Raw genomic sequence first — 57340 nt, 5'->3', positions numbered from 1 at the left:
CAAGACAATCCTCCATAGTATCTGCGTGGTCGTGATCAGCTCGCTTGTATTCTATACCAAGAGCATCAAGTTTATCATATATAGCCATTTCAACGTCAGAGCGTTCATCTGTCGGACGTCCGCTGTAAAGTGTATTATCAATATTCATTACAATTCTCCTTTTACCAGTTGTCACGCATTAGGAAGTCTGCGATATGCACTATCTCTATTCCGTTGTCATTCCCCAAAGCAAGGGGATCGCGGCATACCACATATTTGTGATAGTGATCCTTTATATACATAAGATTTGCAGCCTCACGGTCGGATCCGTCGGGAAGCTGGACGCAGACCTGAACATATATCCTTTCATCTCTGCGAACGGCAACAAAGACAATCTCTTTGGTATTGTTCTTGCCAATGTAGACATCATAACCCCTGCGCTTCATTTCGAGGTACACTATATTCTCGAATACAGCTGAAAGCATTTTTGCATCGAAGCCCATCTGACTGTACTTGATAGAAATATCAGAAAGATAGTATTTTTCCTGAGTTTTGAGCACTGCCTTACCCAGAAGGTCGTAACGCTGACAAGGATGCCAATCAGAACCTTTTTCATTGTTTTCATAATAACCACCTAAAACAGAAGTGTTTTTGCAACAAAGCATTCATAATTCCATTGAATGCGTTTTCATGCCATATCATTATACCATAATCCTTCCAATTCATCAAGCCCAAAAGAAAAACGGTTTCTTTCCGCGCATCTTGCTATTTACAGATTTGTATGGTATAATTTAGATGTTAAATCTTTCATTTCAGATCAAGGGGGTAAGGTATGAAAAATCTAAACTGCAAGAACTGCGGAGGACCCATGCTCATAGATCCATCGGGGACCACAGCAAATTGTCCGTTCTGCGGCTCGAAATATGTACTCGACCACAGGGATACGGACTATTACCGCGACTTCTATGAGCGCATGAGAGGCTTCCTGCACCTGTCTGCTGACGGTCAGGAGAGACGCAGACGCGCCGATGAGCTCTGGGACAGCGCCGCGTCAGAGGTGTTTGAGTGTTCGGACGGGCGTCAGATCGATATCAGGAGTATGCACACATACAAGAACAGGATAATGACTGCATACACCGCAAGACAGAATATCATCTTCCGCTTTGATATCGGCAATGAGGACAAGGCAGACAGATACCGCAAGAACGTGTCGTCCATTGACTATCCCTCAGCCGATACACGGAGCCTTTCGGACTTTTTTCCGCGCATAAGCGGCGGCTTTGAGCTGGCCGATGCAACTACTCTCCTTGTGGTGAAGAAGCGTGAGGACGAGTATCCCCTGAGACTGTTCGGAACTCTCAGCGGCAGGCATACAGCGTGGCTCATCGGGCGCATGGAGAACCTGTGCTGTGTGCTGGAGTACAACAGCATAGTCCACCCCGAATTCGGACTTGATACCCTCTACATCGACCCCTACGACCATCAGGCAAGCCTTTACGGCGGCTGGTGGAGCGCTGTTCCCAACAATACTGCGGTGAACGGTCGTATATGCACCACCCGTGACAATCTGACAGCTCTGCGTGAGACAGCGGCAAAGGTGCTGGGCTTTGAGTCTGCATCAGCTGCAAGGGAGACAGAGGACGTTCCCAAGCCCTTTGCGGACTTCCTGAGGAGCACTCCTCTCAGCAATGCCTACGAGGACTTCGCATACTGGGACGATGTGCTCATAAAGTCCTACGGCGAGCGCAGGTTCATAAATATGGAGACCGACGATAAACAGATATACGGAAAAGGACAGTAACTATGGGACGCGGAAGCTATACTGCAAGTGACTGGATACAGCTGAGAAGCTCATTCGGCACTGAGAAGAAAACGGAACAGATATTTGCGTCAAAAAGCTCAGGGTATGCTCTGTCGTCACTGAAGGGAGTAGTGAGGGAGGCGCGTGACAATGAGGACTCGCCCCGTTCTACGCCTGTGATGATAGGCTTTGATGTTACCGCATCAATGGGCTATCTTGCGGAGGAGCTGGCACTCAATTCCTTGAACAAAGCCATAGTCTATCTCTATGACAATAAGCCCATACAGTGTCCGCAGGTAATGTGCTGTGCGATCGGAGACTGCAAAAGCGATAAGTATCCCCTTCAGGTGACGCAGTTCGAGAGCGATATCCGCATCATCAGACAGCTCACAAGTCTCTGTCTCGAAGGCGGCGGCGGCGGAAACGGCGGCGAGTCATATAATTTAGCGTGGTACTTTGCTGCAAGACGGACCCGTACCGACTGCTTTGAGAAGCGCAGGGAAAAGGGGTATCTCATTACAATAGGTGACGACAACTGCCACAGGGTACTGACGCGCAGCGAGATAAAGCGCGTGTTCGGTGACGATGCGGAATACGACCTGTCTGCCGAGGAGCTCATAGCCGAGGCGGAAAAGATGTACCATGTGTTCCATATCTGTATCGACAGAGGGGTTCCCGGGGACGAGAGGATATTTGCAGGCTGGAGAGAGATACTGCCGGGACGCACGGCAGCAATCAACAAGAAAGACATTTCCTGTCTCTCTGAGCTCATATACGCTCTTATTTCCGTTGCGGAGGGCAGAACAGCCAATGAAGCCCTCAGCGCGGTGGAGCAGCAGGCAGCCGAAAGGATAGCAGGCTCCCTTGCATACATAAGCATACCCAAGAACAATAACATATCATTCTGAGGAGGTAGATCATAATGGGACGCGGAAGCTATAATGCAGCCGACTGGAACAAGCTCAAGGACAGCAGAGGTATCAATGCAGGTTCAACTGCGGATGATATCTTCAGCGGAAACAAGGTAAACGAGAAGTACCTGCCTAAGTTCATAAACGTGCGCGAATCACGGGACAGTGAGGACTCGCCGCAGTCAACACCTATCATCATAGGCTTTGACTCCACGGGCTCAATGGGATATCTGGCAGCGGAGATCGCCAAGAACTCCCTCAATAAGACTGCCACCATGATACTGGAAAAGAGACCCGTGACCGATCCTCATATCATGTGTGCGGCGTTTACCTCGCCCCACGAACAGCCTCCGCTTCAGATAACGCAGTTTGAGGCTGATATCCGTGTTGTGGAGCAGCTTCTGGAGTTCACTCTTAACGGCGGAAATATGTACAGCTATGACTCTCTTGTGTGGTATTTTGCTCTGGAGCATACCGCGATAGACAGCTATGAAAAGCGTAAGCAGAAGGGCTTTATCTTCTGTATCGGCGACGAGGTAGGCGATGACGGCAGGAATGAGATACTCAACAGCTTATCGATAAAGAAGGTCTTTAACGATGACCGCGAACGCGGCTTCACCACGGGAGAGCTTTATAATGCGGCAAGTGAGAAGTATGAGATATTCCATATCATAACAGGCAGACACACTGAACACTCTCTTGAAACATGGGAGCGCCTTATCAGCGGCAGAAATGCTGTTGTGGAGCCTGAGGACATCGAGTTCCTCGCAGAGGTAATGATATCCATTATGCAGCACATGAACGGAATGACCAAGGAGGAGACTCTCTCGCAGTGGACAGGCAAGGCAAGGGACGCTGTGGAAAAGGCACTCTCAACTATCAATGTGCAGCCTGTTCCGCGGGCAGCGGCAGTTCCCGAGGCAGCTGCGGAGGAAAAGACAGCTCCCGAGGCAATGGCAGCTCCTGCACCGCAGTCCGCTCCCGAACCCGAGGCAGCTCCAACGCACAGGGAAGTGCCCGTGGCAAAGCCCGTAAATGCTTCTAAGCCCATTGTAAATGCAAAGCCCTTAAATGCGGCAAAGCCCATCGCACAGGCAAAGCGCGTTGCGGAGCTGACACCTGAGGGGGAAGCACCTCAGAGCAGCGGCAAAGAGAAGAAAGGCTTTCTCTCGAAGCTTTTCCACAAGGATAAATGATCGCAAAAATAATTATCGGAAAGAACTTCGGTGACGAGGGAAAGGGACTTGCCACGGACTATTTTGCCCTTGAGGCTGCAAAGCGCGGAGCCGATGTCATCTGCGTAAGGCATAACGGCGGAGCGCAGGCAGGCCATACGGTGGACCTCAGGGAAAGGCGGTTCGTGTTCTCGCAGCTCTCATCGGGCTCATTCCGCGGAGCCGATACCTACTGGGCGGACAGCTTTATGCCCGATCTCTACAAGCTTTCCGCGGAAGCCGAGAGCTTCGGGGAATCGGGCGGCAGGCTCCCGAATATCTATGCTTCGGAGAAGTGCCGCTGCACCTGCATCATTGACGTTCTTCTGAATATGCTGCTTGAAACGAGCCGCGGCAGTGCCCGTCACGGCTCCTGCGGTATGGGAATAAACGAGGCGGCAGTCCGCTCGGCGACCTTTCCGCTGTATCTCGGAGATGTACTGGGCATGAGCGCTTCCAACCTGTACAGCAGGCTCAGGGAGCTTCGCCGTGACTATCTTCCGCTGCGGCTCAGGGAGCTCTCCGCTGACCTGAGCAAGGCAGGGGAGTACGGCGAGATGCTTAAAAGCGACGATGTTCTTTATAACGCTGCGGAGGCGATGTGCCGAAACGGCAGATACGTTCAGCTTATGCCGCAGGAGCGTCTTAGGAGCTATGACGAGGTCATATTCGAGGGAGCGCAGGGGCTTCTCCTTGACGAGCTCAACACGGAATATGCTCCTCATCTGACCACCTCGCGGACGGGACTTTACGAGCCTGCGAGGATACTGTCCGCACTCTGCGGCAAAGAGCCTTTTTCCGCGGAAGCAGTCTATGTCACACGTTCATACGTTACCCGTCACGGCGCGGGACCGCTGCCATATGAGGGGAAGCTGGGGATAGCTGTCACCGACAGGACCAATGTCTGCAATCAGTGGCAGGGCGAGTTCAGAACGGCTCCCCACGGCAGCACGGAGGAATTTCTGAGGGCAGTGCTCAGAGACATTGCGGAGACTAAGCTTAAAGCAGATATATCGCTGTTCGTGACCCATCTCAACGAGTCGGAGGGCTGTATCATAACTGACAGCGGCAGCATACCCGTGGCGGAGCACTTTGCGGAAACGGGCGGAGTATTCGGCAGGTACTATCTGTCCGACAGCCCCTTTGCGGAAGATGTTTCCGTGCCCGGACAGCTAAAAGGATAGGTAAAATGAAGGTATTTGATTTCGACAATACGCTGTACAACGGAGAAAGCGCCGTAGACCTTGCGCTTTTCATGATAAGAAAAAACAAGAGGATAATCCTGTGGCTGCCGAGAATATTCTGGAACCTGCTGAAGTACAAGCTATGCCTTGTGAACAAGGACAGCATGGAGCAGACCATAAACGAGTTCCTGAGGGTGATACTCCGTGATAAAAGGGAGCTTTTCAGACAGACGCGGCAGTTCTGGAAGACCCATTTCCATAAGCTCAACAGGAATATCATCAGCAGGATAGGTCCCGATGACATCATCATATCCGCAGGACCTGATTTTCTGCTGAGAGCTATAAACAAAAAGCTTGGCACACCGCATCTGCTTTGCTCGGAGATAGACTACGAAAGACAGAGTGTGGTATGGCTGAATTTCGGCGGCAACAAGGTGAAGCGATTCAGGGAGCTTTACGGAGATACGGCAATAGACAGCTTCTATACGGACTCCTACAACGATAAAGCTATGATGGATATTTCCGAAAAGGTCTTTCTGGTCAGAAACGGGAAGATAAAGCGGATAAAGTAACAGGTCATTCCTTGACAATCAGCGGAAGTGATGTTATAATGAAAAAGCTTTATATACCGACATTTTATTGACATAAAGGAGAGATCATATGAAGGAACAGGAAACTGTCAAAAAGAAAAAAATGGCCCAAAGTGCTGCTGGTGATACTCATTATCATAGCATTGCTTGCAGGCTTCATCACATTCAACGCCTCAAAGAACATGAAGGTAATGAACAGGACTCTCGATTCGGGAATGGATACCATTTCAAGATACGCAACTGTTACCCCCGTTGACGCAGGGGACTTCTCGCAGATAAAGATATACGGACTTATGAAGTTCAACGTGTCTCAGTACGAGATCAAGGATCTGGGAAACCTTTCCGTAATGACCGTTAATATGGGCTTTATGCAGATGGTCTCATACGTTATAACTCCCTATGAGAAGAATATGCCGCTGCTCTCAATGGACTTCATGTACATAATGGGCAAGCGCAAGGCTTATGCAGAGTTCTATGACCTTGTGCCCGACAAGACCACTCCCGAATATGCAGGCGTGATCGATGCCATGAAGGAGTTTGAGAGCAAGTACAGCAGCCTTGAGGACATATCTACTGAACCTGCATGGTATGACGATCTTATGACCGTAGTCCTCCACAAGGCAGGCAAACGCGCTGATGACGAAAAGATAGAGGAGATGTTCTGTGATGCTATCTCCATATATATGGATCAGGCAAACTCCCTCGAAAAGCTGACACCCGAGGCTCAGGCTGAGAAGCTGGCACTGACTCAGGAATATTCCGACAACCTTATCTCAAAGGGCGGAGTTTCCACAGATGTGTTCAAAAAGGCACTGGGCGAGGAGAAGACCAAGGAGTTCTTCGACAAGGTTTTCTTCGGCACAGAGAGCAGAAAATGAACCGTATAATAAATACGCAAGCCCCTGAGCGATGAGGTATCACTCAGGGGCTTTATCATGCCTTTAAACAGAAAATACGGCAGCTTATCTGCACTTGTGACCCGAAGCCGCTTCAAAATTGTACTTTACGATGCCCAGATCTATCTTGGTCATCATGCCGCTTTTAGTAGTGATAACGGGTTCGTCACCGTCGAGAGTCACGAAAAACTTCTGCTCATTGAGAGCCGTGGGAGCCATCATGGCTGCAATGAGTCCCGTCCTGAACCACTGGGGCATATCATCGCGGGGAACGTCGCAGAGCTTCTCAACGGGCTTTGAGCGGTGCTTTGTGCCCTCGTTGGCACCGTAGCCGATGGCGATAACGCATACCAGCTTTTCATCGGAAGCTACCTCAGCCTGCTGTTTGCGCTTGCCGTAGGTGCCTGCCACCCAGCAGGTATTGAGTCCCATCTGCTGTGCGGCGAGGACTATCTTCTGTCCGTAATAGCCGCAGAGCTCATCGAGATTCTCAAGGGACTTCTTGCCGACTAATGCGATGTAGTTTGTAACGTTGGTGAATTTTCCGTAATGTGCCAGAAAGGTATTGAAGCACATGGGCTCATCGTAGATTATCTGTATCCTGAGTCCGCTCTCATCACAGCATGAGTTTATGAGCTCCGCAAGCCTGTCTCTGTGCTCCTGAGAGATGGGCTTGTTGAGGTACTGCCTTACACTGTGGCGTGAGCTTATTGCTTCCTTGATGTTCATAGGATCCCTCTTTTCTGCAAAAAATGCATTTTTTCTAATTTTAGCACATTTTTGCTGATAATGCAATATGAAAACGTGATTTTTTGTTAGATCCACCGCGATTTTTCGGGAGCTTTCTTGACAGCCGCTGCCGTTGCTGATATAATTGGATAAAAAGGAGTGAAAGCATGGACAAGAGGAGCTTTACTAAAAAAGCAGGCATTGCCGTTGACGTTCTCATGTACCTGATACTGCTGGTGCAGATGCTGTACGTCTTTACGGGGAACACCCTGCACGAATGGCTGGGAATAGGCTTTTTCCTTTGCCTCATAATTCATATTATAATAAAGCGCAAGGTCATCGCAGGAATGTGGAAGGGCGGTAAAAAGTCCGCGGCAAGGCGCTTTTCGGATATAGTTACAGTGCTGCTTTTCCTGTGCATAATAGTGCTCATGCTGAGCAGTATGGGAGTATCAAGACTACTGTTTCAGTGGTTCAGGTTTATGGGCAGCAGCGACCTTCACCGCTATCTGGCAACAGCCGTGCTCACACTTGCGGTAGTACACGGCGGTATGCACGGATATATACGCACGAAGAAAAAGAAGACCGCAGCCTTTCTCATAGCCGCAGGTGCAGCAGCTTCCATAGCCATCGGACTGGCACTGGTGCCATATATGAACAGGCATTTCAGGACAGTGAACGTTGACCGCAGACAGGCTGTCGAGGGCGAAAAGGTGGAATGGAGCGGCAGCAAGCCCCTTGTGGTATACTTCACAAGAGTCGGCAACACCGACTTTGAGGAGGACGTTGACGCAGTTTCGGGAGCCTCTCTCATGCTCTGCGACGGCGAGCTTACAGGCAGCAATTATCTCGTTGCGGAGATGGTATGTGACGCTCTGGACTGCCAAATGGAGGCGATTACCGTGACAGGTAAGAAGTATCCCTCATCTTATGGAGACACAGTGTCGGTGGCAGGCAGGGAGCTTCGTGACAAAGCCCGTCCCGATATAGCTCCTGTGGACGTTTCGGGATATGATGACATTATTCTCGTCTATCCGCTCTGGTGGGGAACGGTCCCCATGCCCGTTGCCACATTTCTTGAGGGCACAGACCTGAGCGGCAAGCACATTTACCTCATTGCTACACAGGGCAGCAGCGGCTTCTCAAAGAGCACAGCCGATATACGGGATATGGCGAAGGGTGCGGATGTAACCGAGGTCATGAGCATCTACTGCGATGACATCCCCACTGCAAGGCAGAGCATTGCCGATGAGCTGAAAAGAATTACCCGATAACACAGGCATTTGCCGCCGCTTACGGAGTTCCGTGAGCGGCGGATTTTTCATTATGGAGCAAAATAATCTTACAGAATGGAGTGAAAAAGACAGAATGGAGTTGCAGAGGGCAGTTCCTCCGTGATATACTGTACTACGGCTGCTGCGGCAGCCATAAATTATGAAGCGATGTTAGAATAATCTAACGGACGGAGGTTTTTATGAAAGGCAAGGATCTCATAAACATAGGAATTTTTTCCGCCATTTATTTTGTGGTGGTCATGGTATTTGCAATGCTGGGATTTATTCCCGTATTCATGCCGCTGCTGGCGGTGCTTGTGCCCATAGTCGGCGGCATACCGTTCATGCTCTTTCTCACAAAGGTAAAGAAGTTCGGCATGATACTCATTATGAGCATTATCATGGGGATCATGATGATACTGACGGGAATGGGCTTCTTCACGGTCATAGTCAGCGCTGTTACGGGACTCTGTGCGGAGCTTATCTACAAAAGCGGACATTACAAGAGCGCCTCAAAGGCAGTTCTCACCCACGGAGTTTTCAGTATGTGGCTTTGGGGCAACTATCTGCCGCTGTTCTTCATGGCTGATAAGTACTGGTCGACCCGTCAGGATTTCGGTCAGGACTACATTGACGCCCTCACAAAGCTAATGCCCATGTGGATGTGTCCCGTACTGCTTGTGACTGCATTCATCTGCGGTATCATCGGCGGACTTCTCGGCAAGGCACTGATGAAGAAGCACTTCGCCAAGGCAGGTATAGTATGATAAAGCTTGACCCGAGGACGAAGCTGCTGCTCCTTCTGGCGGAGGCAGTCATAGTTCTCGGCGGACTGGGCGGCAGCAATGCGGAGCCCTTCAAGACTGTGTTCATGGCACTGCCGTTTCTGCTGCTGTTCAGTGTGAAGAAGGTCAGGACAGCCTTCATCGGCGGTTTGCTGCTCGGACTGGGGCTGGGGGCTGTATATCTTCCCACAGGGGGCAGGGGCACGATAATACTGCTTATGTGCAGCGGCATACTCACAAGGTTCGTGCCGAGCATAATGATGGGAAACTATGTCATGAGCAGCACAAAGGTCAGCGAATTTACGGCGGCAATGGAGCGTATGCACGTTACTCCGAAGATAACCATCCCCATGGCGGTAATGTTCAGATTTTTCCCCACGGTAAAGGAGGAGTGCTCCGCTATCGGCGAGGCTATGAGGATGAGGGATATCCGCTTCGGCGGCAGCAAGGTCATGCAGATGGCGGAATACCGCCTTGTTCCCATGATGACCTGTTCCGTGAAGATAGGTGAGGAGCTGTCGGCAGCGGCGCTCACAAGGGGACTGGGTTCACCTGTGAAGCGGACAAATGTGTGCAGGATAGGCTTCCATGCTGCGGATATAGTCATGTTTCTGCTGTGTGCGGCAGCGCTGGGGTGGATAATATGGAGGTCGGTGACATGACGGAACTGAAAGATGTAAGCTTCAGCTATGCAGCGGCTCCGGAAAAGGGCTGCATAAAGCATATGGACCTCACTGTCCCCGACGGGCAGTTCCTGCTGCTGACAGGGGGCTCGGGCTGCGGAAAATCCACGGTGATAAGGCTGCTGAACGGGCTGGTTCCCCACTTCTTCGAGGGGGAGCTCTCGGGTGATGTGCTCATTGACGGCAGGTCCGTCCCGAAAATGGAGCTCTACGAGACTGCTGCCATGCAGGGAACGGTTTTCCAGAATCCGAGGGCGCAGTTTTTTACTGTGGATACAGCGGGAGAGCTGGCGTTCGGCTGTGAAAATCAGGGGATTCCCGAGGCAGAGATACTGTCGCGCATAGACAGGACAGTGGAGCGCTTCCGCATAGCCGACCTCATGGACAGGAACATTTTTGCCATGTCAGGGGGCGAAAAGCAGAAGATAGCCTGCGCATCGGTGGACACAGCTCAGCCGCCGCTGATACTCCTTGACGAGCCATCCGCAAATCTGGACTACGCCTCTACCATGAAGCTGAGAGAGATAATAAAGCTGTGGAAGGCTGAGGGCAGGACCATAATCGCGGCGGAGCACCGTCTTTACTACCTGTGGGACATTGCCGACAGGGCGCTGCTCATACGTGACGGCTCCATAGCCGAGGACTGGAGCAGGGCTGATATGGATGCCATGACAAATGAAAAGCTGGCAAAGCACGGGCTGCGGTCGATACACGACACCGACCCTGCCGCAATAGAGCGCTCATGCAGCCGCGGAGAGGTATTCAGCGTAAAGCCGCATAAGAGGTTCACCTTTCCCACGGAGATACCACTCCATGAGATAACTGCTGTTGTCGGCAGGAACGGCGCAGGAAAGACTACCTTTCTCAGGCATATGTGCAGGAGCGCAAGGCGTTCACGGCGCATATTCATGGTCATGCAGGACGTTGACCACCAGCTGTTCACGGACAGCGTGCTTGAGGAGGTGCTCATAAGTCTGCCCGATGAGGACGAAGGAAAAGCAAGGGAGATACTCCGCAGCCTTGACCTTGAGGACTATGCAGACCGCCATCCCATGAGCCTTTCCGGCGGTCAGAAGCAGCGTGTGGCTATTGCCTGTGCAGCTGCTTCGGGGAGGGATATACTCCTCTTTGACGAGCCCACCAGCGGTCTTGACTATGAGCATATGCAGCAGACCGCGCAGCTTTTCGGTGAGCTCAGGGAGCAGGGGAGAACTATCCTCGTAGTAACACATGACAGCGAGCTCATCGAAGCCTGCTGTACAAATATAATGCGACTGGAGTGAGAAAATGGATAAACCGCTTTACTATATGCTTGACAATCTGAATACGCTTTACAAATGCTCCAATGTCTATCAGGTGGCAGCAGATGAGAACTGCCGCGTGCTGAAGGTGACGGGAAGTGACGGAGAGGGCTTCATGACGCTGTATCAGGTGTTTCAGGGAGTGTATCTCATGTACGATGACTTTCATATGAAGTTCTGCGCCTCTGACTATCAGGCGGCGGATACACTTCTCTGTATCGACCACTGCCGCGAGGGCAGGATCGAGCACGAGTCGGGACACGGCATACGCTACTGCATGGAGCCGGGGGATGTGAGGATAGACAGGCGAGTCCATCACAAGGGCATGGTACATATGCCGCTCTGCCACTATCACGGCATAACTGTCGGATTTCAGACTGACCTTGCCGAGATAGCCATGAAAAAGGAGCTGCCTGCATTTGATATTGACATAAGGGGATTAGCGGAAAAGTTCTGTCCCGATGACAGGGAGTGCCTTATCAGGGACGATGAGGGACTGAACCGCGTTTTCATGCAGCTCTACAACGTAAACGAAAGACTTGGGATAGATTATTTCAGACTGAAGGTCATAGAGCTCCTCATGTGCCTGAAAGCACTTTCACCCGAGGATTTCAGCATTGACAGGCAGTATTTTTCGGCAGCTCAGGCGGAGAAGGTCAAGGTAGTACATGACCTGATAACCGCTCACCCCGAAAGGAACTATACCATAGACGAGCTGGCAAAGATATGCGGACTGCCATCTGCAACCATGAGACGATGCTTCAAGGGAATGTACGGAAGTCCCGTTTATCAGTTCATAAAGGGCTATCGTATGCAGTATGCCGCAGACCTGCTCTTGTCGGACAGAGAGCGGCATATCGCGGATATAGCCCAGAGCGTGGGATATGACAACGCCTCGAAATTCTCGGCGGCGTTTCGCGGAGTAATGGGAGTAACTCCGCAGAAATACAGAAAAGGAGGAGAATGATATGGGAAAGGACAATAACCATTCATTCCGCTGGCTGCTTAGTCAGTCGGGGAGCAGAAAGAACCGCTTTATCGCCAGTGTCATACTTGCGGCACTGAGCACACTGTGCGGCATAGCTCCCTATTATTTCATAGCAAGGATAGTGAGGATGCTGCTGGACGGCAGCTCGGACAAGGGAGCATACATACTCAACTGTGTTATCATACTCCTGCTGTGGCTGGGACACGCGCTGTTCCATGCCGTTTCCACGGCAAATTCTCATGTAGGCACGTTCCATGTGCTTGCGGTCATACGCAAGAAGGCTCTTGACAAGCTGGCGAAAATGCCGCTGGGAGATGTTATATCAAAGCCCTCGGGCTCGCTGAAAAACATCATAGTGGAGCGCATCGACAGCATTGAGCCCACCCTCGCCCATGTGCTTCCCGAATTCACAACGGGCATAGGCGCACCCGTCGTAGTCATGATATATGTGTTCATGATCAGCTGGAAGCTGGGACTTGCGGCACTTATAACCGTACCGCTTGGTATGCTGTGCTATATGCTCATGATGTTCGGCTATGAGCAGAACTACAAGCGCTGCGTCAACGCTACAAAGGCGCTGAACGACGTTTCCATGGAGTATATAAACGGTATCGAGGTGATAAAGGTATTCGGCAAGTCCGAGAGCAGCTACGCGAAATTTGCAGCTGCTGCAAAGGAGTGCGCCGCCAGCTTCATTGACTGGATGAGAAAGTGCAGCGTGTACATGACCTTTGCCATGAGCATAATGCCCGCAACTATGGTGGCTGTTCTGCCAATTGGCGGAATAATGGCTATCCACGGTACTATCAACGCTGCGGACTTCATCACCGTCATAGTCATGACCGTTGGACTTATCGAGCCACTCATAGGCGTAATGTCCTACTCCGACGATATCGCTCAGATGAGCACCATTGTAGGAGAGGTGAGACAGATAATCGACGCTCCCGAGATGGAGCGCCCCGATACACTGACAAAGGTTCCTCAGAGCAGCGATATCGTTCTTGACGATGTTCACTTCGGCTACGGCGAGAAGGAGATACTCCACGGAGTCTCCATGAACATAAAGACAGGCGACTTCATAGCGCTGGCAGGTCCCTCGGGAAGCGGCAAGTCCACTATCGCAAGGCTTATAGCAGGACTGTGGGACGTTGGCTCGGGAAGCCTCTCTCTCGGCGGCATCGATATCAGGGAGATACCGCTGGAGGACTACTCCGACAGGATAGCCTATGTATCGCAGGACAACTACCTCTTTGACCTGTCCGTAAGGGATAATATCCGCATGGGCAGAACAGACGGCACAGCTTCCGACGAGGAGGTTGAGAATGCCGCAAGACAGAGCGGCTGTCACGAGTTCATTATGGGGCTGGAAAACGGCTATGACACCATCGTGGGCAACTCAGGCGGTCACCTGTCGGGAGGCGAGCGTCAGCGTATCGCCATTGCGAGGGCAATGCTGAAAAATGCAGACGTTATCATCCTTGACGAGGCAACTGCCTACACAGACCCCGAGAATGAGGCAGTCATTCAGGAGTCTGTGGCGAAGCTGGTAAAGGGCAAGACCCTTATTGTTATCGCTCACCGCCTCTCCACCATCAAGGACGCAGACCGTATCTATGTCATAAAGGACGGAGCTGTGGCTGAGAGCGGCACACATGATGAGCTCCTTGAAAATCACTCGGTATACGAAAAGATGTGGAAGGCTCATATGGCTTCCAGAGACGGAGGTGAGGACAATGTTTAAGATACTGAAAAACTTCTTCGACTTCTGCACGGCGGAGGACAGGAGAAAATTCTATCTGTCCATATTTCTCAGCTTTGTGCAGGCGCTTTTCGAGGCGATGAAGATACCTGCCATAGGAGTCATGGTAAAGGCTCTCATTGAGAACAATGTAACGGGAAAGACCTGCCTTATCTGTCTTGGCATAATGCTTGTGAGCGTTATCGGCTCGGGCATAGTCAAGACCAAGTCCACCATGCTCCAGACAGAGGGCGGATACAGCACCTGCGCCGGAAAGCGTATGGAGATAGCCGAGCATCTGCGCTATCTTCCCATGGGCTACTACAACGCAAACAGCCTCGGCAGGATAATGTCCGTAGCCACAAACACCATGCAGAGCCTTGAAAACGTGGCAACAAGAGTGGTAATGATAGTTTGCTCGGGCATAGTCACCACAGCTGTCATCACCGTGATGATACTCATATTCGACTGGCGCATAGGACTTGTGCTCTGCTTCGGACTGGCACTGTTCTTTGCTGTGAACAGTGCCATGATGAATGCCTCCGCGGCAATGTCAAAGCAGAAGGTGGAGAAGGACTCCGCCCTTGTGGCAAGAGTTATCGAGTACATACAGGGCATTGCCGAGGTCAGGGCTTACCGCCTTACGGGAAGCCAGAGCCGTCAGCTCAACAAGGCTATCGACGAGAATGAGAATGCCAATATCGCCATGGAGGTAAAGCTCATACCCTTTATGACTGTCCAGAGCTTCATACTGAAGGCTGTGGGAACTCTCATAACCCTTGCATCACTTCTCCTTTATCTCGGCGGCACAATGGAGCTTCTCACCTGTCTGATAATGATAATCAGCTCATACATCATCTACGCACAGCTTGACACCGCAGGAAAGTACTCCGCACTGCTGAGAACAGTTGACGTTTGCGTCAGAAATGCACAGGAGATACTTGACACTCCACAGATGGACATAAACGGCGAGAATGCCGTTCCGTCAAGCTGCGACATCAGCGCCGAGAATATAGGCTTTGCCTATGAGGAGCGCAGGATAATCGACGGTATCTCCCTCGATATCCCCGAAAAGACCACCACTGCCATCGTGGGGCCCTCGGGCGGCGGCAAGACCACTCTTGTGAATCTGCTGTCGCGTTTCTGGGATGTTGACGAGGGCAGAGTTACTCTCGGTGGACGGGACGTAAGAGAATACAGCATGGATGCGCTTATGCGGAATTACAGCTTTGTATTCCAGAGGGTATACCTTTTCCATGATACCATCGCCAACAATATACGCTTCGGACAGCCCGATGCTCCTATGGAAGCCGTTATCGAGGCGGCAAAAAAGGCTTGCTGTCACGACTTCATATCGGCACTTCCCGAGGGCTACGACACTGTCATCGGCGAGGGCGGAGCAAGTCTCTCGGGCGGCGAAAAACAGCGTATATCCATTGCAAGAGCCATTATGAAGGACTCTCCCATCATCGTTCTGGATGAAGCGACTGCAAATGTAGACCCCGAGAACGAGGCAGAGCTCATGCAGGCAGTCGAGGCTCTCACAAAGGAAAAGACCATCATAATGATAGCACACCGACTGAAAACCGTCCGCAATGCCGACCGCATACTTGTTGTCGACCGCGGCAGGATAGTACAGCAGGGCACTCACGATGAGCTCATGGCTCAGGAGGGCATTTACCGCGGCTTCATTCAGGGACGCGAAAAGGCTGTGAGCTGGAAGCTCTGACAGAAAACATGATATAGCATAAATAAAAGGTCTCCGCACTGCAAAGCGCAGTACGGAGACCTTAGCCTTTAGGGGTGGAAATTATCTGAGATACTGAGTGTAGAAGGACTCTATCTTATCAAAGGGGATAGCGTCCTTGCCGCCGCCGTCATAGAGGTCTGTGTGGACAGCTCCCTCAACAACGAGGAGCTCCTTGTTGTCGCCTGTGAGCTTCTTGAAGGCGTCCTCACTGAAATAGCGTGAATGAGCCTTTTCGCCGCATACCACAAGAACTGCCGAGCGTATCTCGTCGGAGTAGGCAAGTATGGGCATATTTATGAATGACAGCGATGAGGTCTTGTTCCAGCCGCCGTTGGAGTTCAGCGAGCGCGGGTGATAGCCTCTGTCGGTCTTGTAGTAGGAGTGGTAGTCCTTTACGAAGAAGGGCGCGTCATCGGGGAGGGGGTCAACTACTCCGCCGCCAAGCTCATATTCACCTGCGGCGTAGTCCTTGATACGCTGCTGATTGAGAGCCTGCTTCATGGCGAAACGCGCGTCAGCACTGTCTGCTTCGTCAAAGTAGCCCTTTGCGTTCACACGGGTCATATCGTACATGGTAGAGGAAACAGTTGCCTTTATGCGTGTATCTATGGCAGCAGCATTTATAGCCATGCCGCCCCAGCCGCAGATACCCAGTATGCCTATGCGTTCGGGGTCAACGTTTTCCTGAAGTGAGAGGAAGTCCACAGCCGCGCAGAAGTCCTCGGTATTTATATCGGGGGAGGCGACATATCTGGGCTGACCGCCGCTCTCGCCTGTGAATGAGGGGTCAAAGGCAATGGTGAGAAAGCCGCGCTCTGCAAGGGTCTGTGCGTAGAGTCCCGAGCATTGCTCCTTTACAGCGCCAAAGGGACCGCATACAGCTATGGCAGCCAGCTTTCCCGAAGCATTCTTGGGCATATACATATCAGCCGCAAGGGTAATGCCATAGCGGTTGTGGAAGGTTATCTTCTTGTGTTCTGTCTTGTCGGACTTGGGGAAGGTCTTGTCCCATTCCTGAGTGAGAGTGAGCATTTCATCTTTCATTTCTGTATACCTCCGTTTTTATCCAGTGTGTAGGTGAAATAATCGAGACAGTCTATCTGCCTGTTACAGCTGTGAACGGTGTCCAGCAGCTGCCTGCGGTATTCGCTGATGAGCCTGTATGCAGCGGTGATATCATTATTGTCAATGAGCGTCATGCACTTTTCGATGGTGCTTTTGTCCATGCCTGCGTCGGCAAGGTTCTGCCTTGCTGCTGAGATAGCGGCGGTGCTGTCTGTCATGTCGTTCACCTCCTGTAACTAAAGTCTAACACAGTCTCGGCAAAATTGCAAATACTTTATATCTAAACCACATTATGCTTGACAGGCATATCACAGAAATGGTATAATTTCATTATAAAAACGGAGGTGCAGTCTATGGAGATACGAGTATTACGCTATTTTCTTGCCATCGCAAGAGAGGGCAGCATAACAAATGCTGCCAATTATCTTCATGTTACCCAGCCCACACTGTCAAGGCAGATAAAGGAGCTGGAGGAGGAAGTGGGGCAGAAGCTCTTTATCCGCGGCAGCCATAACATGAAGCTGACGCAGGAAGGCTTTATCCTGCGTAAACGCGCAGAGGAGATAGTTTCCATGGTGGACAAGACCGAGGCGGAGTTCCGCTCCATGGAGAGCACCGTGGCTGGGGACATATACATCGGCGGCGGTGAGACCAGAGCCATAAGCTATATCGCCGATGTGGTCAGAGAGCTTCGGGAGAAGTATCCCGATATAAAGTATCACCTCCACAGCGGCAACGAGGCTGACGTTACCGAGCGCCTTGACAGGGGGCTCATCGACTTCGGCATACTCGTACAGCCTGCGGACCTTACCAAGTACGACTGCCTGCACCTGCCTGCGGAGGACATATGGGGAGTTGTCATGCGAAAGGACTCACCCCTTGCGGAGAAGCCGTCCATAACAAGGCAGGACCTGCGTGAGCTTCCGCTGATTCTTTCCCGACAGGCAATAGCAGGCAGGAAAGAGGACAATGAGTTCATCAACTGGTTCGGCAGTGATTTTGACAAGCTCAACATTGTCACCACCTTCAATCTCATGTATAACGCGGCTATTATGGTGGAGGCAGGTATTGGCTACGCCGTTGGTATCGACGGTATCACCAATACCGATGTGAACAGTTCGCTGTGCTTCCGCCCTCTTGAACCGAGGATGACCGCAGGTCTGGATGTTATCTGGAAGAAGTATCAGGTGTTCACTCCTGCTGCGGAGCTGTTTTTGCAGCGCTTGCAGGAGCGATATGCCTCTGAGTAATATCATGTAATTCAGAATAGGTATTTGCAATATCAGCTTTTGTGTGTTATGATAAAGATACGGAAAGGAGCTGATCTGCATTATGAAACGGACGTTAAAGATAACAGCTGTATCTGTTATCGCCGCAGCTGCGGTGCTTACGGGAATAACAGCCGCAGGAGCTGCAAAGAAGAATAAATACACAGGGGATGATCTCAGTTCGATGCAGGATCATCTCCTCGGAAAGACACCTGCTGCGGAGGGGGCGGACTACGACGCCGATAACGACGGCGAATGGACATCTCTCGACCTGTGCATAATGAGAAAGGAGGCTGCGGAAGCCATGAACGAGAAGTCTTGTATAACCATAGAAGTGAACGGGCATACTCTCACGGCGGAGCTTGCTGACAACGAAGCCACAAGGGCTCTGGCGGAGCTGGCAGAGGAGGGCTTCACGGCAAAGCTCAATGAGTACGGCGGCTTTGAGAAGGTAGGAAAACTGCCACAGTCTCTGCCAAAATCGGACGAGCGCATTACCACCGAGGCAGGGGACATCATGCTCTATCAGGGAAATCAGATGACCATATTCTACGGCTCCAACACATGGAGCTATACAAAGCTGGGACACATTACGGGAGTCTCTCAGCAGGAACTGAAGGACATCTTCGGCAGCGGTGATGTCACCGTGGAGATATCCCTGAACAAGTGAATGAAATACATAACGGCGCACATCGGCAGGGGAGAGCCACTGCCTTTGTGCGCCTTTTTTCAAGCCCTGTGAAGGACTATCTCATACATTGTTTTCATACGTCCCTCAGGGTCATCTGCGAGGGAGATGGTACCGTTATGTGCCTCAACAATCTTGCGGCTGATAGCGAGACCCAGTCCCGAACCCTTTGTGCCTGTTCGGGATTTGTTGCCCACCACGAAGGGCTCGAAGATGGTCTTTCTCAGCTCCTCGGGGATACCTCTGCCGTTGTCACCGATATTGATGATGATATCGCTGCCCGACTCCTTCATAGCGGCATATATGGCAGTTCCCGGGGGATTATGCCTGTACGAGTTTGTGATGAGGTTCTCGAAAACGCGGCTGAGCTGCTTATGGTCGAAGCTGAACATTATCTCCTCGTCGGGAAGTTCGGCTTCCAGTTCAAAGCCTGCAAGCTCCAGATCCTGATACTTCATGGCGAGGTAGCTCCGCAGGTATTCGCAGAGGTCGCCCTCCTCCATATTGAAGTCGAAATGGGGATGCTCCAGCTTGCTGTACTCATGGAGGGTGTTTACCAGCTCTGCAACTGTCTCCGACTTACGGCATATGCTGTCCAGATACTTCCGCTTTGTGTCATCGTCGACGATATCGTCACTTATAGCCTTTGCATAGCCCTGCATGACGGTTATGGGAGTCTTGATATCGTGGGAGATATCCGCGATCATCTGTCTCTGCTCGTCCTCAAGCTGTTTCCGCTCCTCCTCGCTGGTTTTGAGCTTCTCCATGAGGCGGTTATAGCTTCCGCAGATGTTGTTGAACTCCTTTATCTTTGAGTTTATCTCTGACAGCTCGTTATTGACGAGAGCCGACTGTGAGAAGTGCTCAAGAGCCTGATCCAGCTTTTTCAGCTCCTTTGAGAGCCGTATTATGATCTTTATACCGAACAGGATAATGATGATTATGACAAAGATATAGAGCGATAGTGTGGCGTAGCTGCTGAATAATGCCATTTTCATGTTCAGCTTTCGGTAAAGCTCGGAATATGCGGGCTCATAATGCATAATGCCGGTCACAAGATAATCCTCTTCAAACGCCTTTTCTTCTTCTTTCGTGGCATCGGGAAATACTTCAAAGTATACAGACTTTATTTGTTTCTTGGCAAAGTGATCATAGGTAATGTTTATCATATCAATGGAGAAAAGTATGATCACCAGCATTGCCAGCAGATTGCCGAGGATATAGATCACCAGACTGCTTTTGGGCTTTTTATTTCTTTTTTTCAATTTTGTATCCCAGTCCTCTCACTGTTTTTATGTATGTGGGGGATTTGCTGTTATCGCCCAGCTTGTCGCGGAGCTTTGAGATATGCACCATCATGGTGTTGTCGTCGGTCTCATAGAAATCGCCGTTGATGCGCTGATATATCTGCGCCTTTGTGAATACCATGCCCGGCTTTTCCATAAAGAGGGACAGTATCTTGAATTCGGTAGGGGTCAGCATTATCTCCTCGCCGTTTTTATAGAGTATGAACTTTTTGGTATCCAGCTTCAGCTCGCCCACTGTGAGCATATCGCCGTTTTCCTCGGCGGCGGAGCTGTCCAGCTTGTACTTCCTGCGCAGATTTGACTGTATTCGGGCGATGACCTCCAGCGGATTGAAGGGCTTGGTGATATAGTCATCGGCGCCGATGTCAAGCCCCAGTATCTTATCGCTGTCCGCATTCATGGCGGAGAGTATGATTATGGGGATATTGCTTATCTCGCGTATCTTTTTTGTGAGTTCATAGCCGTTTATCACAGGCATCATGATATCCAGCAGGGCAAGGTCGGGCTTTTCCGAAAGCATGAGCTCATAGGCTTCGCTTCCGTCGTATGCGCTGACCACCTCAAAGCCCGAGTTCACAAGGTACAGCCTGAGCACCTCCTGAATATCGGTGTCGTCCTCGGCAACGAGTATCTTATATGTCATAGGGAATTCCTCACTTCCGTATATGTCAGAATGAGGCCACTTCATGAAAGTGACCTCTATTGAGCGCATTGACACAGTTATCAATGCTGTATATGTATTATATCATGGAAATCAAGTTTTTGCAACGTAAAGAGTTATCATTCGTATCTCAGGGCGTCTATGGGATTCATTTTAGCGGCCTTGCTTGCAGGATAGTATCCGAAGAATAATCCGAACAGCATTGAGAAGCCAACGCTGATGATTATGGAGGATGCCTCGGCGCTGCCGCTTATGCCCATGAGAGAGCTCATGAGCTTGCCCAGCAGGAGACCTGTCCCCACTCCTACTGTACAGCCAAGCATACATATCATAATAGCCTCGATGAGAAACTGTGTGCGGATATTTCCGTTTGTAGCGCCCAGCGCCTTGCGGGTGCCTATCTCTCTTGTCCTCTCGGTTATGGACACCACCATGATGTTCATGACGCCGATACCGCCTACTACGAGGGATATTGCGGCGATAGCCATGAGCACCAGCTTCATGATGCTGATTATCATAGCCACGGAGTCCAGAGCCTCCTGAAGTACCAGCACATCTGCCTTGTAAGCGTCATTGTCCTTGTAGAACTCGGTGTTGATATAGTTTTCAAGGTCTTTTTCAAGCTTGTTGAGATCAGTGTCCTTTTTGGCAAGGGCACAGAAGTCTGTGAAGCAGCTCTCCGCGACAGGCTTCTGTGAAGCGTTATCGTATGGTACGAAAGCAGGCTCGCCTGTTGAGCCGAACAGCATATCCTGCATCATCGACTCCTTCTCCTTGTGGTAGACGCCTACGACAGTGTAGTTGAAGAAGCTGTTGTCCTTGCGGCATTCGAGGGTCTTGCCGAGGGCGTTTTCGGTGCTCCCGTAGAGCATTTCCGCCTTCTTGTCGGGGAGCATTATCACTGACTTTCCCGAGCTGTATTCCTCGGCAGTTATCGCCCTGCCTGCAGCTATATTTATGGTGCCTTTCATTTTCAGACCGCAGGGATTTATGCCGCAGATGTTGATGTCATTGCTGCCTGTTTTCATGGTACCGAGGTCGTATGACATGATTATGCCCTCGAGCCTGTCCGAGAATTTATCCTGAAGCTTCTCAAAGGTCTTAACATTATATTGGTCGGAGTTTCGCATCTCTCTCACGCTGTCATCGTAGTTCTGCTCGTCATTGATGTCATCCTGTCCTTTCTGTATAAGGAAGAAGTATACCCGACGGGACTCGGGGCTGCTCATGGTATCCACGGTATAGCGCTTCATTCCGTTGCCCAGTATCATTATGGTGATGACGGCAGCTATACCTATGACTATACCCAGTGTAGTCAGCAGGGAGCGCATTTTGTTGGCTTTCAGCTCATTGAGTGCAAGGAGAATATTGTCTTTCAGCATAAGCGCTGCCCCTCCTTTCGGAAATGATCCTGCCGTCCATAAGGGTGAGGACTCTTTCTGTTTTCTCAGCCAGCTCGTTCGAGTGGGTGATGAGGATAATAGTTATGCCCTTTTCGCGGTGGAGCTTATGGAAAAGGTCCATTATCATGCGTCCTGTTGATGAGTCGAGAGCGCCTGTGGGCTCGTCTGCGAGGATGATTGAGGGCTCATTTGCCAGAGCACGGGCAATGGCTACACGCTGCTTCTGACCGCCCGAAAGCTCATCGGGAGTGTGCTTCATTCTCTCCTTCATGCCCACCATTTCCAGCAGCTCTGCTGCCCTTTTCTTTCGTGAGCGGCTTCCCATACGGGCATACATCATTGGCAGCTCCACATTTTTCAGTGCGGAGTTTCGCGGTATGAGGTTGTAGGTCTGGAAAACGAAGCCGATCTCCCTGTTGCGTATGTGAGAGAGCTCTCCGTCCTTAGCGGAGCAGATATCCGTGCCGTTGAGGGTATACGAGCCGAGGGAGGGGCGGTCCAGAGCACCGATGATATTCATGAGTGTGGATTTGCCAGAGCCTGAAGCTCCCACTATGGACACAAATTCGCCCCTGTTGACTGTCAGGTCTATGCCGTGAAGTATCTCCAGCTCATTGGGAGTCCCCACATAGAAGCGCTTGTATATGTTTTTAAGGTCGATGACCGTATTTCTGTTCATGCTGCACCCCCATCAATAGAACAGTTCTGAGCCGCTGTTCTTATCGCTGTCGGATGGAACGATGACCTTTGTATCCTCGGTTATGCCGCTGCCCGATATCTCTGTGTAGTAGTCGTTGCTTATACCGGTTTCCACGGCGACCTTTTCAGAGTTCTTGCCGTCTGTGGAGATGTTTATGTAGCTGCTGCCGTCAGTGTCGGTGATGATGCAGTTATCGGGAACAGCCAGCACATCGGACTTTTCCGCGGTGATTATATTCAGCTTGGCAGTCATACCGATACGAAGCCCTTCGGGCTGAAGGATGAAGTCTGCCTTTAGCGCATAGTCAGTTGTACTTGCATTTCCGCCGGGTTCCGTAAGAGAAGGCTGGCTCGGAGTAGGTGCCACGAAGCTGAGCTTTCCGCTGTAAACATCATGGCTGACAGCACTGACAGTTATCTCCGTGTTCTGATCCTTGCTCAGCTTGGCGATATCGAACTGGTCTGCCGATGCGGAAACGATAAAGCTGCTGTCGTCTTGTACAACAGCAATAGCGCCTCCGCTGTACAGTTCGCCGTCCTTTACATTGACGGCAGTTATAATACCATCGCAGTCCGCTCTTACTGTGCATTCCCCGATACTGCGTTTCAGCTCCGCAACTTTGCGCGTTGGCTCTGACAGCATATCCTCTGCGGATAAGCCTGTTGTTTTGAGCACATCCGCTTTTGCGGCAATATCCCCTGAAATGGTCTCATCTGTATCGGCTTTTGCATCTGATGCAGATGACACAGCTGTCCTTGCTTCATCTGCGAGACGGTCTGCGGCGGAAAGAGCGCTTTTCAGCTCCTTTTCCTCTATTATGGCGTCGGACAGCTCGCCTGAGTATTTCTGTGCTGCTGCGGCAAGCTCTTTTGCATGAGCCTGTGCCTCTGCAAGAGCATCGGCGGCATCATCGGCAGCCGATGACGCCCTGTCACAGGCTTCCTTAGCGGCAGCTGTCTCCTCGGGAGAAGCTCCCTCGTCGGCAGTCAGTCTGTCGAAGTCGGCTTTCAGAGCTGCGTATTCTGACTTTGCGGCGTCGGAGGCAGCTTTCAGCTCCGCAGCGTATGCTGCTGCCTCCTCAGCCTGCTGAGCAGCCTGTTCGGTCAGCCCTGACTTGTATATCCTGTCATTCACAGCGTTATTGTAGCTGTCGGAGGTCTCCTGCTGCTGAGCAAGAGCCTTGCTGTACGAGTCCTTTGCCTCTGAGACCAGACGGCTGCTCCTTGCGGTCTTTTCAGCCTTGTCCGAGACTGCATTGTCATACATTCGCTGAGCAGCTTTGAGGTCGATGTCATTTCTTGCGGCAGTATTCTCCAGCTGTTTTTCCGCTGCTGAGAGCTGCTCCTGAAGGTCCTTATCGTCAAGGACGGCGATAACGTCGCCTTTTTTCACTCTGTCGCCCACCTTGACCTTTACTTCTCTGACCTTGGTGTTTACGGCATTGCTGCTGACAGAGGAGACATTGCTGCTGCCGACGGTGCCGGAAACGGTAACGTACTGCTTTATGTCCATTCTCTCAACGGCAACTGTATGCTGAGCGGCAGCAGTTTCGGGTGCTGACCCGAAAGCGCTGTATACCGCCATACCTCCCAGTGATAATGCGGCAGCTCCGCATATGCATATAACAGCTGTTCTTGCTTTATGTTTTCCCATTTCATATCCCTCCGTGGTTTGTTGTTATGAGCATATTATAAACCGCTAATCTGTATTTCCGCTTCATGTAATCTTAAGATTTCTTAACACTTACCTTAAAGAATATTAAGACAGCAGTTCTTCTGAACGCTTTAAGCGGACGTTGTACGATATGTACAATGGGGGAGAAGTAATTTCGGTATTTTTACTGGTTGAATGAAGCTTCATAAAGTGGTAAAATTTAATTAGCATATTACGGAGAGTCATCTTTTCACAAAGGAGGTAAAAGTCATGCCAATGCCTGTTATTATCGCTGTTGCGGCAGCAGTCGCCGTTGTTCTTCTTGTTGTGGTATTTGCCCTGAGGAAGAAAAAGTCGGTAGCTGAGGAGGCATATTACAGCGAGCAGCTCAGGAGAGAGCAGGAGCGCACTGCACAGAGGGAGGAGGCGGAGCGTCAGCGCCGCAAAGCCCTGCGTGAACGTGCGGAGAAAAACTGAATGACAAAAAGCGCAGACCATTGCTGTAATGCTTATACAGCTGGCAATTCAGCAAGAAAAAATCCACCGGGACCTGATGGAAGCTCCGGTGGATTTTTTTATCTCTTTTTATCATCTATGATATCATTTTCCGAAAATGCTTCGGGCTGAAATACCACAGTCCCTGATTCTGTACGAATGGAATACATCTCACTTTCAAACATTTTTCTTATTAAGCTAATGAAACTTCTTAATATCATAACTGATATCTTTATAATTTTTTTATGGCACATATTTTTCATTGGAGCAATATTTTATCAACATCGTCCGGCTTTCCACATCCGCTCTGTACAAATGAGTACCGAGCGGAAAATGTGCTGTATGGAATTCTTACCTGTTACCATTTGTGCAGCTCCTTTCCTGTGTGGTATGTATATATTATAACCTGTATTTTATGCTTTGTCCAATCCCAATGATTTATCGGAAGCTATAAAAACAGGCTATATACCGGAAGATTTTTCAGCAACCGTTTCACACCGTAAAAAACAGCCTCTTCATTATAGAAGAAGCTGTTTTATAGTTTCATTTAAATGTATTGTTTAGGAGGTTGTACACTAAATGCTTTCAGCTAATATTTGTTTTCCTGTGTAACATCGTGATCTGCTGCACATTCGGTCTGTTCCTTTCACGATGGAGCGGAGCATACCAAGCATACAGGATATTCTTTTTTTCATTCCCACCGCTCCTTTCGTTTGGTGTGACTTTATTATATCACGGAGCGGCAGGTTTGTCCAATGCAAAAAATCCATTACTGATTATAGGTATACACTATATACTATGCCTTGCATATATCCTTTATGACCTCGCCTGCAATTATAAGTCCGGCGACAGACGGCACAAAAGCTGTGCTTCCGGGGATATCACGGCGCTCTGTGCATTTATGCTGTGCTCCCGGAGGACAGATACAGTGTGTACGGCAGGATATGGACATATCCTCGATAGGGCGAGTAGGCTTTTCCTCGGAGTATACGACCTTCAGCTTCCTTACCCTGCGCTTGCGGCACTCTATACGCATTACCTTTGCAAGGGGACACATTCTTGTATCGTATATATCCGCAACGCGAAACGCAGACGGGTCAAGCTTGTTGCCTGCACCCATACTGCTGATAATAGGGATATGAAGCTCCTGTGCCTTCATAACAAGAGCAAGTTTTGCCGTAACGGTATCGACTGCATCGACAATATAATCGTACTCTCCGAATGGGAACTCATCTTCGTTTTCGGGAAGGAAGAAGCACTTGTGTATACGGATATCCGCATCGGGATTTATCTCTTTCATTCGTTCAGCCATGACATCTGCCTTGTACTTTCCCACTGTTTTTCTTGTGGCGATTATCTGGCGGTTGAGATTTGTAAGACAGACCTTATCATCGTCAATAAGGTCGAATTTATATACACCGCTTCTCACAAGAGCTTCGCAGACGTATCCGCCTACACCGCCGATACCGAATACTGCCACCCTTGCATCTGCAAGCTTATTCATTCCCTCACGTCCTAAAAGAAGCTGTGTTCTTGAAAACTGATTCAACATAATGCTCACCTTTTAACATAGTAATATTATCGATATAATATGATTATATAACAGGCTAAAGAATATGTCAATATCTTATTCTTACAAAACTTATTGACAAAGTAGATTTATAAAGCTATAATATTCTCATACCGATTTAATATTTACAGAGGTGAAATATATGAAGAAAGAGATCAGACAAGCTATTTATGACAAGTATATTGCACCGACAAAAAAAGAACGTCCCGACTATATCGGAGTCGAGATAGAAATGCCCGTTGTAAACCTCAGCGGACAGGCTGTTGATGAAGCGGTTTCAATTGAAGTCGCCGAAAGATTTATTGATCATTTCAGCTTCATAGTATCAGGCAGGGACGCCGACGGAAATATAACATCTGCAAAGGATACACAGACAGGGGATATCCTGTCTTTTGACTGCTGCTATTCCAATCTTGAACTTTCATTCGGCAAAGCTGTGGGACTGTTTGAGATAAAGGAAGGGTTTGAAAAATACGTCTGTTTTCTCAATGCCGAATTTGCAAAACACGGCTACACTCTGACAGGTATGGGAGTAAATCCCCATGCGGATATAAACCATAATCTTCCCATTCAGAATGAGCGCTACCGTATGCTATACCATTATCTTCATTCCTATCTGAAGCATACCGATGAGGTGGATATGCGTTTTCATAAACGTCCGGATTTCGGTACATTTACCAGTGCTTCACAGGTACAGCTTGATGTGAGCTACGAGCAGCTGACCGATGTTATCAACGTTTTCGGACTCCTTGAACCCTACAAGGCGATACTTTTCGCCAACTCATACCTGCCCGATTATCCCGAATTCCTCTGCGTGAGAAATATGCTATGGGAACACAGTATGCAGGGCTATAATCCGCATAATGTTGGAATGTTCGGGAAGTCACTGACGAATACCGACGAGCTTATCGACTATATCGGCACTCAGTCTATCTACTGTACAATGCGTGACGGAAAGTATGTGAACTTCACACCGCTGACAGTCAATGAATTCTTCTCTCATGACCTTGTTGAGGGAGAATTCTTCGATGGGAAAGGCTATCGGAAGATAGAATTTGCTCCCGAAGCAGGGGACCTTGAATATCTCCGCACTTTCAAGTTCGAGGACCTTACATTCAGAGGTACCATTGAATACAGAAGCTCCTGCTGTCAGCCCCTTTCGGAGGCTCTGACAGTCGCGGCGTTCCATACGGGACTGAAAGAAAAGCTGTACGAGCTCAAGGGGATCGTTGAAAATGATGAGGTCATTTATTCGCATGGCTTCAATGCCACGGAGCTCCAGAAGCTTCTGTCAAAGCAGAAGCTCCCTGAGTATATCGATGAGGGAGCAGTCGAACGGCAGCTTATCCGCATACTCGACCTTGCATCGGCAGGATTACAGCAGCGTGAGCTTGGTGAGGAAGTATTGCTTTCTCCGCTTTATGAAAGAGTGTACAGACATACAAATCCTGCAAGAACTATGCTTGACGGCATAAAGAACGGCATACCCATCGAAAGCTATATCAGGCAGTATGCCGCAATATGAGGTGGATCATGAGCAGTAACGATATCAGAAATGCAGTCATGACTGACAATGAACTGCATTTTTCTCATAACGGCAAAGACTATCTTTTATACGGCTGGGAGCAGTGCGACGGCTATTTCCTCAGTCTGGAATGTGACTGCAAACTTATATGGCAGTCAGCGCCTATGTCAAAGTCCGAGTGTATTGATGAATTTGTTCGCTATTACGCGAAATTGTAACTGACAATAGTTATCGGATATGCAGTTGACAGAAATGAAGAGCGTAGAAAAACTGAATGACAAAAAGCGCAGACCACAAGGTCTGCGCTTTTCTGTGCCGTTTCATTGTTATCCGGCAATTATCCTCTTTATATTATCAATAAGTTCAGGATCGTCACACATAAGTATCTTGTCTGTCACTTCAAGACATATATCATCGGGATCGTCAAGGTATTTTGTTCCGTTTTCTTCAAAAAAGCTCTGTGCATCTATTCTGAGCGAGGTATTATTCTCGCCTTCGATCAACTGCATAACAAAGATATGATCATCGTCCATCATGCTGAGTTCGATACACTGTGTAGCATCGTAATTATCATCAGGGAAGAGGAGATCATGCTGTTCTGTATAATCGCTCTCATACCAGGCGGTGCTGTCGAGAAGATCGGAGATTAATTTCAGCTTATCCTCGGGGATACTGTCGGTGCCGTAAATCATCTGAAGATAGGAGTTATCGTAGCCATCAGTGTACTTCGTGTTCAGGTCAACCACGTCATAATGAAGATGATTTTCTGAATTAAGATCTAAGTCACGGAAGCGCCAGTCATTGGTGGTAAGGTCAGTGATGATCTCAGGGAGTGGAGCGTTTTTGCTTCTGCCCAATATTTCTGAGATTTTTTCTTCAATAGTATTGTCAGGACAAGAGCCTAACCACATAACTGTGTTATCGCTGCCATTATACTGACCGTTTTCATCGACTTCATATTTTACATATCCGAATATTGTTGAATCGGGATTTGACTCGATATTGAGTAAAGTGTGTGTACCGTTATTTTCTTCTCTGGAAAGAACTAAATTTGCATCTGGGCTGATCTGCTTGGGAGATTCAGATGCCTGATCAAAGTCGCAGCTGCTGAGGAGCTCATATATAGCCCTCTTTTGTTCCTCTGAGAGCAGTACGCGGTCGTCCTCTGTTGACCAGTCGCTGTTGAGGAAGCTGTTGTGTATGCTGTATCCCAAGTCTCTGCCCATTATCTCGGAGAGCTTGTTTACAAGGCTGATGTAGTCGATATCATAGGTCTTTATCTGACGTGCGGAGCCTTCTGTGCGCTTATAGTTAGCCATGCCATCGTATTCGGACTCTGTCTCGTATCTGAAGCTGTCCCATGTAAGGGTATTGTTGTCGCCGTTGAGGGACAGCATATTGAAGTCTGAGCCGTCCATGGAGATAAATGTCATTCTGTCGATGCCAACCAGCCAGAAGGGCTTTGTCTTGGGCTCAACAGACTCATTCCACTCAAGGCTGTTGAAAAGCTCCTCGATCTGTTTGCTCTGCTCAGCAGAGATGACCTCGCCGCTGCCGAAGGTGATCTGCGTTTCCTCGTCAGATTTGACGAATATCTGCTTCTCTGCGTCCTCGCCGCCGGGAATGAAGTACTCGCGTTCGGAGAAGTTGCCGAAGGGAGCAACGCCTTTATATTCGGGCTCTGTGGGAGTTTCCTCCTCGTCCTCGGAGCTGAGTATCTCATTGATAGTGGACTTGAAAAGGTCGTAGTCTATCTTGTAGGCCTCAACGGACATATCATCGTCGGTCATGAAGTACTGACCGTCCTGTTCTTCAAAGTTGAAATGGGTATAGTTGAGGACACCGAACTCACCCACATCGTATATTTTTACTGCTTTTATCTCATTGTCGCGGCAGTAGATGAAATACGGGTCACTTTCGTCCGCATTTATGGGAGCAGGCGCATCTTCTATTGTGGAAATATCGATGGTCTCTGCCTCGGTGACAGCCTCGTTCACAACACCTATGGCTTCATCGGTATCTGCGGCGATCTCCTCATAATCATAATTATTGAAGAAATCAGCTAACTTATCGCGCTTCTGCTGTGATATTATCGGACCGCTGAAAAGCTCGAAATATCCGTATGCTTCAGGACTGTCCTCTATCGTAACGGTTCTCATTGAATCTCTGTTGTAGTCACAGAGCTGATACTCCAGCTCGGAAAAGTCGCCGAAGGGAGCGACCTTCTTCTGGGTATCGAGCTGACTCTCGGCGGCAGGAGTGTTTCTGAACCGCTTTAATGCGTAAGCGCCGCCTGTTGCACCTCCGACTACCAGAGCGCAGGCTGCTGCGATACTGAGTCCGCGCTGCCACTTGGGACGGCGGTAGACCTCAACGCCGCTGACTGTCTGCTCTTTTTCTGTGTCAGGTGCAGATGTATTATTGAATTTTCTTTCGCTCATTCTGAATATTTTCTCCTTTTCTCTATTGTCACGGGGAGGAAATTCAGCTTCAAGCCTGTCGGTAACGCTGCTTTCGGCATTTTCGAGAATATCAAATTCATTTTTCTCATTCATGACTTCACCTTCCTTCATCGTCTTCCCTGAGAATGTCTCTGAGTCTGCTCAGGGCACGGCTGAGCCTTTTGCGGACCGTATTTGGCTTCATGTCTATCATATCGCCTATGTCCTCGGAGCTCCTGCCGTAGTAGTATTTCTGTATGATAATGGTCGAATCGGGTTCACCAAGGGATTTCACGGCGTCAAGCAGAGCGTGAGCGGTCTCAGTCCTTTCTGCCTGCTCGTCTATCCTCTCATCGGAGGAGAGCTGCACAGCCTCATCGGCGTCAAGGGACACCGAAGCCTTTATGCCTGAGTTCAGCCGTCTGAACGTATCTACGGAGCGGTTCCGCGCTATGGCGGAAACAAATCCCTTAATATTGCCGCTGTGGCTGCTTTCAGAGTTGTACTTGGTGAATATCTCCGCAAAAACATCGCTTATACATTCGTCGATATCCTCGGGAGTTCCGAGGCTTCTCAGACGGTTGAAAACGATAGTATAAACGTAGTTGTAGTACTCATCGAAAATGAGCCTGTGGGCTTTTTCGGGTGAGCTGCTGAGAAGCCGGCGGAGCTGTTGGTCTGTCATCTGATCCCTCCTCGTTTTATTATGGACATCTCTAAAAAACTCGTTTTGAGAGACGTCCTTTGACAGCGGGGCTGCCGAAGCAATTCAATGCGCATTTGTAACGCTCTGCAAATATACTCGCAGAAATTGAGACTTCCGTGACACAGGGACGGAAGATTTTTTTGAAAAAACATGAAGTTAAGTGATAAAGCATCAGAATTTTGCTAAAAATAGCGGAAAAAGCCTTGTAAATCCGAAAAATATGTGATATAATTCAGTTAAGGGGTAACATTTTTGGTTACACAGGAGGATATTAAAATGAAGATCGGATTTATCGGAGCGGGAAAAGTTGGCTTTTCCCTCGGCAGGTATTTTGTCGGGAACGGTCTGGAGGTCTCGGGCTATTACTGCCGCAATGTACAGTCATCGGCAGAGGCAGCCAAGTTCACGGGAACGAAGTTCTACGATAATGTGGCTGAGCTTGTGAAGGACAGCGATGTTATATTCATAGTTGTTCCCGACGGAGCCATAACGGAGAACTATTATGCCATCAGAGAGCTGGGCATCGGCGGAAAGCAGCTCTGCCACTGCAGCGGAGCACTTTCGGCAGCGGAAGCCTTTCCCGAGATCGGGAGATACGGTGCAGCAGGCTGTTCCGTTCATCCCTTGTTTCCTATCAGCAGCAAGTATGACTCTCACAGGGAGCTGAAAAACGCCTTCTTCTGCATAGAGGGCGACGAGGCGGCTGCGGCTGAGTGGAAGGGGATACTGGACAAAATGGGCAATCCCACACGGCTCATAAGCGGCAGTGCAAAGAGCGAATACCACGCAGCCTGCGCAGTGTCGAGCAATCTTGTCTGCGCTCTTGCGGCGGAGAGCCTTTCCCTTATGGGTAAGTGCGGCTTTTCCGAAAAGGAAGCCCTCAGCGCTCTTGAGCCGCTGATAATCAGCAATATCAGGCGGATACTTGCGGTGGGACCCACGGAAGCCCTTACCGGACCCGTTGAGCGCAACGATGTCATGACTGTACGCAGACATCTTGAATGTATCGAAGCAGGAGCAGACCGTGAGATGTACAGAGCTGTATCGCGGAAGCTTGTGGAGCTTGCACAGAAAAAGCACCCTGACAGCGACTACACGGAGATGCGCCGCCTGCTGAAATAATATCAGAATTTGAGAAATAAACGAAACGGCACTTTCATTTGAAAGTGCCGTATTATTTTACATAAGTGCGCCGTGCTTTTCGTAATCGGCTACCCTGACGATCGCATTTTTATCGTCCACGAATACCACTTTCGGGCGGTGAGTCTTTATCTCCTCGGGAGTCATAGCCGCATATGACATTATGATGACGGGATCGCCCTTTTGTCCCGAACGGGCAGCAGCTCCGTTAAGGCAGATAACACCGCTTCCGCGCTCGCCTGCGATAACGTAGGTCTCGATACGGCTGCCGCTGTTGACGTTGACGATATGAACGCGCTCGTACTCAAAGAGACCTGCGGCGTCCATAAGGTCCTCGTCGATAGTGACGCTGCCGACGTAGTTGAGCTCCGCCTGAGTGATAACAGCGCGGTGTATCTTGCTTTTGAGCATTGATATTTCCATGTACGCCTCCTTATACGTCTTCCGTGAAGAAGTTGTCGATAAGGCGTGTGCTGCCGATATAAACGGCGATAGCGCAGAGGGCAGGGCGGTCAAGGGAGGTTATCTGCTGCATTGTGGCACAGTCAACTATCTTGACGTAATCTATACGGGCAAGGGGCTCGGCTTCGATGAGCTTTTTCATGCTTGCGATTATAGCGGAGCAGTCACGCTCACCCTTTTTCACCATATCCATTCCCAGGAATATGGACTTTGAGAGCACCAGAGCTGCCTTTCTCTCGGCTTCGCTGAGGTAGGTGTTTCGTGAGCTCTTTGCCAGACCGTCTGCCTCACGGATTATGGGGCAGCCGATAATTTCTATATCCATGTTGAGGTCATCGACCATATGGCGGATAACAGCCAGCTGTTGAGCGTCCTTCTTGCCGAAGTAGGCTCTGTCAGGTTTTACTATATTGAACAGCTTCGATACTACCGTGCATACACCTCTGAAGTGTACGGGACGGCTGAGACCGCAGAGCTCCTGTGTGAGCACTGTCATATCTACAAAGGATGAGAAACCCTCGTGGTACATCTCCTCAGGCTCGGGATGGAAGATAAGGTCGCCGCCGTGAGCCTCAACCAGAGCGGCATCGTGGTCGATGTCTCTGGGATAGCTTTCAAGGTCCTCCGTGGGACCGAACTGCATGGGATTAACGAAATCCGATACCACGGTCCTGTCGTTGTCTCTGTGAGAGGCATCGATAAGGCTTGCGTGTCCCTCGTGGAGATAGCCCATTGTAGGCACGAGACCTACTGTGAGCCCCTGAGCTCTCCATTCCTTTACCTGTGCGCGTACTTCCGCTATTGTCTTTACTATTTTCATATCAGTCACACTCCTTCATAAGCTCGTTTATAACATCATCGTCCACAGCATATGTATGCTCATCAGCAGGGAAGCTTCCTTCCTTTGTCTCGCTGATGTAGTCCGTGATACCCTGACGCATGAGCGCTCCCACTTCCGCAAAGCGCTTTACGAACTTAGGTGTATGACCTGTTGTGAGTCCCAGCATATCCTGATATACGAGCACCTGACCGTCACAGCCATTGCCTGCACCTATACCGATAGTGGGAATGAACAGTTTCTTTGTAATGATATCCGCAAGCTTTGCAGGGATACCCTCCAGAACTACTGCACAGGCGCCTGCCTCCTGAATTTCGAGAGCATCGGCGATGAGCTTTCTTGCCTTGTCAAGGCTCTTGCCCTGTACCTTGAAGCCGCCGAAGGCGTTGACCGACTGGGGAGTGAGTCCGAGGTGTGCAACAACGGGAATGGATGCATTTACAATAGCTCTTATCTGGTCGCAGACTTCCGCGCCGCCCTCCAGCTTTACAGCGTTTGCACCGCCCTCCTTGATGAGCCTTCCTGCGTTGATAACAGCGTCCTGAACGCTTACCTGATATGACATGAAGGGCATATCAGCAATAACGAAGGCATTCTCGGCACCTCTGGATACTGCGGCAGTATGGTGGATCATATCCTCCATGGTAACGGGCAGAGTGTTCTCATAGCCCAGCATGACCATACCGAGGGAGTCCCCGATGAGGATAGCGTTGACGCCGCACTCGTCAATGATCTTTGCTGTGGTGTAGTCGTAAGCAGTAAGCATCGTGATCTTGTCACCTGATTGCTTCTGCTTCAGCAGAGTTGAAACAGTGTTCTTCATATTCTATTTTCTCCTTAAAAGATGTTACCTTTCCGAGTACACGGATAAGATACAAGGATATTATAACAGTGATTTGTGACGGATGTGTGAATATACGGGACTTTCCCGAAAAATCATCAATGAAGTACAAACGACTCCCGAAAGGCAGGTGCAGTTTTGTATCATTTCATATATTTTTCGTGAGGGCATAAAAAGAGCGCCGCAAGAACGGGCTTCTGCGGCGCCTTTGTTTCATTTAAGCTGCACTGTTACGGGGGTGCAGCGTTAAAGGGGTAAAAGGGGATTGGATGGAAATTCAATTGCTCTATGGGGAATCCCGTTACGGGAAAGAACAATTATGTATGGATAAGTTTATTATTCAGCTGTCTCAGTCTCTGCTGAAGCCTCTGTTGCAGACTCAGCCTCTGCCTGTGCAGCCTTGAGAGCTTCTCTCTCCTTGGGACCAAGGTGCTCATGTGCGGGACCCTTGGGTGCCTCGGGAGCTACAGGAGGAGCAGGGGGCTCGGGCTTCTCGCCGTCAGCAGGTGCAACAGGAGGAGCAGGAGGCTCGGGCTTTTCACCGTCCTCGGGAGCTACGGGCGGTGCGGGAGGCTCAGGCTTCTCGCCATCTTCGATAGCAACAGGAGGAGCAGGAGGCTCGGGCTTCTCGCCGTCCTCGGGAGCTACGGGCGGTACGGGCGGCTCAGGCTTCTCGCCATCAGCCTTAGCGAAGTGAACGTGAACAGTTACGTCCTTAACGTTCTCTATCTGATCCTTGAGCTCGTCAGTAACGAAGTCGAGGTCGTTGATGTCGATGATGCCGCGGAAGCTGTTGAACAGGTCTGTTACATTGAGAACAGTAGGACCGCCTGCGGGCTTAGCGGGCTTCTCAGCCACTTCGCCGTCCTCAGTTGTCTCAACTGCCTCGGGCTTCTCGTTTGTGTCGAAGTGAACATCTACCTTCTTGATGTTGTCCCAGTTTTCGATGATATCATCTGTGAGGATATCGATCTTGTTAGCGTCGATGAAGCTGCGGATCTGATCGAGGAGATCAGTTACATCGAGAACGATGGGCTTAGCAGGCTTCTCAGCGTCTTCCTCGGGAGCTGCAGGGGGCTCGGGCTTCTCGCCGTCTTCCTCGGGAGCTACGGGCGGTGCAGGGGGCTCAGGCTTTTCGCCGTCTTCCTCTACTACGGGAGCAGCCTCTGTTGCATCCTCAACAGCTTCGGTTGCTTCCTCAACAGCCTCTGTTGTTTCCTCAGCTGCAACTGTTACAGCTGTCTCTTCTGTTTTCTCGTTTGCAGCAAATGTGTTAAGTCCTGCTACAGATGAGAGAACAGACATAGCAGCGATTGCAGCGAGAATTTGCTTCTTGTTTTTCATGATTGATTACTCCTTTACATGATTTATTTTACTCCTCATTGACGGGGAGTTGAACACCTGTTTTGTGTTACATTAACAGGATACGGAGCAGGATGAAAAAAAGAGGGGTGATATGAAAAAAATTTCCGAAAATATTTTTTGCGGTCTGCAATTGACGGTATATTGCATAAAAATGAAGCACAGGACGCCTTACGGTGACGTCCTGTGCCTCTGTCTATATATTCATGTTTTCTCAGGGGGGAGGGGAGCAGGCGGAGCGGGATGAACAAGTTCCGCTTCACCTGTTATGATATCTTTCTTTGGTTCGTCAGCCATGGGGTCTATATGTACATCTTCCATGGTGACAGCTGCATCTGCCACAGGAGCAGCTGCATGAGGAACTGCCTTTGGCGGAGCCGCTTCGTGGTGTACCTCCGGTTTGGGCGGTTCGGCACCGTCATCGGGCTTGGGCGGCTCCGGCTTTTCACCCTCGGCAGGCTTGTCAGCCTCCTTGGGCGGCTCGGGATCGTTTGCAGGAGCTGGAGGTGCAGGAGGTTCCTTTACCTCTGCCGGCTGCTTGACCTCTCCCTTCGGAGGAGCAGGCGGTTCTGCGGGAGCTGCCGGTTCAGCGGCAGGGGGTGCAGGTGGCTCGGGGAGCTTTTCGCCCTGCGTGGGAGGCTTTGGTGCCTCGGGAGCTTTGACGTCCTTTGCAGGATCAGGCTTTACCGCAGGCTCGGGCTTTGCCTTGTCCTCGGGCTTGAAGCTGTCAAGTCCCTTTACATTTATATTGATATCCGCAATGCCCTTTTTGACATTGTTTCTGTAAGTATCATAGTCCTTTGAGCTGTCGGACTCTATATAGAAGTCCACTGTGTCTCCCTCGGAGATCACACCTTTTTCTTTTTCAAGCTCAAGTATATCATTTGCAACGGTGAGCATATCCTTGCCCTTTCCGTCGTAGTCCTTCAGTAATTCCTTGCCTATACTGTCATCACATCTGATATGGAGAACCTTGCCTTTTTTGTTGAGTTCGAGTCTTATGTTGGCGTCTGATGAGATGAGTACTGTGGAGTGAGGCTTCAGGTTACGGGAGTAGTATATTGAACCTGCCGATACCATAAGCACAAGGCAGGCTGCAACTGCAACAGCGCGGCTGATATGAAGAGTGATCTTTCTTGCGCGGTGTTCATCGCTGTTCATGATAAGTGGATCGGTGACAGTCTGTCCCACCTCATAGCTGAGGTCGGCAGCCTTTACAAACCTTGACTCCTCGTCCATGAGTACAGCATAACCCTTATTACATTCCATAACAATATATTTCATGTTTTCTCACCACCTTTAAGTACCTGCATGATGTGTCCGCGCATTATCTCATAGCCGTTGGTGCAGATCAGGAGCACAGCCACCAGATAGCGCCTGTGTCTTTCAAGGGTCTTTCTCTCCACATCTGCGCCCTCAGCCAGCTTAGCCAGCGGGACACGCTTTGTTCTGAGGAAATCCTCAAGAATATCGGGGTTGCTTCTTGCATAGTGGACAGCCCTCTGACAGCTTTCGAGAGTTCGCCTCTGTCTGGGAGAATTATCAGCGACATCGCTCATGGACACACCGAATTCCTGCATCTGGGCAGAGAGCTCGGCTATTTCATGCTGTGTGGCTTCGCGGAGCTCATTTTCCTCGTATGCGTCGTAGTCATCGCGGATAGTTTCCCTGAGGTCGGTCTTGTCGTCCTCGGAGACATCAAGAGATATCTGTCCTTTATTTCTCTTTTCTTTTCTGTAGTTGTCGATGAGGCGGTTCCTTATATGCAGTGCCGCAAATTTCAGGAAAGAGCCGCGCAGACGGGAGTAGTTCTGTATCGCTTCATAGAAGGCGAACATAGCTATACTCAGCTCATCGTCGCTCTTATCTGGCGGACGGTTGATAAACCTTGCTGTTTCGGACTTGATGAATGGCATATAATCCGAGATCAGCTGATCTGCCGCGTGGCTGTCTGTTTTTGCCTCATAGACACGGGATATGATTTGATGCGCATCAGAATTCATATTTGCCACCCCCATATTACTTGTAGATTACGCAGGCGCTTGTGAGAAAACGGGGTATTCCCCGTAAGTTTCTGATTATTTTGCGAAGATCGCCGCAAGTATCTCATCGTAAGCCTTTTGACTGTCATTTTTGAAGTTTCCGATGATAATGCTGTCGATACCGAGATGTCCGAGAATAGCCAGCTCACGGTGCTGACGCTCCTCAAGAGCAGAAATGTAGCCCTCAAAGCCGCTGAGTCCGAGAGACTTTCCGTATTCACCTCCGCAGTGGTAATCAATGACACCGTTTAACCATTCCTCACCGCGCTCAGGGACAGCCCTCTTTACCTCCGCAGCGATACTGTCGGTTTTCAGATAGACCACAAAGGGCTCCAGCGGACGGATAATATCATATATCTCCCTGATGTACTCCTCGGATACGGAGCTGTCAAAGCCGAACCTCATCATGGTCTCGCACATGGGGTTCTGGAGGAAAACGCAGTTGAAAACATGACCTGCGGAGCTTGCGGCGCTTTCGGCAAAGCTTCGCCACTTGTCCAGCATGATGGGCTTTTCGGTCTCCCACGGGAGAAAGTCGTATATCTTATGGGCGAGGAGCCTGTCAAAGAGGGCTCCGCTGAAGCCGCCGATAGGGACTACATATCCACCGCAGCGCTTTTCGGCAGCGGCAGATATCAGCTCCCGTTCTTCGGACTGAAACTCCGCAAGCTCACTTTCGCTGAGGAATGCGTGAAATTCATAGTCCGCAGGGTGATCTCCGCTGCCCTCGTCGGTGAATTCCATACCCAGCACTTCGGCGATATGCTTTGATACCGTGCTTTTTCCCGAGCAGGGAAGTCCTTCAACTATTAAAAGCTTTCTCATTGTCCCTCCTTATAGCAGAAACGCCCGACCATATACGATCGGGCGATAGTTTGTGATTATTTTGCAGAATTTTCCTCGTCCTGATGGCGTATCTGAGCACGCTTTATCTTGCCGCCGAGAGTCTTGGGAAGCTCCTTGACATACTCGATGACACGGGGATACTTATAGGGTGCAGTCTCGTGCTTAACGTGATCCTGAAGCTCCTTTGTCAGCTCGGGAGAGGGAGTGTAGCCCTCAGCAAGAACGACGGTTGCCTTTACTACCTGACCTCTGATGGGGTCGGGAGCACCTGTGATTGCGGACTCAACAACAGCAGGGTGTGTAAGGAGTGCGCTCTCTACCTCAAAGGGTCCTATACGGTAGCCTGAGCACTTGATAACGTCGTCATTTCTTCCGACGAACCAGTAATAGCCCTTGGAATCACGCCATGCAACGTCGCCTGTGTCGTAGTTCTCGCCGCCGAGAACAGCCTCGGTCAGCTCGGGGTTCTTGTAGTAGCCGCAGAAAAGACCTGTGGGACGTTCTTTATCTATGCCGCATACCATGATACTGCCCTCTTCACCGTCCTCGCACTCTGTACCGTCGGGACGGAGCAGGTGGATATTGTAAAGGGGAGAAGGCTTTCCTGTTGAGCCGGGCTTGGGGTCTATCCACGGGAAGTTAGCGATGAGAACGGTTCCCTCGGTCTGACCGAAGCCCTCACGCATTTTCTTGCCCGTGAGCTCATAGATACGGTTGAATACCTCAGGATTGAGGGGCTCGCCCGCATTGCAGAAGTTCTGTATTGATGAAAGATCGTACTTTGTCATGTCCTCCTGCAGCATAAAGCGGTACATTGTAGGAGGAGCGCAGAATGTAGTCAGCTTGTAGTGGCTGATTACCTCGAGAATGTCCTTGGCGTTGAATCTGCCTGTGAAGTCATAGGCGAACTGTATAGCACCGCAGATCCACTGTCCGTAGATCTTGCCCCAGCCGAACTTAGCCCAGCCTGAGTCGGAAATGGACATATGGAGCTTGTTCTCCTGTACCTGGTGCCAGTATTTAGCGGTAACTATATGACCCAGAGGGTGTGCGAAGTTGTGGCATACCATCTTGGGCATACCTGTTGAGCCCGATGTGAAGTAGATGAGCATGGTATCGGTGGCCTTGGTAGCCTCATCGCCTGTGGGACGCTCAAAGGTGTCGGGGAACTTGGCGATCTCGTCCTCGAAGAAGTCCCAGCCCTCACGGGGCTCTGCAACAGCGATCTTCTTGCGCAGTGTCTCTATCTGGGGAGCAGCTGCGTCTATCTGACCGCGTATGTACTCGTCATCGCAGGCGATGATGGCTGAGATACCTGCCATATTGCCGCGGTAAGCGATATCGTGTGTGGTAAAGAGAAGATTACCGGGGATAAGAATTACGCCCAGCTTATGGAGAGCGGTGGCAATTACCCAGTACTCCCAGCGGCGGCGGAGGATAAGAAGCACAACGTCGCCCTTTTTGAGACCCAGACTGCGGAAGTAGTGGCAGGTCTGATTTGAGAGCTTTGATATATCGGTAAAAGTGAAAGTGCGCTCCTTTTTGTCGTGGCTGAGCCATACAAGAGCCTTCTTTTCGGGCTCCTGCTTAGCCCATTCATCAACGATGTCCCAGCCGAAGTTAAAGTCCTCGGGAACATTTACCCTGTAATTTTCCTTGAAATCCTCGTAGGAATCAAATTCTATACGGGGAAGATAACGGTCTAAAAGCATTTCAGTAAAAACTCCTTTGCTTATGCTTGAAAAAGCGAAATTATTCAGCTATAACTGTCAGAAATCTTGCTTTACTGTCTCCGACGCAGCGCTGTCCGTGGGGATATGTGGGGTTGAAGTATATAGAATCGCCCTCATTGAGGATGATCTCCTTATCCTCGAATACCACGGCAACAGTGCCTTTAAGGACGAGGTTGAATTCCTGACCTGTATGTGTGACCAGCTTAGCGGGCTCATCGGAAGGCTCAAGTGTGACCAGGAGGGGCTGCATGACCTTATCCGCATAGCGGAAAGCCAGATCCTTGAAGCGATAGCCCTCATAACGGCTGATGCTTCTGCCCTTGCCGCGGCGGACGACCTGGAAGGTGTCGATACGGCTGGGCTCACCTGTGACGAGCTCGTTGAAATCCACGCCGAACTTATTTGCGATCTCATAGATTACGCTTATTGGAAAATCACCATTTGTTTCATAGCCTGCATACTGCTCTGTGGTAAGACCAAGCTCCTCTGCAAGCTTCTCCTGTGAATAGTCACAGACCTCGCGCAGCTCACGGATGCGTGCTGCGATCTCATTGATAGTCTCCATAGCGCGACCTCCTTATAGTGATAAGATTTATATTTTACAGTTGGAATTCGGAGTCTCCCTTTGCTGAAGGTTTATTATTGGGATGTGTCTGAGACAGACGGGTTCTACTGTGTGAAATATACACATTAATTGTATCACATTTCATAGCACCTTGTCAAGACGGGGGATAATAAATTGGCAGGGCAAATCTTGTGCGCAGCAGCTAAATCATAATTTAGCTCCGCTAAATTATGATTTAAGTTTAGAGTTTAGAGTTTAGAGTTGAAAGTTGTGGAGTCGCCTGCGGCGACAATATTTAAATATTGTGAGCGAAGCGAACACATTAACTCTCAACTCTCAACTTTCAACTATCAACTTAGCGACTACGCGCTAAATTATGATTTATGTCAGTGAAAACATCCTTTACCGTCAATAAAAAAACCATAGTACTTCTGACCGTACATCAGAAATACTATGGCTTTAAACTTATGTATCAGCACGCCGGTAATGGCGGCTTTATTCCTCGCTGACGGACATTGCGGCGTTCTGGAGCTGGCAGTACTTGAAGCCGTACTCGTCATAGACATTGAAATCACCCGTAACGGTAATGGTAGTGCCCTCCTCGGGATAGTCGTCGGGGTACTTGTAGCTTCCGTCGAGGACAAACTCTATACCCTGCGAGCAGCAGGCTGTGGCGTCGGGGATTATGGCGGAGAAGATATACTTGTCGCCGCCCTTGTCGTGATATACGGAGAACTGTCCCTCAAGCTTAATATACTGACCCAGATAGGAGTCGGGGGACATCATCATGTTTGACACAGTACTGTATATCATGGTGCTGCTCATGGTCGTCAGGTCAAGGTCGATCTTTTTGCCCGAAGCATCGGTGACTATTTCTACCTTGCTCTCGGACTGTGAGACCGCAGTCTTGTCTCCGCAGGCGCAGGCAGCTCCGCAAAGAATGCAGAGCAAAGCGATAACAGCGGCTTTTCTCATTTTCTTCCCCTCCTGAGTACCAGTGAGATAAGGCAGAACAGGAAGAATACGCATATATCCGCGGAAACTATGGTGGAGCCCACGGGAGTTCCTGCGATGATGGAGATGATTATTCCGCTTGCCGCACAGAAAAGCGAGATGACCACAGAGCAGATGATAACGCTTCTGAAGCTCTTGAAAACTCTCATTGCTGACAGTGCAGGGAAGATTATCAGCGCCGATATGAGCAGTGAGCCAACGAATTTCATGGCGATAACGATGATGACTGCGATGACTATGGCAATGAGGAGATTGTACATATCCGCGCGTACTCCCGTAGCCTTTGCGAAGCTCTCATCGAAGGTGACCGCGAATATCTTGTTGTAGAATACAAGGAACACCGTCACTACGATTACCGACATGGCAATACATATCCACACATCGGTAAGAGACAGCGTAAGGATGGATGTGGAGCCGAAAAGTGTGCTGCACACATCTGCGGTGACGTTGCTGGTAGTTCTGCCGTTACCGCTTCTTGCGGCGATATTCATGAGCATATAGCCCAGTGCAAGGGCTCCCACGGATATCATGGCGACGGCAGCGTCACCTTTTATCTTGGTGTTATTGCCCGTTCTCAGCAGAAGTACCGCCGATATGATGGTAATGGGCATGATAATGAGCATATTGTTGGTGATGCCTGTGACTGTGGCGACTGCCATAGCTCCGAAGGCAACGTGTGAGAGACCGTCGCCGATGAAGGAAAAGCGCTTCATGACGAGGGTAACGCCCAGCAGCGACGAGCAGAGAGCGATGAGCAGACCAACTATAAGAGCGTATCTTATAAAGGGGTGCTGGAAGTAATCATGGAGCGTGGAAAGCATATCACTCATCCTCATCACCTCCCATAACTGCCAGGAACGCCTGACCTGTCTTGCTGGTCAGGTAGTCCTCCTTGGTGCCGAAGAAAAGCTGCTTTCTGCCCACATGGAGTATATGTGAAGCATATCTTACAGCGGCGTTCATATCGTGTGAGACCATGATAACGGTTATCTTGTCCTTTTTGTTGAGACTGTCGATAAGCTCGTACATCTCATTTGTAGCCTTGGGGTCGAGACCTGTTACCGGCTCGTCGAGGAGTATCATCTTTCTTGCGGCGCACAGAGCTCTTGCAAGGAGCACTCTCTGCTGCTGACCGCCCGAAAGCTCTCTGTAACAGCGTTTTGCGAGGGGCTCTATTTCCAGTCTTCGCATCATATCGTGAGCCAGCTTCTTTTCTTCCTTGTTGTAGAAAGGTCGGAAGCCGCAGCGGTTCATGCAGCCCGAGAGAACTATCTCACGCACCGAGGCGGGGAAGTCTCTCTGTACCATGGTCTGCTGTGGGAGATAGCCTATCTCGTTCCTGCCCACATCTCCGCAGAGGGAGATAGTTCCGCTGATAGGCGGTTTCAGCCCGAGGATAGCCTTTATGAGCGTACTCTTTCCCGAGCCGTTCTCACCGACAATGCAGAGGTAATCGCCGCTGCTGACGGTGAAGTTGAGGTTTTTCGTAACAACGTCTCCCTCGTATCCGAGAGAGACGTTTTCGCATTTCAGTAATGCACCCATTTTAATCAAGCACCTTCTTTAGTGTTCCGAGATTTGATTCCATAATTGAAAGGTAGGTGGCTCCGTTATCGATATCCTTCTGAGTCACCGATTGTATCGAATTGAGAGTTTCGATGGACACGCCGCTGCGTCCGGAGTTGCTGATTATTGACCGCGCAATGGAGTCATCGGAGTTTTCGATGATAAAGACTGTATCCAGTTCCTTTTCGTTCAGCTTTTCCGACAGCTTTGCAACGGTCTCGAAGCTTGCGGCGGTCTCGGCTGAGCAGCCTGCAAAGGCGGCGTAGTAGTCTATGTCATAATCATCACAGAGATAGCGGAAGGGAAACCTGTCCCCGAAAAGAATGGTCCTTGTTTCGGCACTGTCTGCCATTTCGGTGTATTCCTCGTCCAAAGCCTCAAGCTTTTCGGTGTAGCTGCGGAGGTTTTCACGGTAGGTATCGGCGTTGGCGCTGTCCTTTTCGCAGAGCACATCGCATATCTCATTGCAGATGACCTCGGCGTTTTTCAGCGAGAGCCAGACGTGCTCGTCGTATTCGGGCTCGCCGTGGTGTCCGTCTTCTTCCTCGGGCTCCATGCCCTCCTTATGCTCTTCCTCCTTGACGTTCTGTCCGAGGACGTCCATGAGCTTTATGACCTTGGTATCCTTGGAGTTTACCTCCTTCAGGGCATCCTTCGCCCAGCTGTCGGACTCTCCGCCCACATACATGAATATATCGCAGTCAGATATGGTCATTATATCCTTGGCGCTGGGCTGATAGTTATGAAGGTCAATGCCGCTGCCGAGGAGATATGTTACCTCCGCACCGTCGCTGCTGCCCACTATCTGCCTTGTCCAGTCGTACTCGGGGAACGAAACGCAGACAATACTGAGCTTGCCGCTGTTTCCTGAGTGACTGCTGCAACCCGTCAGCACCAGAGCGGCAGCTGCCGCCGCAGCAGCTATGGAAAAAAGCCTCCTTAAAAACGCCATAATATCCCTCACTTTTTTGAATTTGATAATCATTTTCAAATCATTCAAACTATATTATACTTTATTTACTATGCTTTGTCAAGAGAGTGGAGTTATTTTCATAAAACTTTCATATTGCCGCGGAATACCGTTTCCGACAGCATTCGGGAAAGATGAAAAAAGGATGAATTTTCCGCGATATACTTGACATCGGACAGGGTGTCGTGTATAATATACTTGTAATATTGATATAGGGGGCGGTATTATGCCAAAGACAAACAAAGACAATGAACTGGATAAAATGTACAAGGAGCTTCTTGAGACCCGCAAGAGCGTGAATTCGGTATCTTCAAAGAGTGAGGGCAGCAGGCTTCTCAGCTTCTTTGTGGGACTGCTTCTTCTGGGCGGCGGCTTGTTCATGATATTCCAGAATATCGAGGTCACAAGCTCATGGGGCTACGGCGGACATATTTTCAGTTTCGGCGGCTTCCATCTTGCAAACGGGCTCATAATGCTTCCGATAATCATAGGAATAGCCATGCTTTTCCTGATGGACAAGAAGATATACGGCTGGATAGTGCTTTCCATCGGCATAGTGATAGTGCTGCTGAGCGTAATGCTGACCACTCGGCTCCACTGGGTAAGGTCCAACGCATTCACATTCATAGTAATGTTCGGACTTACCGCGGCAGGCGGAGCGATGGTGCTCAGAGAGCTTTTCAGAAAAGACTGAAGAAATCGTACTGATACAGAAGTTTTAGCCATAGTATTTCTGATTTGTGGTCGGAAGTACTATGGCGTTTCTTTTTATTAAATCAGCGAAATGATGTAATGAGTACTAATATAAATCATAATTTAGATTTGCTAAATTTTGATTTGAGCCCTTAGCCCTTAGCCGTTAGCTAATGTAGGGGACGCCGCCCTCGGCGTCCCGTTGGGCGTGTAATAAATTTCGCGGGACGCCGAGGGCGGCGTCCCCTACAAATATAAATTCCGATTTACTGTTGTGATCTGATAAAACAAAAGCCCCCGAATGCTGCTGTGAGCACTCGGGGGACTGCTTTATTTTCTGAGATATTCTATGATGGGGGCAAGGTACTTCCTGTCAGTCATATCGCAGGAAGCCGAAACGTGTTCAGCCATAGCCTTTTCGTCCTCGGTCTTGTTTTTCTTGCCCTTGAGCATGGCGGAAAAGGTCTTCATGAGCATTTTCGAGCCCAGCGACATCTTGCTGTAATCCAGTCCGCCGGGACAGTAGAAAACCTTTGCGTATTTTTCCTGTTCGTCATTGAGAGCCTTGTCAAGCAGGGTATTGACGCCTGAGTATGTAGCAGGACTTGCTCCCGTGCAGAATACCGCCAGCTTCTTGCCGCGCCATTTTGCCATTCTGCTTGTGAACCAGTCCAGCTTATGTATCTTTTCAACAGCGACCCAGCCGCCGTAGACGATAGCGTCAAAGCTGTCAAAGAAATCGTCGTCCTTTTTTGAAGCTTCCTTGACGGAAATGGTCTCTCCGCCCAGTTCTTCTGCCAGCCATTCGGAATATTTTTTGGTAAAACCTGTCTGCGATGAATATACGATGATAGTTTTCATAATGATTACCTCTTTTACTGGTGGCAAAACAAAGAGTATCAGTCAATAGCCGCAAAAGCCTGACGGAGGTCGTCGATGATATCGTCAACGTTCTCGAGACCAACGGAGAGTCTGATAAGACCGCCGTTTATGCCTGCTGCAACGAGCTGCTCGTCAGTGAGCTGACGGTGAGTAGCGCTTGCAGGGTGAAGAACGCAGGTACGGATATCTGCAACGTGTACCTCGTTGGATGCGAGCTTGAGAGAGTCCATGAACTTTACAGCTGTGCTCCTGCCGCCCTTTATGATGAAGGAGATAACTCCGCTGGTACCGTCGGGGAGGTACTTCTTAGCAAGCTCGTGGTATTTGTTTCCTGCGAGAGCAGGGTAGTTTACAGACTCAACGTGCTCGTTGGCTTCCAGATACTCAGCCACCTTCATTGCATTTTCGCAGTACTGCTTCATACGGATGTGGAGTGTCTCAAGACCAAGATTGAGGTAGAATGCGGACTGAGCTGACGGATAGCAGCCGAAGTCTCTCATGAGCTGCATTCTTGCCTTTACGATGTAAGCAGCCTTGCCGTAAGCCTTTGTATAGATGGTGCCGTGATAGCTCTCATCGGGCTCTGTGAACTCGGGGAAGTTTCCGTTTGTCCAGTCAAAGTTGCCCGAGTCAACGATAACGCCGCCGCCCTGAACAGCATGACCGTCCATGTACTTTGTGGTGGAGTGGATAACGATATCCGCACCGTACTCAAAGGGTCTGCAAAGGATAGGGGTGGGGAAGGTGTTGTCGATGATGAGGGGCACCTTGTTCTCGTGAGCTATCTTGGCGAATTTCTCGATATCGAAAACAGAGAGTGCGGGATTGGCGAGAGTCTCGCCGAAAACAGCCTTTGTGTTGGGCTTGAATGCAGCTCTTATATCCTCCTCGGAAGCGTCTGCATCTACGAAGATGCACTCGATGCCCAGCTTCTTGAGTGTATATGCAAAGAGGTTGATAGTACCGCCGTAGATTGTAGCTGCTGAAATGAAGCTGTCGCCTGCTTTCAGTATATTGAGAAGCGAGAGGAGCGAAGCTGCCTGACCGCTGGAGGTACACATGGCGCCGATACCGCCTTCGAGAGCTGCTATCTTCTCCTCAACAGCCATAACTGTGGGGTTCTCAAATCTTGAGTAGATAAGGCTCTTTGTGGGGTCATCGAATACGGCTGCCACATCGTCAGTCGAGTCGTATACATAGGTCGTACTCTGTACGATAGGAACGACTCTGGGCTCCGTATTCTTCGGTGTGTAGCCTGCGTGCAGGCATTTGGTTTCGATCTTCATTGTTGGGATACCTCCTGTAATATATGTTACCGCGCTTTTCTTCGTACTATCCGCTGCACCTTCGGTACACAGAATTCGAGGACTGCACAGTATTTGTCGATGATGGTGATGATGTAAGTTTCCTTGTATTTCGGCATAGGGCGCGTCATTGGCCACATATGCTTTTCAATCATATCTCTTTCAAGCTTTGTGATCTTCGTGATCTCGGAAGCGTTCTCCGAAGCGATCATGGGGTGGTGCTTGCTGTGTGAAGCCTGACCCTTTATCTTTTCGGAGTTGTATTCCTTTCTGTCATAGTAGAACAGGTCGTGGAGCAGCCCTGCTCTTGCGGCAGAACGTGCATTGAGCTTCAGTACGCGGCAGACGATGTAGCTGTAATATGACACGTTGACGCAGTGCTGGAAGCGGGTGGTGGAGATATGATGTGTGATGGATTTAAGCTCCTGCACCTGCTTTGAGCCGATGATATCGCTGATGCAGGCGTAATAGCTGTTATTTGTAAGCTCCTTTGAGGAGCATATTGCCTTTAGCATTCGATCCCCTCCTGAGGTATCGGCTTTTACCGATTGAATATATTATATAACATTCCGAAGGGAAAATCAATACAAAACCGATAAAAAACTTGCGGATAAAGAGATGAAATTGTCGCGAAGTGCGGGATAAGTGCCTGATGACTGCGTAAACGGACGTTAACAATATAATTAAGTAAATAAAAACCGATACAGCAGTCTGCACAAATCGATCGGCACATTTTGTGGATATGGCACAAAAACGACCAAAATTGAAAATTTACCACAATAAAGTATTGCAAAATAGAAACGGGAGTGATATAATTTTAAATGAACTGCGAGTACCGCAGAATTTATTAAAGGAGGTTTTTTAACAATGGCGTTAAAAAATCAGTATCTCATCGATTTATTAGCAAGAGTAGAAAAGAGAAATCCCGGCGAGCCTGAGTTCATCCAGGCTGTTACAGAGGTCCTCGAGACACTCCAGCCCGTTGCAGAGAAGAGACAGGATCTCATCGATGCAGGCGTTTTTGAGCGTATCGTAGAGCCTGAGAGACAGATCATCTTCCGTGTACCGTGGGTTGATGACAACGGCAAGGTACAGGTAAACAGAGGCTTCAGAGTACAGTTCAACTCTGCTATCGGACCTTACAAGGGCGGTATCAGACTTCACCCCTCAGTATACCTCGGAATCATCAAGTTCCTCGGTTTTGAGCAGGTATTCAAGAACAGCCTTACAACACTGCCCATGGGCGGCGGCAAGGGCGGTTCCGACTTCGACCCCAAGGGCAAGAGCGACGGAGAGATCATGCGTTTCTGCCAGAGCTTCATGACAGAGCTCTGCAAGCACATCGGCGCTGACTGCGACGTTCCTGCTGGTGATATCGGAACAGGCGCAAGAGAGATCGGCTTCATGTTCGGTCAGTACAAGAGAATCCGCAACGAGTTTGTTGGCGTTCTCACAGGTAAGGGCCTTACATACGGCGGTTCACTTGCAAGAACAGAGGCTACAGGTTACGGTCTGTGCTACTTCACAAACGAGATGCTCCAGGCTAACGGCAAGAGCTTCGAGGGCAAGACAGTTGTTATCTCAGGTTCAGGCAACGTTGCTATCTACGCTACAGAAAAGGCTACACAGTATGGCGCTAAGGTAGTTACAGTTTCCGACTCTAACGGTTATATCTACGATCCCGACGGAATCGAGCTTGATCTCGTTAAGCAGATCAAGGAGGTCGAGCGCGGACGTATCAAGGAGTACGCTTCAAGAACTTCACACAAGAACGCTGAGTACCACGAGGGCAGCGTTTGGACACTCAAGTGCAATGCAGGCGGCATCAAGCTTGATATCGCTCTTCCCTGCGCTACACAGAACGAGATCGACGGCGAGGGCGCTAAGGCTATCGTTGCTAACGGCGGTTTTGCTATCGCTGAGGGCGCAAATATGCCTTCAACTCCCGAGGCTATCGAGACATATCTCTCAAACGGTCTCCTCTATGGTCCTGCTAAGGCTGCTAACGCAGGCGGCGTTGCAACATCAGGTCTCGAAATGAGCCAGAACAGCGAGAGACTGAGCTGGACATTTGAAGAGGTTGACGAGAAGCTCCACGGCATCATGAAGTCCATCTTCAAGGCTTGCGACGATGCTGCTAAGGAGTACGGCATGGAAGGCAACTACATGGCAGGTGCTAACATTGCAGGCTTCCTCAAGGTTGCTGAGGCAATGAAGGCTCAGGGCTGCGTTTGATAATAAGCAACTGATAGTGACTCATCAGTAAGGCAGTAAAGTAAACCGAGACCTCCCGTTGTAAATACCGACGGGAGGTCTTTTTGCCTTGAAAATTGCACAATTCGGGGGAAGTGAAATTGTTGAAAATATAGAATTTTACTATTTAGACAATTATTCCTCTGAATAAACTTGAAATATGTGCAAAACGTGGTATAATATATCTGTAGTTAATTTATCATATATAATAAGAAATCTTATATAGCGGGGGTATTATCCGATGAAAAAGACAATAATCACTATAGAAAGACAGTACGGCAGCGGTGGAAGCAATATCGGTAGGCTTACTGCCGAAAAGCTTGGAATAAACTGCTATAACAGACAGATACTTGAAATGACAGCGCAGAGGTGCGGTATCGCACCCGAATATCTCGAGAGCGCTGAGGAGAACGTCCCCACAAGCTTTCTGTATTCACTGCTCCTGTCGGCAAATCCTGCGAGGACAATGGAGGAAAATCTTCCCCTCTCCGATAAGGTGTTCCTAATGGAGAGCCGTATCATCAACGAGATAGCCGATAATGAGAAGAGCTTCGTACTGGTAGGACGCTGCGGAAGCTATATCCTTGAGGAAAAGGGCTGCTTCAGCGTGTATATCTACGCCGATCCCGAGTACAGGATCAAGCGTGCTATCGAGCAGTATGACATTAATGAGAATAAGGCTGAGTCGGTGATGAAAAAGGCTGACAAGCGCCGCGAGACCTTCTATAACGTAAATACGGGCAGAGTATGGCAGGACAAGGATCAGTATGCTCTATGCCTGAACAGTGCTCAGCTTGGCGACGAGCTCTGTGCGGAGTTGATCGTCAAGGCTTATAACGAGTACAATAAGCGCTTTTCCGAATAAATACAGCCCCGAGCGGTTCTGTGCCGCTTCGGGGCTTTTTGCGTCTTTGCGAATATAAAGGCTCTTTCGGGGGACAATACTCCCGAAGGAGCTGTTTTTATGTGTGTTATTCTGATAAGATCACTGCTGCTGTATATTCTGGTCATCTTTGCGGTACGACTCATGGGCAAGCGCCAGCTCGGGGAGCTCCAGCCCTCTGAGCTGGTCATAACCATTCTTGTGTCCAATATCGCCACACTTCCCATTGAGGACGTCAACATTCCCGTAATTGTTGGAGTTACGCCCATACTTGCGCTGGTCTGCTTTGAGGTGCTGGTGTCGTGGCTGGATCTGAAGTTCCCGAGGCTGAGGAAGCTCATATCGGGAAGTCCCAAGATAGTGGTCAGGGGAGGCTGCATTGAGCGCGATATCCTGCGGGAGCTTCGCTTTTCGGTGGACGACCTGCTCATGGCGCTTCGCAGTAAAGATATCTTCGACCTTGACGAGGTGCAGTTCGCCATAGTGGAGACCACGGGCAGCGTGTCTGTAATGAAAAAGCCCTCGGCAGACACTCCGACAAGGATGGATATGCATATAAGGGCGGAGGAGAATGATCCGCCTGTGCTCATTATCTCCGACGGGGACTTTGTGGAAAAGGCGCTTTCGGCGGCAAAGCTCAGCAGGAGCGTTGTGGAAACACTGCTGAAAAGCCGCGGCATGACAGTTGAGGAGGTCTTTATCATGACAGCGGACGCCGCAGGAAAGTGCTTCATAGCGGATAAAAAGGGGAGTCCGCCCCATATATTCACAATAGGAGGGGACAATAGTGACAAGGACTAAGATAAGCGCAGTCATCATACTGCTGCTCATAGGCATAAGCGTCTGTTCAAGCCTGTGGGTGAACCGCCGCTGCGGCGAAATGCTTGAAAAACTCGACATTATATCGGAGCTTGCCGAGAGGGGAGAAACCGACGAAGCGGCTATTCGCGCAGGGGAACTGAGCACAGAGTGGGAGGACTTCCGCACTAAAGCGTCGGTGCTGCTGAAGTATGACAGGCTGACAGACGTGGACAGGATATTCTCGCGGATAGTCCACCTTGCGGAGAACAACAGCGAGGAGCTGCAATCCGAGCTTGCGGAGCTCCGGGATATGCTGGAGATAATGAAGAGCGGCGAAACACCGAAGCTGACGAGTGTTTTCTGAATATGCGGAAAGGGCATAAAAAAGGGACGGAATGACCGTCCCTTAAATTATACTTTTACACAGATGAAATGCCTATCCCTTCAGGAGAGATATCGTCAAATGTTATAGTCCTGACTATATCAAGTTTTTCTTCCTTAAAGCCTTTTTCGTCAAGACCTCTTGTCCAGCCTGTGCATGATATTGTGCGCTTTTCTGTGTCAACGCTGAATGAAAGCTCGAATTTTTCGCAGTTCCAGCTGTTTGACTGGTAGAAATAAAACGGTATTTCGATGCCGTCATGCTCGATAATAAACTTATAACGACCATACTTGCCGGCGCGGGTGCTGAGTCTGCTGCCGATGACATGGGCTTTTTCTTTCTTATCCTGATGAATACAGCTGATCTTGCAGTCGGAAAGCGGAATGTTCTTTCCGTCAACTGTGATTGAAACACTTCCCTTTATCCTACTGAATGGGTAAATATAGCCGTAGAAAAGCGATGGCATGAAGAATTTAGCGGAAATGCCTGCAATAATGAAAATAACTGCGATCACAGAAAGGATCTTAGCGTTTTTCATTACTTTTCAAGAGTTCCGTGTGAGAGCGACTTCAGGTAAGCATTGATGAAGCCGTCGATGTCGCCGTCCATAACAGCCTGTATATTGCCGTTTTCAAAGCCTGTACGGGTGTCCTTTACGAGGGTGTAGGGCATGAATACATATGAACGTATCTGCGAGCCCCACGCGATCTGGTTCTGAACGCCCTTGATATCCTCGATCTTTTCGAGGTGCTCGCGCTCCTTGATCTCAACCAGCTTTGAACGGAGCATCTTCATGGCGTAGTCCTTGTTCTGGTACTGGCTTCGCTGAGTCTGGCAGGAAACAACTATACCTGTGGGCTTATGGATAAGACGTACAGCAGAGCTGGTCTTGTTTACCTTCTGTCCGCCTGCACCGCTTGAACGGTAAACCTCCATTTCGATATCCTCGGGACGGATATCTACCTCGATAGAGTCATCCAGCTCGGGCATAACTTCCAGAGCTGCGAATGAAGTGTGGCGGCGTCCCTGTGCATCAAAGGGAGATACACGGACAAGTCTGTGAACACCTGACTCGGACTTCATGTAGCCGTAGGCGTTTTCGCCCTCGATGAGGATGGAAGCTGACTTCATACCTGCTTCGTCGCCGTCGAGATAGTCAAGGAGCTCTACCTTGAACTCGTGGCGCTCAGCCCAGCGGTTGTACATACGGTAGAGCATTTCTGCCCAGTCCTGAGCCTCTGTACCGCCTGCACCTGCGTGGAAAGTGAGGATAGCGTTGGCGTTGTCGTATTCGCCGTTAAGGAGAGTAGCCAGCTTTTCGTCCTCCAGCTTGGTCTTGAAGGCTTCCGACTCCTTCTTTATCTCCTCGATGTCGCTCTCGTCATCAGCCTCGATAGAGAGCTCGATGAGAGTGATTATATCTTCGAGGTTCTCGTTGAGCTGATTGTACTTCTCGATCTTCTTCTCAAGGGACTTCTGCTCCTTGAGCACCTTCTGGGAGTTTTCGAGGTCGTCCCAGAAGCCCTCCTTGGCAGTTTCCTCGCCAAGCTCTTCAACGCGCTTTTTTGCAGCTTCTATATTCAGAACGTCAGCAAGCTCCGCCATTTCCTTGCGGTAGCCTGTCATTTCGACTCTGAGTTCGTCAAGTATGATCATAGTTTCAAATCCTTTCAAACATAGATACATATATTATAACACAGTTTTTCGCGGAGTGCAAGGGGAAAACGGAGATTTTTCAGTATCAGCGGTGAAAATAATTACGAATGTCACTGCGAAAGTGACAGCCGACGGGTTTACATTCATTGCGAAACCGTGTTATAATATGACCAAAGGAGCGATACTTATGAAAAAGATCATCACACTAATTACAGCAGCATTTCTCACAGCAGGGCTTTTCTCCTGCGGCAAAACAGCAACACAAACCACACCGACAACGCAGACAGAATTGCTCAACGACTGGCAGAAAGAGGTTCTTGCGGCAGAGGGGCTGCCGACAGAATATGAAGAGCTTGATGTCTCACAACAGATAGCAATACGCCGTATGTATGAGATGAAGAAATATCTTGATGACAAGTACGGAATGGAGTTTGAATATGCTGGATATATTCCTGCCGGACTCATGGAAAAGGAACAGTTTTTTGCATATCCTAAGGAGCTTGGTACGGACGGAGGTAGGAACTACGTAACAGTTAAGTCGGATGAAAAGGGAGAATTCACAGATGATTATGTCAGTGCTTCTCTGAGAGGTAAGTTTGAAAAGATGTATAATGATTTCGTTCAGGACTATTTTAATTCGGACAAAGCTGTAGTATATATAAGACATTTTGAATGCGATTATGAAGATATCAGTGAAATGAATGATGATTACTATTACTGTAAAATTAGCGGACAAAATCAAATATTTATTTCAGAAGAAATATGTGATGAGGAAAAATTAAAAGATTTCAACACAGATTATTATCATTGGCAATGCAGTAAAGGAACTAGTGCTAATACAAGAATTACAGTAGTTTATGCAGATGAATTTAAAAAGATAAACATTAATAATTATACAGATTTTTATAACGATGAAAGTATAGTATATGATTCCGGTTTAACATTTATAGATGATGGGCAATACGCCGATCCTCATATAACAGTTTATATAAAAGGAGCTAATGGAAAGATAATTCGTGAAGAGAAGAAATTCGATTTGAATAAATACGGAAAAAAGGAGTATAAAAATGTCAATGATTAATGAATTAACAAGAGAAGAAATCTTGATGGTAGAGTTGTTTACATATCTCGATGAAATGGTAACTGTTTCTAAGTTCTAAGTTCTTGATTTTCCGTCTTGACAAACGGGAATTAATCGTGTATAATAGGAGAGTATTCAAAGGCGATGATGAAGAGGAGTATGCAGGAGACCCGATTTTCAGAGAGCTGCCGCAGGGTGAAAGGCAGTATGAGGGGCTTGCGGAAGTAGCTTCGGAGCTTCGCGTGCCAACGGCTTTTGCTCAGTAGTATGCGGCGTGATCCTCACGTTACAGGGGAAGAAGCTCAGCGGCTTCGCAGAGTGCGGGAGAATTCCCGAATTCAGGTGGTAACACGGACTTTAGTTCGCCCTGGACCGAAAGGTGCAGGACGGACTTTTTTATTGTCAGTTGAGAGTTCAGAGTTGAGAATTGAGAGTTATAGTGCCGTCAAGGACGGAATATTCAAATATATCTGCATAAGCAGATACAATAACTTTCAACTCTCCACTTTCAGCTTTCAACTTATGATCGAAAAAAATTCAAAAGGAGAATTGATCGAAATGGCAAAGGAACTTGCAAAGGCATACGATCCCAAGGACTTTGAGGACAGGATATATGCCGCATGGAACGAGAAGGGCTGCTTCCGCGCAGAGGCTGACCCCAAGAAGACACCCTATACTATAGTTATCCCCCCTCCGAACATCACAGGACAGCTCCACATGGGACACGCTCTTGATGAGACTCTACAGGATATCCTTATCCGCTGGAAGAGAATGAGCGGCTACAGCGCACTGTGGCTCCCCGGTACAGATCACGCTGCTATCGCAACAGAGGCTAAGATCGTTGAGGCTATGCGCAAGGAAGGCGTTACCAAGGAGGATCTGGGACGCGAAGGCTTCATGAAGCGCGCATGGGAGTGGAAGAAGCAGTACGGCGGCCGTATCGTTGAGCAGCTCAAGAAGCTGGGCTCATCATGCGACTGGTCAAGAGAGCGCTTTACCATGGACGAGGGCTGCTCAAAGGCTGTCAAGGAAGTCTTCATCAAGTACTACGAAAAAGGCCTTATTTACAGAGGCGAGCGTATAATCAACTGGTGCCCCAAGTGTAAGACCTCACTTTCAGACGCTGAGGTTACTTACGAGGATCAGGCAGGCCATTTCTGGCACCTCCGCTATAAGATCAAGGACTCCGACGGCTATCTGGAGCTTGCTACCACCCGTCCCGAGACTCTCCTCGGCGATACAGCTGTTGCTGTAAACCCCAAGGACGAGCGCTACACAGACCTCGTCGGCAAGACAGTTATCCTGCCTATCGTTCACCGTGAGATACCCATTGTTGCCGATGACTATGTTGAGATGGACTTCGGTACAGGTGTTGTTAAGATCACACCTGCTCACGACCCCAACGACTTCGAGGTAGGTCTCCGTCATAACCTGCCTGTTATCAACGTAATGAACGACGACGCCACCATCGTTGACGACTATCCCGCATATGCAGGCATGGACCGCTATGAGGCAAGAAAGAAGATAGTCGAGGACCTCGAAAAGGAAGGCGCTCTCGTAAAGATAGAGGAATACAGCCATAACGTAGGAACCTGCTACCGCTGCGGAACTACCGTAGAGCCCAAGGTGTCCACACAGTGGTTCGTAAAGATGAAGCCCCTTGCCGAGCCTGCTATAAAGGCTGTAAAGAACGGCGACACAAAGTTCGTTCCCGAGCGCTTTGACAAGATATACTTCCACTGGCTTGAAAATATCAAGGACTGGTGTATCTCCCGTCAGATCTGGTGGGGACATCAGATACCTGCATTCTACTGTGACGCCTGCGGCGAGATGGTAGTTACCAAGGAGAGCAGCGCAGTTTGTCCCAAGTGCGGCAAGCCCATGAGACAGGACCCCGATACCCTCGATACATGGTTCAGCTCTGCGCTCTGGCCTTTCTCCACACTGGGCTGGCCCGATAATACAGAGGACCTGAAGTACTTCTACCCCACAAATACCCTTGTAACAGGTTATGATATCATTTTCTTCTGGGTAATCAGAATGATGTTCAGCGGTCTTGAGAACATGGGCAAGGTTCCCTTTGACACAGTTCTCATCCACGGACTTGTCCGCGACTCACAGGGACGCAAGATGTCCAAGTCACTGGGCAACGGTATCGATCCCCTTGAGGTCATCAACGAGTACGGTGCTGACGCACTGAGATTTATGCTGGCAACAGGCAACTCGCCCGGAAACGATATGCGTTATATCGACGACAAGGTAAAGGCTGCAAGAAACTTCGCAAACAAGCTCTGGAACGCATCGCGCTTCATCATGATGAATCTTCCCGAGGACTTCGAGTTCAAGGGACTTCCCGATGAGCTGGAGCTTGAGGACAAGTGGCTGGTGAACAAGTTCAATCAGCTGGCTAAGGAAGTTGGCGAGAACCTCGACAGGTACGAGCTGGGCGTAGCTTCACAGAAGATATATGACTTTATCTGGGACGTTTACTGCGACTGGTACATCGAGCTCACAAAGCCCCGTATACAGGCAGGCGGCGAGACCATGGCAAAGGCGCAGGCAGTTCTGGTATGGGCTATGCAGGGAATGCTGAAGCTCCTCCACCCATTCATGCCTTTCATCACTGAGGAGATATGGCAGGTGCTCAATAACGAGAAGTCCATGATAATCCTCGAGACTTACCCAACATACGATCCTGCTATCGATTTCACAGCAGAGGAG

General features: G+C 49.5%; 57 protein-coding genes and 1 other annotated feature (2 of these 58 only partly in view). Of the genes, 26 read left to right on the top strand and 31 right to left on the bottom strand.

Annotation, left to right across the window (positions count from 1 at the left end):
- Positions 1-148, bottom strand: the beginning of a protein-coding gene (locus tag DSZ37_RS10695; protein WP_109726899.1) for a prolyl-tRNA synthetase associated domain-containing protein. 398 nt of this gene lie to the left of the window's left edge; 148 of the gene's 546 nt are visible here — the first part of the coding sequence; it begins with the start codon at positions 146-148; its stop codon lies beyond the left edge, outside the window.
- Between the two features lie 13 nt (positions 149-161).
- Positions 162-644: an ATP-binding protein gene (locus DSZ37_RS10690; RefSeq protein ID WP_181380300.1), complete on the bottom strand. Its 483-nt coding sequence runs from the start codon at positions 642-644 to the stop codon at positions 162-164.
- A gap of 167 nt (positions 645-811) precedes the next feature.
- Between DSZ37_RS10690 and DSZ37_RS10685 the strand changes: the two genes are divergently transcribed.
- From DSZ37_RS10685 to DSZ37_RS10660, 6 genes are all read left to right on the top strand, one after another.
- On the top strand, positions 812-1780 hold the full coding sequence (locus DSZ37_RS10685; protein WP_109726898.1) for a hypothetical protein: 969 nt from the start codon (positions 812-814) through the stop codon (positions 1778-1780).
- A gap of 2 nt (positions 1781-1782) precedes the next feature.
- Complete coding sequence (locus tag DSZ37_RS10680; protein WP_109726897.1) at positions 1783-2688, top strand: hypothetical protein; 906 nt, start codon at positions 1783-1785, stop codon at positions 2686-2688.
- 14 nt (positions 2689-2702) lie between these two features.
- Positions 2703-3887 (top strand): hypothetical protein, encoded by a 1185-nt coding sequence (locus tag DSZ37_RS10675; protein WP_109726896.1) that lies wholly within the window; start codon positions 2703-2705, stop codon positions 3885-3887.
- On the top strand, positions 3884-5089 hold the full coding sequence (locus DSZ37_RS10670) for an adenylosuccinate synthetase (protein WP_109726895.1): 1206 nt from the start codon (positions 3884-3886) through the stop codon (positions 5087-5089). Before DSZ37_RS10675 ends, DSZ37_RS10670 begins: the two co-directional genes overlap by 4 nt.
- 5 nt (positions 5090-5094) lie before the next feature.
- Complete coding sequence (locus tag DSZ37_RS10665) at positions 5095-5661, top strand: haloacid dehalogenase-like hydrolase (RefSeq protein ID WP_109726894.1); 567 nt, start codon at positions 5095-5097, stop codon at positions 5659-5661.
- Between the two features lie 140 nt (positions 5662-5801).
- Positions 5802-6557 (top strand): hypothetical protein, encoded by a 756-nt coding sequence (locus DSZ37_RS10660; protein ID WP_242978617.1) that lies wholly within the window; start codon positions 5802-5804, stop codon positions 6555-6557.
- An 84-nt stretch (positions 6558-6641) separates the two neighbouring features.
- On the opposite strand, the gene DSZ37_RS10655 is transcribed toward DSZ37_RS10660, so the two are convergent.
- On the bottom strand, positions 6642-7304 hold the full coding sequence (locus tag DSZ37_RS10655; protein WP_109726892.1) for a nitroreductase family protein: 663 nt from the start codon (positions 7302-7304) through the stop codon (positions 6642-6644).
- Between the two features lie 167 nt (positions 7305-7471).
- Here DSZ37_RS10655 and DSZ37_RS10650 point away from each other — a divergent pair, with 167 nt between their 5' ends.
- The 7 genes from DSZ37_RS10650 (at position 7472) to DSZ37_RS10620 (ending at position 15802) form a co-directional block, all read left to right on the top strand.
- Positions 7472-8578 (top strand): flavodoxin, encoded by a 1107-nt coding sequence (locus DSZ37_RS10650; RefSeq protein WP_109726891.1) that lies wholly within the window; start codon positions 7472-7474, stop codon positions 8576-8578.
- Positions 8579-8778: 200 nt separating this feature from the next.
- Positions 8779-9345, top strand: coding sequence for an MptD family putative ECF transporter S component (locus DSZ37_RS10645; RefSeq protein ID WP_109726890.1), 567 nt, complete (start codon positions 8779-8781; stop codon positions 9343-9345).
- Positions 9342-10025 carry an energy-coupling factor transporter transmembrane component T gene (locus DSZ37_RS10640; RefSeq protein ID WP_109726889.1) on the top strand — a complete coding sequence of 228 codons (684 nt, stop codon included), beginning with the start codon at positions 9342-9344 and terminating at the stop codon, positions 10023-10025. Before DSZ37_RS10645 ends, DSZ37_RS10640 begins: the two co-directional genes overlap by 4 nt.
- A complete protein-coding gene (locus DSZ37_RS10635; RefSeq protein WP_109726888.1) occupies positions 10022-11329 on the top strand; it encodes an ABC transporter ATP-binding protein in 1308 nt (435 codons plus the stop codon). Before DSZ37_RS10640 ends, DSZ37_RS10635 begins: the two co-directional genes overlap by 4 nt.
- Before the next feature lie 4 nt (positions 11330-11333).
- Positions 11334-12314 (top strand): helix-turn-helix domain-containing protein, encoded by a 981-nt coding sequence (locus DSZ37_RS10630; RefSeq protein ID WP_242978616.1) that lies wholly within the window; start codon positions 11334-11336, stop codon positions 12312-12314.
- Position 12315: 1 nt separating this feature from the next.
- Positions 12316-14076, top strand: coding sequence for an ABC transporter ATP-binding protein (locus DSZ37_RS10625; protein ID WP_109726887.1), 1761 nt, complete (start codon positions 12316-12318; stop codon positions 14074-14076).
- On the top strand, positions 14069-15802 hold the full coding sequence (locus tag DSZ37_RS10620; protein ID WP_109726886.1) for an ABC transporter ATP-binding protein: 1734 nt from the start codon (positions 14069-14071) through the stop codon (positions 15800-15802). The genes DSZ37_RS10625 and DSZ37_RS10620 overlap by 8 nt, the downstream gene beginning before the upstream one ends.
- An 81-nt stretch (positions 15803-15883) precedes the next feature.
- Here DSZ37_RS10620 and DSZ37_RS10615 read toward each other — a convergent pair whose 3' ends face one another.
- Positions 15884-16867, bottom strand: a complete 984-nt coding sequence (locus DSZ37_RS10615; protein WP_109726885.1) for an alpha/beta hydrolase — start codon at positions 16865-16867, stop codon at positions 15884-15886.
- Positions 16864-17106, bottom strand: a complete 243-nt coding sequence (locus tag DSZ37_RS10610) for a hypothetical protein (RefSeq protein ID WP_109726884.1) — start codon at positions 17104-17106, stop codon at positions 16864-16866. Before DSZ37_RS10610 ends, DSZ37_RS10615 begins: the two co-directional genes overlap by 4 nt.
- 135 nt (positions 17107-17241) lie before the next feature.
- Here DSZ37_RS10610 and DSZ37_RS10605 point away from each other — a divergent pair, with 135 nt between their 5' ends.
- Both DSZ37_RS10605 and DSZ37_RS10600 read left to right on the top strand, forming a co-directional pair.
- On the top strand, positions 17242-18138 hold the full coding sequence (locus DSZ37_RS10605) for a LysR family transcriptional regulator (RefSeq protein WP_109726883.1): 897 nt from the start codon (positions 17242-17244) through the stop codon (positions 18136-18138).
- Positions 18139-18220: 82 nt separating this feature from the next.
- Complete coding sequence (locus DSZ37_RS10600; protein ID WP_242978615.1) at positions 18221-18826, top strand: cyclophilin-like fold protein; 606 nt, start codon at positions 18221-18223, stop codon at positions 18824-18826.
- 59 nt (positions 18827-18885) lie between these two features.
- On the opposite strand, the gene DSZ37_RS10595 is transcribed toward DSZ37_RS10600, so the two are convergent.
- The 5 genes from DSZ37_RS10595 to DSZ37_RS10575 all read right to left on the bottom strand — a co-directional run bounded on the left by DSZ37_RS10595 (position 18886) and on the right by DSZ37_RS10575 (position 24568).
- Complete coding sequence (locus tag DSZ37_RS10595; protein WP_109726882.1) at positions 18886-20109, bottom strand: sensor histidine kinase; 1224 nt, start codon at positions 20107-20109, stop codon at positions 18886-18888.
- A complete protein-coding gene (locus tag DSZ37_RS10590; RefSeq protein ID WP_109726991.1) occupies positions 20093-20794 on the bottom strand; it encodes a response regulator transcription factor in 702 nt (233 codons plus the stop codon). The genes DSZ37_RS10595 and DSZ37_RS10590 overlap by 17 nt, the downstream gene beginning before the upstream one ends.
- Before the next feature lie 137 nt (positions 20795-20931).
- Complete coding sequence (locus tag DSZ37_RS10585; protein ID WP_109726881.1) at positions 20932-22194, bottom strand: ABC transporter permease; 1263 nt, start codon at positions 22192-22194, stop codon at positions 20932-20934.
- The gene (locus DSZ37_RS10580; RefSeq protein ID WP_109726880.1) at positions 22160-22894 is read right to left on the bottom strand and encodes an ABC transporter ATP-binding protein; all 735 of its coding nucleotides are present in this window, start codon (positions 22892-22894) and stop codon (positions 22160-22162) included. The genes DSZ37_RS10585 and DSZ37_RS10580 overlap by 35 nt, the downstream gene beginning before the upstream one ends.
- A gap of 12 nt (positions 22895-22906) precedes the next feature.
- Entirely contained in the window at positions 22907-24568 is a 1662-nt protein-coding gene (locus DSZ37_RS10575; protein ID WP_109726879.1) for a biotin/lipoyl-binding protein, read from the bottom strand.
- Positions 24569-24838: 270 nt separating this feature from the next.
- Between DSZ37_RS10575 and DSZ37_RS10570 the strand changes: the two genes are divergently transcribed.
- Positions 24839-25045, top strand: coding sequence for a hypothetical protein (locus tag DSZ37_RS10570; protein ID WP_109726878.1), 207 nt, complete (start codon positions 24839-24841; stop codon positions 25043-25045).
- An 814-nt stretch (positions 25046-25859) separates the two neighbouring features.
- On the opposite strand, the gene DSZ37_RS10565 is transcribed toward DSZ37_RS10570, so the two are convergent.
- On the bottom strand, positions 25860-26615 hold the full coding sequence (locus DSZ37_RS10565) for a tRNA threonylcarbamoyladenosine dehydratase (RefSeq protein ID WP_109726877.1): 756 nt from the start codon (positions 26613-26615) through the stop codon (positions 25860-25862).
- Between the two features lie 160 nt (positions 26616-26775).
- Between DSZ37_RS10565 and DSZ37_RS10560 the strand changes: the two genes are divergently transcribed.
- Positions 26776-28158, top strand: a complete 1383-nt coding sequence (locus DSZ37_RS10560) for a glutamylcysteine synthetase (protein WP_109726876.1) — start codon at positions 26776-26778, stop codon at positions 28156-28158.
- A gap of 8 nt (positions 28159-28166) precedes the next feature.
- The gene (locus DSZ37_RS10555) at positions 28167-28376 is read left to right on the top strand and encodes a hypothetical protein (protein WP_109726875.1); all 210 of its coding nucleotides are present in this window, start codon (positions 28167-28169) and stop codon (positions 28374-28376) included.
- A 108-nt stretch (positions 28377-28484) separates the two neighbouring features.
- On the opposite strand, the gene DSZ37_RS10550 is transcribed toward DSZ37_RS10555, so the two are convergent.
- Both DSZ37_RS10550 and DSZ37_RS10545 read right to left on the bottom strand, forming a co-directional pair.
- Entirely contained in the window at positions 28485-30713 is a 2229-nt protein-coding gene (locus tag DSZ37_RS10550; RefSeq protein ID WP_109726874.1) for a hypothetical protein, read from the bottom strand.
- Between the two features lie 4 nt (positions 30714-30717).
- Entirely contained in the window at positions 30718-31284 is a 567-nt protein-coding gene (locus DSZ37_RS10545; protein WP_109726873.1) for an RNA polymerase sigma factor, read from the bottom strand.
- A gap of 297 nt (positions 31285-31581) precedes the next feature.
- Here DSZ37_RS10545 and DSZ37_RS10540 point away from each other — a divergent pair, with 297 nt between their 5' ends.
- Positions 31582-32427 (top strand): Rossmann-like and DUF2520 domain-containing protein, encoded by an 846-nt coding sequence (locus tag DSZ37_RS10540; RefSeq protein ID WP_109726872.1) that lies wholly within the window; start codon positions 31582-31584, stop codon positions 32425-32427.
- Positions 32428-32484: 57 nt separating this feature from the next.
- On the opposite strand, the gene panD is transcribed toward DSZ37_RS10540, so the two are convergent.
- The 13 genes from panD to DSZ37_RS10475 all read right to left on the bottom strand — a co-directional run bounded on the left by panD (position 32485) and on the right by DSZ37_RS10475 (position 44666).
- Complete coding sequence (panD, locus tag DSZ37_RS10535; RefSeq protein ID WP_109726871.1) at positions 32485-32868, bottom strand: aspartate 1-decarboxylase; 384 nt, start codon at positions 32866-32868, stop codon at positions 32485-32487.
- 10 nt (positions 32869-32878) lie between these two features.
- Positions 32879-33727, bottom strand: coding sequence for a pantoate--beta-alanine ligase (panC, locus tag DSZ37_RS10530; RefSeq protein WP_109726870.1), 849 nt, complete (start codon positions 33725-33727; stop codon positions 32879-32881).
- Between the two features lies 1 nt (position 33728).
- Positions 33729-34568, bottom strand: coding sequence for a 3-methyl-2-oxobutanoate hydroxymethyltransferase (panB, locus tag DSZ37_RS10525; protein WP_109726869.1), 840 nt, complete (start codon positions 34566-34568; stop codon positions 33729-33731).
- Between the two features lie 354 nt (positions 34569-34922).
- Positions 34923-35930 carry a hypothetical protein gene (locus DSZ37_RS10520; protein WP_109726868.1) on the bottom strand — a complete coding sequence of 336 codons (1008 nt, stop codon included), beginning with the start codon at positions 35928-35930 and terminating at the stop codon, positions 34923-34925.
- A gap of 222 nt (positions 35931-36152) precedes the next feature.
- Positions 36153-37232 (bottom strand): anti-sigma-I factor RsgI family protein, encoded by a 1080-nt coding sequence (locus DSZ37_RS10515; protein WP_109726867.1) that lies wholly within the window; start codon positions 37230-37232, stop codon positions 36153-36155.
- Positions 37229-37951, bottom strand: coding sequence for a sigma-70 family RNA polymerase sigma factor (locus tag DSZ37_RS10510; protein WP_109726866.1), 723 nt, complete (start codon positions 37949-37951; stop codon positions 37229-37231). The genes DSZ37_RS10515 and DSZ37_RS10510 overlap by 4 nt, the downstream gene beginning before the upstream one ends.
- Positions 37952-38026: 75 nt before the next feature.
- Complete coding sequence (locus DSZ37_RS10505) at positions 38027-38815, bottom strand: shikimate kinase (RefSeq protein WP_109726865.1); 789 nt, start codon at positions 38813-38815, stop codon at positions 38027-38029.
- Between the two features lie 56 nt (positions 38816-38871).
- Positions 38872-40548 (bottom strand): AMP-binding protein, encoded by a 1677-nt coding sequence (locus tag DSZ37_RS10500; RefSeq protein ID WP_109726864.1) that lies wholly within the window; start codon positions 40546-40548, stop codon positions 38872-38874.
- A gap of 40 nt (positions 40549-40588) precedes the next feature.
- Positions 40589-41134 (bottom strand): helix-turn-helix domain-containing protein, encoded by a 546-nt coding sequence (locus DSZ37_RS10495; RefSeq protein WP_028521019.1) that lies wholly within the window; start codon positions 41132-41134, stop codon positions 40589-40591.
- 495 nt (positions 41135-41629) lie between these two features.
- Complete coding sequence (locus tag DSZ37_RS10490) at positions 41630-42109, bottom strand: hypothetical protein (RefSeq protein ID WP_109726863.1); 480 nt, start codon at positions 42107-42109, stop codon at positions 41630-41632.
- Entirely contained in the window at positions 42106-42978 is an 873-nt protein-coding gene (locus tag DSZ37_RS10485; protein WP_109726862.1) for a metal ABC transporter permease, read from the bottom strand. The genes DSZ37_RS10490 and DSZ37_RS10485 overlap by 4 nt, the downstream gene beginning before the upstream one ends.
- Entirely contained in the window at positions 42971-43693 is a 723-nt protein-coding gene (locus DSZ37_RS10480; RefSeq protein ID WP_109726861.1) for a metal ABC transporter ATP-binding protein, read from the bottom strand. The genes DSZ37_RS10485 and DSZ37_RS10480 overlap by 8 nt, the downstream gene beginning before the upstream one ends.
- A 1-nt stretch (position 43694) precedes the next feature.
- Positions 43695-44666, bottom strand: a complete 972-nt coding sequence (locus DSZ37_RS10475) for a metal ABC transporter substrate-binding protein (protein ID WP_109726860.1) — start codon at positions 44664-44666, stop codon at positions 43695-43697.
- A 244-nt stretch (positions 44667-44910) separates the two neighbouring features.
- Here DSZ37_RS10475 and DSZ37_RS10470 point away from each other — a divergent pair, with 244 nt between their 5' ends.
- On the top strand, positions 44911-45378 hold the full coding sequence (locus DSZ37_RS10470) for a hypothetical protein (protein ID WP_109726859.1): 468 nt from the start codon (positions 44911-44913) through the stop codon (positions 45376-45378).
- 329 nt (positions 45379-45707) lie between these two features.
- Here the strand turns inward: DSZ37_RS10470 and DSZ37_RS10465 are convergent, their stop codons facing one another.
- From DSZ37_RS10465 to DSZ37_RS10455, 3 genes are read right to left on the bottom strand one after another with little or no spacing between them, the layout of a single operon-like run.
- Positions 45708-46238 carry a flavodoxin domain-containing protein gene (locus tag DSZ37_RS10465; RefSeq protein ID WP_109726858.1) on the bottom strand — a complete coding sequence of 177 codons (531 nt, stop codon included), beginning with the start codon at positions 46236-46238 and terminating at the stop codon, positions 45708-45710.
- A gap of 38 nt (positions 46239-46276) precedes the next feature.
- Positions 46277-47545, bottom strand: a complete 1269-nt coding sequence (locus tag DSZ37_RS10460) for an O-acetylhomoserine aminocarboxypropyltransferase/cysteine synthase family protein (RefSeq protein WP_109726857.1) — start codon at positions 47543-47545, stop codon at positions 46277-46279.
- Between the two features lie 26 nt (positions 47546-47571).
- A complete protein-coding gene (locus tag DSZ37_RS10455) occupies positions 47572-48078 on the bottom strand; it encodes an HD domain-containing protein (protein ID WP_109726856.1) in 507 nt (168 codons plus the stop codon).
- A 352-nt stretch (positions 48079-48430) separates the two neighbouring features.
- Here DSZ37_RS10455 and gdhA point away from each other — a divergent pair, with 352 nt between their 5' ends.
- The 4 genes from gdhA (at position 48431) to DSZ37_RS10435 (ending at position 51864) form a co-directional block, all read left to right on the top strand.
- Positions 48431-49798 carry an NADP-specific glutamate dehydrogenase gene (gene gdhA / locus DSZ37_RS10450; protein ID WP_109726855.1) on the top strand — a complete coding sequence of 456 codons (1368 nt, stop codon included), beginning with the start codon at positions 48431-48433 and terminating at the stop codon, positions 49796-49798.
- Positions 49799-50057: 259 nt separating this feature from the next.
- Positions 50058-50681 (top strand): AAA family ATPase, encoded by a 624-nt coding sequence (locus DSZ37_RS10445; RefSeq protein WP_109726854.1) that lies wholly within the window; start codon positions 50058-50060, stop codon positions 50679-50681.
- A gap of 99 nt (positions 50682-50780) precedes the next feature.
- Positions 50781-51500 carry a DUF421 domain-containing protein gene (locus tag DSZ37_RS10440; RefSeq protein WP_109726853.1) on the top strand — a complete coding sequence of 240 codons (720 nt, stop codon included), beginning with the start codon at positions 50781-50783 and terminating at the stop codon, positions 51498-51500.
- Entirely contained in the window at positions 51487-51864 is a 378-nt protein-coding gene (locus DSZ37_RS10435) for a DUF4363 family protein (RefSeq protein WP_181380299.1), read from the top strand. The genes DSZ37_RS10440 and DSZ37_RS10435 overlap by 14 nt, the downstream gene beginning before the upstream one ends.
- Before the next feature lie 55 nt (positions 51865-51919).
- Here the strand turns inward: DSZ37_RS10435 and DSZ37_RS10430 are convergent, their stop codons facing one another.
- Complete coding sequence (locus DSZ37_RS10430; protein ID WP_109726851.1) at positions 51920-52420, bottom strand: hypothetical protein; 501 nt, start codon at positions 52418-52420, stop codon at positions 51920-51922.
- Entirely contained in the window at positions 52420-53538 is a 1119-nt protein-coding gene (prfB, locus tag DSZ37_RS10425) for a peptide chain release factor 2 (RefSeq protein WP_109726850.1), read from the bottom strand. The genes DSZ37_RS10430 and prfB overlap by 1 nt, the downstream gene beginning before the upstream one ends.
- A 187-nt stretch (positions 53539-53725) precedes the next feature.
- Here prfB and DSZ37_RS10420 point away from each other — a divergent pair, with 187 nt between their 5' ends.
- Complete coding sequence (locus DSZ37_RS10420; RefSeq protein ID WP_146198177.1) at positions 53726-54619, top strand: hypothetical protein; 894 nt, start codon at positions 53726-53728, stop codon at positions 54617-54619.
- Between the two features lie 135 nt (positions 54620-54754).
- Positions 54755-54992 (top strand) — a binding site (T-box leader).
- Positions 54993-55177: 185 nt separating this feature from the next.
- Positions 55178-57340 carry the 5' portion of a valine--tRNA ligase gene (locus DSZ37_RS10415; RefSeq protein WP_109726848.1) on the top strand. Its footprint extends 459 nt past the window's final position, so only the first 2163 of its 2622 coding nucleotides appear in the window; its start codon is at positions 55178-55180; its stop codon lies beyond the right edge, outside the window.

It is taken from the genome of Ruminococcus flavefaciens (genome assembly GCF_900116855.1).
Taxonomy (GTDB): domain Bacteria; phylum Bacillota; class Clostridia; order Oscillospirales; family Ruminococcaceae; genus Ruminococcus; species Ruminococcus flavefaciens_R.
The sequence above is the reverse complement of the archived record's forward strand: the minus strand, read 5'-3'. Positions and strand labels throughout refer to the sequence as shown.

Coding starts and splice junctions, on each gene's coding strand:
- DSZ37_RS10630 (WP_242978616.1), top strand. CDS start 11,334: ATGGATAAACCGCTTTACTATATGCTTGACAATCTGAATACGCTTTAC.
- DSZ37_RS10565 (WP_109726877.1), bottom strand. CDS start 26,615: ATGTTGAATCAGTTTTCAAGAACACAGCTTCTTTTAGGACGTGAGGGA.
- DSZ37_RS10540 (WP_109726872.1), top strand. CDS start 31,582: ATGAAGATCGGATTTATCGGAGCGGGAAAAGTTGGCTTTTCCCTCGGC.
- DSZ37_RS10455 (WP_109726856.1), bottom strand. CDS start 48,078: ATGCTAAAGGCAATATGCTCCTCAAAGGAGCTTACAAATAACAGCTAT.
- DSZ37_RS10555 (WP_109726875.1), top strand. CDS start 28,167: ATGAGCAGTAACGATATCAGAAATGCAGTCATGACTGACAATGAACTG.
- DSZ37_RS10480 (WP_109726861.1), bottom strand. CDS start 43,693: ATGGGTGCATTACTGAAATGCGAAAACGTCTCTCTCGGATACGAGGGA.
- DSZ37_RS10510 (WP_109726866.1), bottom strand. CDS start 37,951: ATGAATTCTGATGCGCATCAAATCATATCCCGTGTCTATGAGGCAAAA.
- DSZ37_RS10585 (WP_109726881.1), bottom strand. CDS start 22,194: ATGCTGAAAGACAATATTCTCCTTGCACTCAATGAGCTGAAAGCCAAC.
- DSZ37_RS10550 (WP_109726874.1), bottom strand. CDS start 30,713: ATGAATGAGAAAAATGAATTTGATATTCTCGAAAATGCCGAAAGCAGC.
- DSZ37_RS10495 (WP_028521019.1), bottom strand. CDS start 41,134: ATGGAGACTATCAATGAGATCGCAGCACGCATCCGTGAGCTGCGCGAG.
- DSZ37_RS10690 (WP_181380300.1), bottom strand. CDS start 644: ATGCTTTGTTGCAAAAACACTTCTGTTTTAGGTGGTTATTATGAAAAC.
- DSZ37_RS10620 (WP_109726886.1), top strand. CDS start 14,069: ATGTTTAAGATACTGAAAAACTTCTTCGACTTCTGCACGGCGGAGGAC.
- DSZ37_RS10545 (WP_109726873.1), bottom strand. CDS start 31,284: ATGACAGACCAACAGCTCCGCCGGCTTCTCAGCAGCTCACCCGAAAAA.
- DSZ37_RS10640 (WP_109726889.1), top strand. CDS start 9,342: ATGATAAAGCTTGACCCGAGGACGAAGCTGCTGCTCCTTCTGGCGGAG.
- DSZ37_RS10475 (WP_109726860.1), bottom strand. CDS start 44,666: ATGGCGTTTTTAAGGAGGCTTTTTTCCATAGCTGCTGCGGCGGCAGCT.
- DSZ37_RS10590 (WP_109726991.1), bottom strand. CDS start 20,794: ATGACATATAAGATACTCGTTGCCGAGGACGACACCGATATTCAGGAG.
- DSZ37_RS10600 (WP_242978615.1), top strand. CDS start 18,221: ATGAAACGGACGTTAAAGATAACAGCTGTATCTGTTATCGCCGCAGCT.
- DSZ37_RS10515 (WP_109726867.1), bottom strand. CDS start 37,232: ATGAAATATATTGTTATGGAATGTAATAAGGGTTATGCTGTACTCATG.
- panB (WP_109726869.1), bottom strand. CDS start 34,568: ATGAAGAACACTGTTTCAACTCTGCTGAAGCAGAAGCAATCAGGTGAC.
- prfB (WP_109726850.1), bottom strand. CDS start 53,538: ATGATCATACTTGACGAACTCAGAGTCGAAATGACAGGCTACCGCAAG.
- DSZ37_RS10680 (WP_109726897.1), top strand. CDS start 1,783: ATGGGACGCGGAAGCTATACTGCAAGTGACTGGATACAGCTGAGAAGC.
- DSZ37_RS10465 (WP_109726858.1), bottom strand. CDS start 46,238: ATGAAAACTATCATCGTATATTCATCGCAGACAGGTTTTACCAAAAAA.
- DSZ37_RS10470 (WP_109726859.1), top strand. CDS start 44,911: ATGCCAAAGACAAACAAAGACAATGAACTGGATAAAATGTACAAGGAG.
- DSZ37_RS10580 (WP_109726880.1), bottom strand. CDS start 22,894: ATGAACAGAAATACGGTCATCGACCTTAAAAACATATACAAGCGCTTC.
- DSZ37_RS10655 (WP_109726892.1), bottom strand. CDS start 7,304: ATGAACATCAAGGAAGCAATAAGCTCACGCCACAGTGTAAGGCAGTAC.
- DSZ37_RS10420 (WP_146198177.1), top strand. CDS start 53,726: ATGAAAAAGATCATCACACTAATTACAGCAGCATTTCTCACAGCAGGG.
- DSZ37_RS10615 (WP_109726885.1), bottom strand. CDS start 16,867: ATGAAAGATGAAATGCTCACTCTCACTCAGGAATGGGACAAGACCTTC.
- DSZ37_RS10675 (WP_109726896.1), top strand. CDS start 2,703: ATGGGACGCGGAAGCTATAATGCAGCCGACTGGAACAAGCTCAAGGAC.
- DSZ37_RS10520 (WP_109726868.1), bottom strand. CDS start 35,930: ATGAAAAACAAGAAGCAAATTCTCGCTGCAATCGCTGCTATGTCTGTT.
- DSZ37_RS10490 (WP_109726863.1), bottom strand. CDS start 42,109: ATGAGAAAAGCCGCTGTTATCGCTTTGCTCTGCATTCTTTGCGGAGCT.
- DSZ37_RS10670 (WP_109726895.1), top strand. CDS start 3,884: ATGATCGCAAAAATAATTATCGGAAAGAACTTCGGTGACGAGGGAAAG.
- DSZ37_RS10505 (WP_109726865.1), bottom strand. CDS start 38,815: ATGAGAAAGCTTTTAATAGTTGAAGGACTTCCCTGCTCGGGAAAAAGC.
- DSZ37_RS10610 (WP_109726884.1), bottom strand. CDS start 17,106: ATGACAGACAGCACCGCCGCTATCTCAGCAGCAAGGCAGAACCTTGCC.
- panD (WP_109726871.1), bottom strand. CDS start 32,868: ATGGAAATATCAATGCTCAAAAGCAAGATACACCGCGCTGTTATCACT.
- DSZ37_RS10625 (WP_109726887.1), top strand. CDS start 12,316: ATGGGAAAGGACAATAACCATTCATTCCGCTGGCTGCTTAGTCAGTCG.
- DSZ37_RS10685 (WP_109726898.1), top strand. CDS start 812: ATGAAAAATCTAAACTGCAAGAACTGCGGAGGACCCATGCTCATAGAT.
- DSZ37_RS10560 (WP_109726876.1), top strand. CDS start 26,776: ATGAAGAAAGAGATCAGACAAGCTATTTATGACAAGTATATTGCACCG.
- DSZ37_RS10575 (WP_109726879.1), bottom strand. CDS start 24,568: ATGGGAAAACATAAAGCAAGAACAGCTGTTATATGCATATGCGGAGCT.
- DSZ37_RS10645 (WP_109726890.1), top strand. CDS start 8,779: ATGAAAGGCAAGGATCTCATAAACATAGGAATTTTTTCCGCCATTTAT.
- DSZ37_RS10445 (WP_109726854.1), top strand. CDS start 50,058: ATGAAAAAGACAATAATCACTATAGAAAGACAGTACGGCAGCGGTGGA.
- DSZ37_RS10605 (WP_109726883.1), top strand. CDS start 17,242: ATGGAGATACGAGTATTACGCTATTTTCTTGCCATCGCAAGAGAGGGC.
- DSZ37_RS10500 (WP_109726864.1), bottom strand. CDS start 40,548: ATGCTTTTAGACCGTTATCTTCCCCGTATAGAATTTGATTCCTACGAG.
- DSZ37_RS10430 (WP_109726851.1), bottom strand. CDS start 52,420: ATGAAAAACGCTAAGATCCTTTCTGTGATCGCAGTTATTTTCATTATT.
- gdhA (WP_109726855.1), top strand. CDS start 48,431: ATGGCGTTAAAAAATCAGTATCTCATCGATTTATTAGCAAGAGTAGAA.
- panC (WP_109726870.1), bottom strand. CDS start 33,727: ATGAAAATAGTAAAGACAATAGCGGAAGTACGCGCACAGGTAAAGGAA.
- DSZ37_RS10665 (WP_109726894.1), top strand. CDS start 5,095: ATGAAGGTATTTGATTTCGACAATACGCTGTACAACGGAGAAAGCGCC.
- DSZ37_RS10485 (WP_109726862.1), bottom strand. CDS start 42,978: ATGAGTGATATGCTTTCCACGCTCCATGATTACTTCCAGCACCCCTTT.
- DSZ37_RS10635 (WP_109726888.1), top strand. CDS start 10,022: ATGACGGAACTGAAAGATGTAAGCTTCAGCTATGCAGCGGCTCCGGAA.
- DSZ37_RS10440 (WP_109726853.1), top strand. CDS start 50,781: ATGTGTGTTATTCTGATAAGATCACTGCTGCTGTATATTCTGGTCATC.
- DSZ37_RS10570 (WP_109726878.1), top strand. CDS start 24,839: ATGCCAATGCCTGTTATTATCGCTGTTGCGGCAGCAGTCGCCGTTGTT.
- DSZ37_RS10460 (WP_109726857.1), bottom strand. CDS start 47,545: ATGAAGATCGAAACCAAATGCCTGCACGCAGGCTACACACCGAAGAAT.
- DSZ37_RS10650 (WP_109726891.1), top strand. CDS start 7,472: ATGGACAAGAGGAGCTTTACTAAAAAAGCAGGCATTGCCGTTGACGTT.